The sequence below is a fragment of the Serratia proteamaculans genome (assembly GCF_004684015.1).
In the GTDB taxonomy this organism is placed as follows: Bacteria; Pseudomonadota; Gammaproteobacteria; order Enterobacterales; family Enterobacteriaceae; genus Serratia; species Serratia proteamaculans_F.
Map to the genome: position 1 here is coordinate 1 of NZ_SRIA01000004.1, position 57,671 is coordinate 57,671.

At 50.6% G+C, this 57,671-nt stretch carries 49 protein-coding genes, 1 tRNA gene and 1 pseudogene (1 of these 51 running past the window's edge); 29 read left to right on the forward strand and 22 right to left on the reverse strand.

Going from position 1 to position 57,671, the window contains the following annotated elements; translation table 11 throughout:
* Window positions 1–222: 222 nt before the first annotated feature.
* Window positions 223–6,111 (forward strand): LamG-like jellyroll fold domain-containing protein, encoded by a 5,889-nt coding sequence (locus tag E5C26_RS01535; protein ID WP_135314776.1) that lies wholly within the window; start codon window positions 223–225, stop codon window positions 6,109–6,111.
* Window positions 6,112–6,188: 77 nt separating this feature from the next.
* Here the strand turns inward: E5C26_RS01535 and actP are convergent, their stop codons facing one another.
* From actP to acs, 3 genes are all read right to left on the reverse strand, one after another.
* Window positions 6,189–7,841: a cation/acetate symporter ActP gene (actP, locus tag E5C26_RS01540; RefSeq protein WP_135314777.1), complete on the reverse strand. Its 1,653-nt coding sequence runs from the start codon at window positions 7,839–7,841 to the stop codon at window positions 6,189–6,191.
* Window positions 7,838–8,149 (reverse strand): DUF485 domain-containing protein, encoded by a 312-nt coding sequence (locus E5C26_RS01545; RefSeq protein ID WP_112347862.1) that lies wholly within the window; start codon window positions 8,147–8,149, stop codon window positions 7,838–7,840. The genes actP and E5C26_RS01545 overlap by 4 nt, the downstream gene beginning before the upstream one ends.
* Before the next feature lie 92 nt (window positions 8,150–8,241).
* A complete protein-coding gene (acs, locus tag E5C26_RS01550) occupies window positions 8,242–10,200 on the reverse strand; it encodes an acetate--CoA ligase (RefSeq protein WP_135314778.1) in 1,959 nt (652 codons plus the stop codon).
* 822 nt (window positions 10,201–11,022) lie between these two features.
* Here acs and gltP point away from each other — a divergent pair.
* Window positions 11,023–12,339, forward strand: a complete 1,317-nt coding sequence (gene gltP, locus E5C26_RS01555; RefSeq protein ID WP_135314779.1) for a glutamate/aspartate:proton symporter GltP — start codon at window positions 11,023–11,025, stop codon at window positions 12,337–12,339.
* Window positions 12,340–12,403: 64 nt separating this feature from the next.
* On the opposite strand, the gene actS is transcribed toward gltP, so the two are convergent.
* Window positions 12,404–13,153: an amidase activator ActS gene (gene actS / locus E5C26_RS01560; protein ID WP_135314780.1), complete on the reverse strand. Its 750-nt coding sequence runs from the start codon at window positions 13,151–13,153 to the stop codon at window positions 12,404–12,406.
* A 165-nt stretch (window positions 13,154–13,318) separates the two neighbouring features.
* Between actS and E5C26_RS01565 the strand changes: the two genes are divergently transcribed.
* From E5C26_RS01565 to E5C26_RS24965, 7 genes and pseudogenes are all read left to right on the forward strand, one after another.
* Complete coding sequence (locus E5C26_RS01565; protein ID WP_135314781.1) at window positions 13,319–14,065, forward strand: sulfite exporter TauE/SafE family protein; 747 nt, start codon at window positions 13,319–13,321, stop codon at window positions 14,063–14,065.
* Between the two features lie 746 nt (window positions 14,066–14,811).
* Entirely contained in the window at window positions 14,812–16,422 is a 1,611-nt protein-coding gene (locus tag E5C26_RS01570; RefSeq protein ID WP_135314782.1) for a tryptophan halogenase family protein, read from the forward strand.
* Window positions 16,422–17,504: a monodechloroaminopyrrolnitrin synthase PrnB family protein gene (locus E5C26_RS01575; protein ID WP_135314783.1), complete on the forward strand. Its 1,083-nt coding sequence runs from the start codon at window positions 16,422–16,424 to the stop codon at window positions 17,502–17,504. Before E5C26_RS01570 ends, E5C26_RS01575 begins: the two co-directional genes overlap by 1 nt.
* Before the next feature lie 44 nt (window positions 17,505–17,548).
* On the forward strand, window positions 17,549–19,252 hold the full coding sequence (locus E5C26_RS01580) for an NAD(P)/FAD-dependent oxidoreductase (RefSeq protein WP_135314784.1): 1,704 nt from the start codon (window positions 17,549–17,551) through the stop codon (window positions 19,250–19,252).
* A gap of 21 nt (window positions 19,253–19,273) precedes the next feature.
* Window positions 19,274–20,368, forward strand: coding sequence for a Rieske 2Fe-2S domain-containing protein (locus tag E5C26_RS01585; RefSeq protein WP_206194223.1), 1,095 nt, complete (start codon window positions 19,274–19,276; stop codon window positions 20,366–20,368).
* A 34-nt stretch (window positions 20,369–20,402) separates the two neighbouring features.
* Complete coding sequence (locus E5C26_RS01590) at window positions 20,403–21,647, forward strand: cation:proton antiporter (protein ID WP_135314785.1); 1,245 nt, start codon at window positions 20,403–20,405, stop codon at window positions 21,645–21,647.
* A 184-nt stretch (window positions 21,648–21,831) separates the two neighbouring features.
* Window positions 21,832–22,903: pseudogene (locus tag E5C26_RS24965) on the forward strand (AAA family ATPase).
* A gap of 462 nt (window positions 22,904–23,365) precedes the next feature.
* Here the strand turns inward: E5C26_RS24965 and E5C26_RS01600 are convergent.
* Entirely contained in the window at window positions 23,366–23,854 is a 489-nt protein-coding gene (locus E5C26_RS01600) for a GNAT family N-acetyltransferase (protein WP_135314786.1), read from the reverse strand.
* A gap of 460 nt (window positions 23,855–24,314) precedes the next feature.
* Here E5C26_RS01600 and E5C26_RS01605 point away from each other — a divergent pair, with 460 nt between their 5' ends.
* Complete coding sequence (locus E5C26_RS01605; protein ID WP_135314787.1) at window positions 24,315–25,133, forward strand: AraC family transcriptional regulator; 819 nt, start codon at window positions 24,315–24,317, stop codon at window positions 25,131–25,133.
* Between the two features lie 75 nt (window positions 25,134–25,208).
* Entirely contained in the window at window positions 25,209–25,571 is a 363-nt protein-coding gene (locus E5C26_RS01610) for a cupin domain-containing protein (protein WP_135314788.1), read from the forward strand.
* A 231-nt stretch (window positions 25,572–25,802) separates the two neighbouring features.
* Here E5C26_RS01610 and E5C26_RS01615 read toward each other — a convergent pair whose 3' ends face one another.
* Window positions 25,803–26,201, reverse strand: a complete 399-nt coding sequence (locus tag E5C26_RS01615; RefSeq protein ID WP_135314789.1) for a MerR family transcriptional regulator — start codon at window positions 26,199–26,201, stop codon at window positions 25,803–25,805.
* Window positions 26,202–26,267: 66 nt separating this feature from the next.
* Between E5C26_RS01615 and E5C26_RS01620 the strand changes: the two genes are divergently transcribed.
* Window positions 26,268–26,759 (forward strand): DUF2938 domain-containing protein, encoded by a 492-nt coding sequence (locus E5C26_RS01620; RefSeq protein WP_135314790.1) that lies wholly within the window; start codon window positions 26,268–26,270, stop codon window positions 26,757–26,759.
* 622 nt (window positions 26,760–27,381) lie between these two features.
* On the forward strand, window positions 27,382–28,242 hold the full coding sequence (locus E5C26_RS01625; RefSeq protein WP_240775889.1) for a hypothetical protein: 861 nt from the start codon (window positions 27,382–27,384) through the stop codon (window positions 28,240–28,242).
* Between the two features lie 126 nt (window positions 28,243–28,368).
* Here E5C26_RS01625 and E5C26_RS01630 read toward each other — a convergent pair whose 3' ends face one another.
* The 8 genes from E5C26_RS01630 to E5C26_RS01670 form a co-directional block, all read right to left on the reverse strand.
* Window positions 28,369–28,770 carry a PD-(D/E)XK nuclease superfamily protein gene (locus E5C26_RS01630; RefSeq protein WP_135314792.1) on the reverse strand — a complete coding sequence of 134 codons (402 nt, stop codon included), beginning with the start codon at window positions 28,768–28,770 and terminating at the stop codon, window positions 28,369–28,371.
* Between the two features lie 413 nt (window positions 28,771–29,183).
* Window positions 29,184–29,858, reverse strand: coding sequence for a response regulator transcription factor (locus tag E5C26_RS01640; RefSeq protein ID WP_167796592.1), 675 nt, complete (start codon window positions 29,856–29,858; stop codon window positions 29,184–29,186).
* Window positions 29,859–29,916: 58 nt separating this feature from the next.
* Window positions 29,917–30,195, reverse strand: coding sequence for a hypothetical protein (locus tag E5C26_RS01645; RefSeq protein ID WP_135314795.1), 279 nt, complete (start codon window positions 30,193–30,195; stop codon window positions 29,917–29,919).
* A 488-nt stretch (window positions 30,196–30,683) separates the two neighbouring features.
* Window positions 30,684–31,154, reverse strand: a complete 471-nt coding sequence (locus E5C26_RS01650; protein ID WP_135314796.1) for a hypothetical protein — start codon at window positions 31,152–31,154, stop codon at window positions 30,684–30,686.
* Complete coding sequence (locus E5C26_RS01655; protein WP_135314797.1) at window positions 31,141–31,899, reverse strand: winged helix-turn-helix domain-containing protein; 759 nt, start codon at window positions 31,897–31,899, stop codon at window positions 31,141–31,143. Before E5C26_RS01655 ends, E5C26_RS01650 begins: the two co-directional genes overlap by 14 nt.
* Window positions 31,900–32,386: 487 nt before the next feature.
* Window positions 32,387–33,769, reverse strand: a complete 1,383-nt coding sequence (locus tag E5C26_RS01660; RefSeq protein WP_135314798.1) for an FKBP-type peptidyl-prolyl cis-trans isomerase N-terminal domain-containing protein — start codon at window positions 33,767–33,769, stop codon at window positions 32,387–32,389.
* The gene (locus tag E5C26_RS01665; RefSeq protein ID WP_135314799.1) at window positions 33,766–34,155 is read right to left on the reverse strand and encodes a hypothetical protein; all 390 of its coding nucleotides are present in this window, start codon (window positions 34,153–34,155) and stop codon (window positions 33,766–33,768) included. The genes E5C26_RS01660 and E5C26_RS01665 overlap by 4 nt, the downstream gene beginning before the upstream one ends.
* 57 nt (window positions 34,156–34,212) lie before the next feature.
* Window positions 34,213–34,527, reverse strand: a complete 315-nt coding sequence (locus tag E5C26_RS01670; protein WP_135314800.1) for a hypothetical protein — start codon at window positions 34,525–34,527, stop codon at window positions 34,213–34,215.
* A 166-nt stretch (window positions 34,528–34,693) separates the two neighbouring features.
* On the opposite strand from E5C26_RS01670, the gene E5C26_RS01675 reads away from it, so the two are divergent.
* The 8 genes from E5C26_RS01675 (at window position 34,694) to E5C26_RS01710 (ending at window position 41,607) form a co-directional block, all read left to right on the forward strand.
* Window positions 34,694–35,218 (forward strand): fimbrial protein, encoded by a 525-nt coding sequence (locus tag E5C26_RS01675; RefSeq protein ID WP_135314801.1) that lies wholly within the window; start codon window positions 34,694–34,696, stop codon window positions 35,216–35,218.
* 69 nt (window positions 35,219–35,287) lie between these two features.
* Window positions 35,288–35,827 (forward strand): fimbrial protein, encoded by a 540-nt coding sequence (locus tag E5C26_RS01680; RefSeq protein ID WP_240775890.1) that lies wholly within the window; start codon window positions 35,288–35,290, stop codon window positions 35,825–35,827.
* A 124-nt stretch (window positions 35,828–35,951) separates the two neighbouring features.
* A complete protein-coding gene (locus E5C26_RS01685; RefSeq protein ID WP_135314802.1) occupies window positions 35,952–38,480 on the forward strand; it encodes an outer membrane usher protein in 2,529 nt (842 codons plus the stop codon).
* A 110-nt stretch (window positions 38,481–38,590) separates the two neighbouring features.
* Window positions 38,591–39,337, forward strand: a complete 747-nt coding sequence (locus E5C26_RS01690; protein WP_312847923.1) for a fimbria/pilus periplasmic chaperone — start codon at window positions 38,591–38,593, stop codon at window positions 39,335–39,337.
* Between the two features lie 25 nt (window positions 39,338–39,362).
* Window positions 39,363–40,013, forward strand: a complete 651-nt coding sequence (locus E5C26_RS01695; protein WP_167796593.1) for a fimbrial protein — start codon at window positions 39,363–39,365, stop codon at window positions 40,011–40,013.
* 10 nt (window positions 40,014–40,023) lie between these two features.
* Window positions 40,024–40,524, forward strand: a complete 501-nt coding sequence (locus E5C26_RS01700) for a fimbrial protein (RefSeq protein ID WP_167796594.1) — start codon at window positions 40,024–40,026, stop codon at window positions 40,522–40,524.
* Window positions 40,521–41,021, forward strand: a complete 501-nt coding sequence (locus E5C26_RS01705; protein WP_135314804.1) for a fimbrial protein — start codon at window positions 40,521–40,523, stop codon at window positions 41,019–41,021. The genes E5C26_RS01700 and E5C26_RS01705 overlap by 4 nt, the downstream gene beginning before the upstream one ends.
* Before the next feature lie 139 nt (window positions 41,022–41,160).
* Window positions 41,161–41,607 (forward strand): fimbrial protein, encoded by a 447-nt coding sequence (locus E5C26_RS01710; protein ID WP_240775894.1) that lies wholly within the window; start codon window positions 41,161–41,163, stop codon window positions 41,605–41,607.
* Window positions 41,608–43,916: 2,309 nt separating this feature from the next.
* On the opposite strand, the gene E5C26_RS01715 is transcribed toward E5C26_RS01710, so the two are convergent.
* From E5C26_RS01715 to aspA, 6 genes are all read right to left on the reverse strand, one after another.
* A tRNA-Phe gene (locus tag E5C26_RS01715) sits at window positions 43,917–43,992 on the reverse strand.
* Between the two features lie 159 nt (window positions 43,993–44,151).
* Complete coding sequence (gene dicD / locus E5C26_RS01720; RefSeq protein WP_135314806.1) at window positions 44,152–44,727, reverse strand: division control transcriptional repressor DicD; 576 nt, start codon at window positions 44,725–44,727, stop codon at window positions 44,152–44,154.
* A gap of 40 nt (window positions 44,728–44,767) precedes the next feature.
* Complete coding sequence (locus tag E5C26_RS01725; protein ID WP_135314807.1) at window positions 44,768–46,474, reverse strand: protein-disulfide reductase DsbD; 1,707 nt, start codon at window positions 46,472–46,474, stop codon at window positions 44,768–44,770.
* Window positions 46,450–46,773: a divalent cation tolerance protein CutA gene (gene cutA / locus E5C26_RS01730; protein ID WP_135314808.1), complete on the reverse strand. Its 324-nt coding sequence runs from the start codon at window positions 46,771–46,773 to the stop codon at window positions 46,450–46,452. Before cutA ends, E5C26_RS01725 begins: the two co-directional genes overlap by 25 nt.
* 119 nt (window positions 46,774–46,892) lie before the next feature.
* Window positions 46,893–48,194 carry an anaerobic C4-dicarboxylate transporter gene (locus E5C26_RS01735; protein WP_135314809.1) on the reverse strand — a complete coding sequence of 434 codons (1,302 nt, stop codon included), beginning with the start codon at window positions 48,192–48,194 and terminating at the stop codon, window positions 46,893–46,895.
* Between the two features lie 125 nt (window positions 48,195–48,319).
* The gene (gene aspA / locus E5C26_RS01740; RefSeq protein WP_017891347.1) at window positions 48,320–49,756 is read right to left on the reverse strand and encodes an aspartate ammonia-lyase; all 1,437 of its coding nucleotides are present in this window, start codon (window positions 49,754–49,756) and stop codon (window positions 48,320–48,322) included.
* Window positions 49,757–50,101: 345 nt separating this feature from the next.
* On the opposite strand from aspA, the gene E5C26_RS01745 reads away from it, so the two are divergent.
* From E5C26_RS01745 to groL, 3 genes are all read left to right on the forward strand, one after another.
* On the forward strand, window positions 50,102–50,593 hold the full coding sequence (locus tag E5C26_RS01745) for an FxsA family protein (RefSeq protein ID WP_135314810.1): 492 nt from the start codon (window positions 50,102–50,104) through the stop codon (window positions 50,591–50,593).
* Window positions 50,594–50,778: 185 nt separating this feature from the next.
* Window positions 50,779–51,072: a co-chaperone GroES gene (locus E5C26_RS01750; RefSeq protein ID WP_135314811.1), complete on the forward strand. Its 294-nt coding sequence runs from the start codon at window positions 50,779–50,781 to the stop codon at window positions 51,070–51,072.
* 44 nt (window positions 51,073–51,116) lie between these two features.
* On the forward strand, window positions 51,117–52,763 hold the full coding sequence (groL, locus tag E5C26_RS01755; RefSeq protein WP_135314812.1) for a chaperonin GroEL: 1,647 nt from the start codon (window positions 51,117–51,119) through the stop codon (window positions 52,761–52,763).
* 69 nt (window positions 52,764–52,832) lie between these two features.
* Here groL and E5C26_RS01760 read toward each other — a convergent pair whose 3' ends face one another.
* A complete protein-coding gene (locus E5C26_RS01760) occupies window positions 52,833–54,272 on the reverse strand; it encodes a DUF1996 domain-containing protein (RefSeq protein WP_240775891.1) in 1,440 nt (479 codons plus the stop codon).
* 413 nt (window positions 54,273–54,685) lie between these two features.
* Between E5C26_RS01760 and E5C26_RS01765 the strand changes: the two genes are divergently transcribed.
* Complete coding sequence (locus E5C26_RS01765) at window positions 54,686–55,030, forward strand: DUF4156 domain-containing protein (RefSeq protein WP_012004874.1); 345 nt, start codon at window positions 54,686–54,688, stop codon at window positions 55,028–55,030.
* An 80-nt stretch (window positions 55,031–55,110) separates the two neighbouring features.
* Here the strand turns inward: E5C26_RS01765 and epmB are convergent, their stop codons facing one another.
* Complete coding sequence (gene epmB, locus E5C26_RS01770; RefSeq protein ID WP_135314813.1) at window positions 55,111–56,139, reverse strand: EF-P beta-lysylation protein EpmB; 1,029 nt, start codon at window positions 56,137–56,139, stop codon at window positions 55,111–55,113.
* Between the two features lie 45 nt (window positions 56,140–56,184).
* Here epmB and efp point away from each other — a divergent pair, with 45 nt between their 5' ends.
* From efp to sugE, 4 genes are all read left to right on the forward strand, one after another.
* Entirely contained in the window at window positions 56,185–56,751 is a 567-nt protein-coding gene (gene efp, locus E5C26_RS01775) for an elongation factor P (protein WP_004952647.1), read from the forward strand.
* A gap of 71 nt (window positions 56,752–56,822) precedes the next feature.
* Entirely contained in the window at window positions 56,823–56,954 is a 132-nt protein-coding gene (locus E5C26_RS01780) for an entericidin A/B family lipoprotein (RefSeq protein ID WP_071844607.1), read from the forward strand.
* Between the two features lie 122 nt (window positions 56,955–57,076).
* The gene (locus E5C26_RS01785) at window positions 57,077–57,208 is read left to right on the forward strand and encodes an entericidin A/B family lipoprotein (protein ID WP_135314814.1); all 132 of its coding nucleotides are present in this window, start codon (window positions 57,077–57,079) and stop codon (window positions 57,206–57,208) included.
* A gap of 196 nt (window positions 57,209–57,404) precedes the next feature.
* Window positions 57,405–57,671 carry the 5' portion of a quaternary ammonium compound efflux SMR transporter SugE gene (sugE, locus tag E5C26_RS01790; RefSeq protein ID WP_017891350.1) on the forward strand. 51 nt of this gene lie beyond the right edge of the window, so the window shows 267 of its 318 coding nt (coding positions 1–267); it begins with the start codon at window positions 57,405–57,407; its stop codon lies off the right edge, out of view.

Here is a 57,671-nt window from a genome sequence, read left to right on the forward strand (position 1 = left end):
CTATAAATAAATTACCGCCATTCCATCCACTCTTCATATCAGTCCTTAAAGTGCATCAAAAAGATCGCATTATAATTCCTGCCCAGACTTAATTAAGTATCCCCCGTTTAAAAATTAATCCGTTGTGTGATTTCTCACACCATCGGGATACATTTTCGCCTTATTTCTCTCATGTTATGGTTCGCTCACTTTAAAAGCCATTCAAAAAGTAGGTGAAATAATATGAGTAATAAACATAAAGAAACAGGTTTCGAAGGCTATGCTGCTGGGGACGTAAGTTCCTTATTGGCGAAAATAGACTTCAACACTGAAATTAAAGACATATCGGGAAATAACAATATAGATAAAGTTTCAGGTAATGTTGTCCTGACTAAAAACAATATGGGTCAGGACGGTTACTTCGAGAACGGCACTATTTATTTAGTAAAAGACAGTTTTCTATTTTCTGATTCTCGTGATTTCAGCCTGTCATTTTGGATCAAAACCGGTACGTCTAGAGACGGAGTTATCATATCCAATAAAGACTGGCAGAATGGTTCAAATATCGGTTGGTTGATTGGTGTCAATAAGGACTATTTGGTCTGCAACTGGAAAGACGAATCCAGATCACGCCTGGATATCGGCGCCGAACAAAATATCAAGATTGCTGATAATCAATGGCACCATATCGCTGTCACTTTCGAACGTTGGGGCGATGCCATATTCTATAAGGATGGAGAGCAGGTTTATACTATTGATATCTCCAACGCAGGTGATATTGATAGTGGTTATGCAACGGTGATTGGTGCTGATGCTTTAGGTCAATATCCTTTGAATGGCAGCCATCTGGATGAGTTTGAAATCTATGATAAGGTATTGACCTCTAATGAAATCAGACAAAAATTCCATGATTTAAAAGATAAATTACAGAAGCCATTAGCACTATTAATGAACTTTGAAGGGGATCTGCAAGATAGCTCAGGTGCAGGTAATCATGGTGTTGCCACCGGGAATGTTAGCTTCGTTCGCAGCTTTGATGGACAAGCGGCCAGGTTGGCCAAGTCCTACATTACTTTGCCACAGAGTGATCTGTTACCGGCGTTAGACGGTGACTTTAGCATTTCTTTCTGGATAAAAACGAATGCGCAGTATGAGGGCGTTATATTCTCGAACAAAGATTGGAGTGTGGGCGCCAACATCGGTTGGGTCATCGGCATTAGTGGCAAGAACCTGCGTTGGAACTGGAAAGGCGCCTATGGCAGCCGGCTAGACGTAAATGATATCCCTGTCGCTGACTTTAAATGGCACCATATTGCTATTACACACGATCGCCGCGGTGATGCCATTTTCTATATTGACGGTAAGGAACAGAAGCGGATCTCTATCTCTGGTAACGGTCATACCAATACTCATTTAGATTTTAATATTGGTGCCGATGGGCTGGGTAAGTATGGTCTGGAAAATGCTTTGCTCGACCGCGTTCAGATATCCAACAATATTATTTCCCCTCAACTAGTTCAACAGGAATATGAAATCTATTACCCAAAACTTGTTCCTGCTCTTAAAACCCTTCATTACTCGTTCGATGGCTCTTTGAATGAAAGCACAGATAAAGAATATTATGCAGTAGCTCATGGCAAAGAGGTGTACGCTACCAGTTTTGCTGGCAGCGCATTCTCATTCGACGGTAAAACGTTCATCACTGTTCCCAATGCAGAATTACAAAATGATTTAGCCGGTGATTTCAGCTTGTGTTTTTGGATCAACTCCCCTGCGGTGAATCAAGAACAAACGATTATTGCGAATAAAGACTGGAACAGTGGTGGTAACCCAGGCTGGCAGGTGGGGATCCATGAAAATACGCTGAGCTGGAACTGGAAGGGCGGCAATGCGGGTCGTTATGATCTTGGCGCAGACCACCCGATCCATATGGCTGATGGCAGATGGCACCAGATCACGGTGAGCCACGATCGTGCCGGTAATGCCTGTTTTTATAAGGACGGTGTACTGCAGCATCAAATTGATATTCGCTCTTCAGGAGATACAACAACTGTGCTGGATATTGCTATTGGTGCTGATGCCAAGGGGCAATATCGGCTCAACGAAAAAACGCAGATTGACGAGTTGAGAATTATCAACCGGGTAGTCAGCGCGCAAGAGGCGCTGGCATTCTATGAGGAATACCGGGATCTCGTCGTCAAACCACTAACAGAGAAATTTAGCGGTAGTCTGAAGTTCATCGGTGCAGAACAAACGGTTCCAGACTCTGCGTTTACGTTGAACCTACATTTGCGTACCAACAATATGGTTAACGTGATTGATGAGCTCAACAGCGAACTCCATTATGATCCCTCGTTATTTGAATTCATTGAGGCTATCGGAACAGATATTAGGGTAAATGTTGCAGAGAAGGGAATTCTAAACATCAGCGGTTATGGTGGCCGTACATTCAACAATGACAACCCGCTTGACTGGCAAAAAACAAAAATAGGGGAGTTACGCTTTAAAACCGTTGCCGCACGAGGTGTTGGCGATTTCTCTTTATTAAACAGTCATTTTTATGAGAGAGATCGCTTATACCAGATTGATGTGCTGGAGACGGCAACACACCCGGTGAACATTAACCCGTCGTTATCTCTGGATAATAACCAGGATGGTGTGATCACCTTGGCTGATGTTATTAATTCCCCGATTGAGCAGCGAGCGTTAACGGCGCAGCAACTTGCGTTTATGCCCTATAAACGCGTGCTGTTTATTGGCATGGATGGTGCAGGTGCCAGTGTGCGTGCGCAGGCTCCCTATTGGTCCTCAGTCGATGCGAAGAAAGAAACGGTTGGCGACCGATTGCAGATCCCGTGTTTACGACAAATGATCGAGCAGGGGGCGGTGACTTACACGGCACAATCAGTGATGCCATCTGATTCGGGGCCAAACTGGGGAGCGATACTGACGGGAGTCGATACTAAAAAGCACGGGGTAACCAATGGTGTTGCCGCTGAGAGTTACTACCCGGAGAACAGTAGCTATCCCACATTATTTAAACGGCTGCGCCAGGCGATGCCAAACCGCAGGCTTGCGGCGTACGTCTCCTGGGATGCGATTGCCAATAGTCTGATTGAGCCCTCTCTTGGGGTGGAGTGCGTCAAGGATAATGATGAGGGCATTGTGAAAAAGGCAACGGCTTACATCGCCAGCGGTAAGTTGAAAGACACCGCATTCATGATGGTTCATCTGAGCGATATCGATCTGGCAGGGCACGGGAAGGGCTATTATGGCCCTGCGTACTACCAGGCGTTGGCTACGGTTGATAAACAAATAACCCCTTTGCTTGCCGAGTTGGATCGGCAGGGATTACGCGAAGACACGCTGGTGATTGTCTCGCCCGACCACGGTGGTGGCACTGAGCAAGCCGATGGACACCAAACTCAGAACTTTGGCCACGGACAGAACTCTGCCATGGCACGTACCATTTTTATCGCGGCGAATGGCCGAACCATCGCCAGAGACCCGATGGGTGAGAAAATTGTGTCGGGGGGCTCCACTAAAGACATTGCAGGGATGGTGCTCCATGCTTTGAATATCCCTTATGCCAACAACGAGGTCGGTTTACGCAGCATGTTCGTGGAGCAGGCTCAGTTATCAGATACCAGCCTGCCTGAATGGGTGATGACCAAAGTGGTGAATACTCCTTCGAACAGCGTTGGTAGCTATCAGTTGGCACTGAAAAATAGTGGCCACGATCTCTGTGCCGGTGATATGACCATTGAATTGGATAATACTCTGCTGGAACAGGTTACTCCTCAGTTGGCAGGTATTACCTTATTACGCCAGGAGCTTACTGCAGAAAAGTTGCGTTTGGTGTTTATCGCCGAGCGCCCACTACCAACCGGGCAGACATTATTTAGCTTTAAAACACGCAGGCATTCACCTCAGCATGGTTTGCATATCAAGGATGCGATGGTCGCCACTCCGCAAGGGCGCGAGATCCTGCCTGGATTGACAGAGCAGACGCTGACGCAAGAGGATCCTTCAGGCATCACGCTAAATCAGGAAAGGGTTACTCTGGAGGTTGGTAAAGAGTTTACCCTGGTTGCTGCGATTAAGGCGGTGAGCCCAGGCAAGTTGAACTGGGAAAATGCGGAAAAAAATGTCGCCGGCCTGCAAGTCAATGAAACGTCATGCACCGTTAAAGCACTTCATCCTGGCCTGACGAAAATTACGGTCACCAGTGCTGATGGTGCCTATTCTGCCTATTGTGACGTGACGGTGGTCGCGGCTTTCAGCTTGGATAATCAGGGGTTCACCGACAAGAGCCGTTGGTTACTGGGTGCGGCAACGCCAGGCAGCACGCTTGAGGTCACCACTGACAGTGGGGTATCGCTGAGCGGCTTGGTGGCTGATGATGGGCGTTTCAAGCTTGAGTTGCCGCCATTGCTGGAACATTCCCAACTTTATATCCAGGAACGTTATCCGCATGGCATCAAAGGGGTGAAACACCAGTTTGAGGTGCGACCAAGCTATAACCTTCTGTGGGATATTGACGCCAAGGCCAGTGCCAGCAGCATATGGTTTAAGCAGCCACAGTATACGGCCGATAAAACCATTGATGGTGATACTGAGAGCCGCTGGGCATCGCATAACGTTCCACTGCCCGCATGGCTTGCTGTGGATTTTGGGGCTGATATTAATTTCGATCTGGTGCAGATCAAGGAGTATGAATCCCGGGTTAGCGCCTTCACCCTTGAAGTGTTGCAAAACGGGCAGTGGTTACCGGTTTATCAGGGAACGACCCTCGGCCCGAGCGCCAAGATTTATTTCCCGCGGGTAAAAGCATCGCAGATCCGCCTGAATATTACCGCGGCGAGTGATTTACCTTCCATCTACGAGCTGCAAATTTTTGATACTGAAAAGCCGCCGGTTCGAGAGATAGGTGATGCAGCACTGATTGAGCTGGAAGCCAGAAGAAGTTTCGATTTCTTCTGGGAGAGGGCAAATAGCGATCCTGCCAGCCCGGGCTACGGTCTGGTCAACGATTCAAGTGGCTTGCCAGCTTGCAATGTGGCGCAGGTTGGTTTCGCCCTGTCGGCAATTACGGTGGGTGTTGATAACGGTTGGATCACCAGAGAACAAGGTGCTGCCCGCACTCTGGGGACGCTGAATATGCTGTTGAACAATGCTGAGCAGCATAAAGGCTTCTTCTACCACTTCCTGGATAAGCTGACTGCGAAACGCGTCTGGACTTCTGAGCTTTCGACCATTGATACCACGCTGGCGCTGAACGGGGTGATTGTTGCCGGGGAATACTTCGGTGGTGAAATAAAACAACTGGCGGATCAGATTTATCACAAGGTCGAATGGCCATGGTTCCGTGATGCTAAAACCAATCAGTTTTATATGGCATGGTACCCGGAAAATGGCGGAGGTTTTTCAGATTACCGCTGGTCAGGCCCAGTCGAACAGGCCAGCATGTATGTCCTGGCGGCTGGCTCTCCGACGTATCCGGTTAACGGCGATATGTTCTATAGCATTGGCCGTGACAAGCGTTCCTATCGGGGGAGCCAACCGGTGTTTGACACCTGGTTTGGCTCCAGCTTTACCAACCAGTTCTCCAATGCCTGGGTCGATTTTCGTGGCAAGGTGGATAAGGCAGGCGATGACTGGTTTAACGACGGGGTGCTTAACTCGCAAATCAGTCGGCAATACAGTATTGATGAACAGGATAACTTCATGACCTTTGGTCCGGATTCCTGGGGGTTGTCGGCGGGCCAGGGGCCGGATGGCCAATACCATGGTAACTACGGCGCACCACCGGCCACTGCTGCAAATACCGATGGCACCATGGTGCTCTCTGGCGCGGTCGGGGCCATGGTGTTTACGCCAAAGGAATCACTGGCAGCCATGCAAAACTATTACAGGAACCATCCGTATACCTGGGGCAAGTATGGATTTAACAGTGGGTATAACCTGGATGTTACGCCCTATTGGTATGCATCTTCGGTTAACGGATTGGAGAAGGGGATTAGCATCGTTATGCTTGAAAACTACCGGACCGGCATCATTTGGCGGCTGTATATGAACAATGAGGCGATTAAGCGAGGTATTGCCGCCATTGGCTTGATGGGAAAAGAATAACGTCAGCGGCAGTAAAGAACCTATTGGTTTAGGTTCAATAAGAGTGGGTTCAGCATGCTGAACCCACTGATCTATGTTTAATGCGAGCTGCCCTGAGAAATGCCCAGGCCGGTTTGGGAACGAACAAATTGGGCGCGGAAGCGCTCACGCTCCTGTTGCCCGGTCAGCGAGCTGTCGGTCACCGAGAACAGCCAGGTGCCGATAAAAGCGACCAGCATTGAGAACAGCGCCGGATACTCATAAGGGTAAATCGGTTTCTCGTGCCCCAGAATCTGTACCCAAATCGTCGGGCCAAGGATCATCAGGATCACTGCCGTCAGCAGACCTAACCAGCCGCCAATCATGGCACCGCGAGTGGTCAGCCGTGACCAGTACATCGACAGAATGATAATCGGGAAGTTACAACTGGCTGCGATAGAGAAAGCCAACCCGACCATAAAGGCGATGTTCTGTTTTTCAAACAAAATCCCCAACGCAATCGCCACAACGCCCAGGATCACCACGGTAATTTTGGACACCCGCAATTCATCGCGTTCAGTTGCCTTACCATTTTTAATCACGCTGGCGTACAAATCGTGAGATACCGCAGAAGCTCCTGCCAGCGTCAGGCCGGCAACCACCGCCAAAATGGTGGCGAAAGCGACCGCCGAGATAAAGCCGAGGAAGAAGTTACCCCCCACTGCGTTGGCCAGATGTACCGCTGCCATATTGGTGCCGCCCAGCAGCGCCCCGGTAGCGTCTTTGAACGCCGGGTTCGGGCTGACTAACAAGATGGCACCGAAACCGATAATAAAGGTCAGGATATAGAAATACCCGATAAAACCGGTGGCATAGAACACACTCTTACGGGCTTCTTTGGCGTCGCTGACGGTAAAGAAGCGCATCAGAATATGCGGCAGGCCGGCAGTACCAAACATCAACGCCAGCCCCAGGGAGAGCGCTGAAATAGGATCGGAAACCAGGCCGCCCGGGCTCATGATAGCTATGCCTTTCGGATGCACTTTCACGGCTTCGGCAAACAGGGTGTTGAAGTCAAAATTGACCGATTTCATCACCATCAGCGCCATAAAACTGGCACCGGCCAGTAACAGCACCGCTTTGATAATCTGCACCCAGGTGGTTGCCAGCATGCCACCGAACAAGACATACAACACCATCAGGATACCGACCAGGATCACCGCCACATGGTAGTTGAGACCAAACAGCAACTGGATCAGTTTACCGGCGCCCACCATCTGCGCAATCAGGTACAGCGCGACCACCACCAGTGAACCGCAGGCCGAAAGCGTGCGGATGGGTTTTTGCTTCAGGCGGTAAGAGGCCACGTCGGCAAAGGTATAGCGGCCCAGATTGCGCAGGCGTTCCGCAATCAGGAACAAAATGATCGGCCAGCCAATCAGGAAGCCGATGGAATAAATCAACCCGTCATAACCCGAGGTATACACCAGTGCGGAAATACCCAGGAAAGAGGCGGCCGACATAAAGTCACCGGCAATCGCCAGACCGTTCTGCAGACCGGTAATTTTCCCGCCGGCGGTATAGTAGTCTTGCCGGGAGCGAGTGCGTTTGGAAGCCCAGTAAGTGATGTACAGTGTGGCGCCGACAAACAGCACAAACATCACGATCGCCTGAATGTTCAACGGCTGGCGATGGACTTCGCCGCTAATGGCATCGGCAAAAGCCAGGCCCGGCAGCATCAGCAGGGCGGCGACAGACAATAAAGGCTTCATTTCTTCACCTCACGCAAAATTTCTGCAGTCAGGCGATCGAACTCGCCGTTGGCACGGAAGACGTAGATCCCGGTCAACACAAAAGAGATCACGATCAGGCCGACACCTACCGGGATCCCGCGGGTAATGGTCGATCCTTCAGCGATCGGTGTGCCCAACCACTGTGGATCAAACGCGATCAATAAAATAAAACTGACGTACAGCGCCAGGGTAATCAGTGAAAGCAGCCAGGCGAATCGGCTACGTTTTCGCACCAGTTCTATAAAGCGCGGGTTTTCCTCAATCCCTTGATAAATGGTGTCATTCATCAGAGCATCTCCAGTAGGTATTGATAGAGTACGCCGCGCTTGATGCCGATCACCGGGTTATGTTCCCGCTGATCGGCCTGAGGCGGCGGAAATTACGACGGAACTTTCATTGATTGTTTTTCTTCCAACAGCTTGTCGACTACGGCCGGATCCGCCAGCGTTGAGGTATCCCCCAGATTGCTGGTATCCCCGGCGGCAATTTTGCGCAGGATGCGACGCATGATCTTGCCGGAGCGCGTTTTTGGCAGAGAGTCTGTCCAGTGCAGTACATCCGGCGTGGCGATCGGTCCTATTTCTTTACGTACCCAGTTACGTACTTCGGTATAGAGCTCAGGCGAAGGTTCTTCACCGTGGTTCAGCGTGATATAGGCGTAAATCGCCTGGCCTTTGATGTTATGTGGGATACCGACCACCGCCGCTTCGGCGATTTTCGGGTGAGAGACCAGGGCGGATTCGATCTCCGCAGTGCCCAGACGGTGGCCGGACACGTTAAGTACGTCATCGACACGGCCGGTGATCCAGTAATAGCCGTCTTCGTCACGGCGTGCGCCGTCACCGCTGAAATACATACCTTTAAAGGTGGAGAAGTAGGTTTGCTCGAAGCGATCGTGATCGCCGAACAGCGTGCGTGCCTGGCCCGGCCAGGAGTCGGTGATCACCAGGTTGCCTTCACAGGCACCCTCCTGCACAGTGCCGGTATTATCGACCAGCGCCGGCTGAACGCCAAAGAACGGCCGCGTAGCGGAACCGGCTTTCAACTCGGTGGCACCGGGCAGTGGGGTGATCATAAAGCCGCCGGTTTCAGTCTGCCACCAGGTGTCGACGATCGGGCATTTAGCGTTGCCGATTTTATTGTAATACCACTCCCAGGCCTCCGGGTTGATCGGCTCGCCGACCGACCCCATGATGCGCAGTGAGTCGCGTTGGGTACCCTCAATCGCCTTATCGCCTTCGGCCATCAGGGCGCGAATGGCGGTAGGGGCGGTATACAGGATATTGACCTGGTGTTTGTCGATCACCTGTGACAGACGGTTAACGCCAGGGTAGTTCGGTACCCCTTCAAACATCAGGGTAATGGCACCGCAGGCCAGCGGGCCGTATAACAGATAGCTGTGGCCAGTGACCCAACCGACGTCGGCGGTACACCAGTACACGTCACCGTCGTGGTAATCGAAGACATATTTGAAGGTCATGGCGGCATACACCAGATAACCGCCGGTGGTGTGCAATACGCCCTTGGGTTTACCGGTCGAGCCGGAGGTATAAAGGATAAACAGCGGGTCTTCCGCATTCATCTCTTCAGGCGGGCAGTCGGCTGAAACACCCTGGGTCAGTTCATGCCACCACAGATCTCGGCCTTCCTGCCAGTAACCCGGTTTGCCGGTACGCTGGAACACGACGACGTTGGTGACACTTTTCACACCTGGGTTTTTCAGCGCGTCATCGACGTTTTTCTTCAGCGGAACCGCGCGCCCGGCACGCAGGCCTTCGTCGGCGGTGATCACCAGTTTGGAGTTGGAGTCGATAATGCGCCCGGCGACCGCTTCCGGCGAGAAACCGCCAAAGATCACCGAATGTACGGCCCCGATGCGGGCACAGGCCAGCATGGCGACCGCGGCTTCCGGCACCATTGGCATATAGATAGCTACGACGTCGCCTTTCTTGACGCCCAGCTTTTTCAGCACGTTGGCGAATTGGCAGACATCATGGTGCAGTTGTTTATAGGTCACCTGTTTTGACTGGGTGGGATCGTCACCTTCCCAGATAATGGCAGTTTGGTCGCCGCGTTCGGCCAGGTGGCGATCGAGGCAGTTGGCTGCCAGGTTCAGGGTGCCGTCTTCAAACCAGCGAATGCTGATATGGCCCGGGTCGAATGAGGTATTTTTTACCCGGGTATAAGGTTTTATCCAGTCCAGGATTTTTCCCTGCTGGCCCCAGAACGCTTCTGGGTCTTGCACAGATTGTTGATAATATTGTTGATATTGTGTCGGATTAATCAGGGCGTGTTCTGCAATTGCAGAAGGAATAGCGTGTTTATGCACTTGGCTCATGGCTTTTCTCCTTGAAGTTGTTAATGATATGTCAACTGAAGGTTAAGTATAGTTTGCTCCGATTCTTTGTTTCTTTTTTGCGCGGCAGATCACGCAACGAAGATATTGATTTGTAATAGTTCTGCCCCATTTGTGTTGGGCATCTATCTGCTTGGCGGGAAAAAACGGTCAGATAGGAAGTTTTTGCCAGAAAACGCTATCTAAAGAACTAAAAAGAATAACTAATCCGACAATACATTCAGTTTTTATAGAGAATAGTCGCTGCATAAAAATCGTATTCGCCCCTCGTTAAACTATTTCGAAACATAGACCGTCGTTAATATTCCATGTTGATATTATTTTCCTGCTTGTCAGGATGTATCGCTAATAAGTAAACTGTTTGGTCATTATTCTTGATTAATATAGCGGTCATCGATATTCAATGCCCTTAATTATAAAAAACATCTATGCAACACAATCCCCCACGCCTGTTGGACTAAATATGCATAATTAGCGAAAATTAACGCAATTTCATTACGCCTAAATTTCAGCCTATGGGATGTTTTGTGATTGCTATCACATAAAATTATGCTTTTAATAACAGTGAATTATGTTTTGTGAGATTAAAAAATCAACACCAACAGGGTTGGAATTTAAACAAAATCCAGAAAAAACAAGGCTTGCAGACTATGCCATTCAAATGGTACAGATTTAGGCGGCGCCACACTCAGGGCAGGTGAGCGTTTTCTGGTCATTAACATAAGCCTGTATTAAATGATTAAGTATTCTTTTCGGCGCATTATTGTGAATGTGCCAAAAAGAGTCTTTGAGGACTTTTTGGGTATGAAGAGTGTAAAAGTCAGTCTTGCCTGGCAAATTATGATCGCGTTAGCGCTGGGTATTCTGGTAGGAGCGGTGCTCCATAATCAAACTGAATCACGGGAGTGGTTAGTCAGTAATATTCTTAGCCCGGCTGGTGATATATTTATCCGCCTGATTAAGATGATTGTAGTGCCGATCGTTATTTCTACGCTGGTGGTGGGTATTGCCGGGGTCGGGGATGCAAAAAAGTTAGGTCGCCTCGGGTTGAAAACCATTATTTACTTCGAAGTGATCACCACGATTGCCATCGTGGTAGGGCTGACGTTAGCTAATGTTTTTCAACCTGGCCACGGCATCGACATGTCGACGCTGACTGCGGTGGATATCTCGCAGTATGAAAAAACCACGCAGCAGGTGCAAAGCGGTTCGCACAGCCTGGTTGCCACCATTTTGTCGTTGATCCCATCCAATATCTTCGCCTCAATGGCGAAAGGCGACATGCTGCCGATTATCTTCTTTTCGGTACTGTTTGGCCTGGGTCTGTCATCACTGCCGAAAGATACCAAAGAACCCTTGCTGAAGGTGTTTAAAGCCGTTTCAGAAAGCATGTTTAAAGTGACGCATATGATCATGCGTTATGCGCCGATTGGGGTGTTTGGTCTGATTGCGGTGACGGTTGCCAACTTTGGCTTTGCCTCGTTGTTACCCCTGGCAAAACTGGTACTGCTGGTGTACTTCGCGATTGTCTTCTTTGCGTTGGTGGTGCTGGGGGCGGTCGCCCGTTTCTGTAACCTGCGGATCTGGACGCTGATCCGTATCCTGAAGGATGAACTGATCCTGGCCTTTTCCACCGCCAGTTCGGAAACGGTGTTGCCGCGTATCATTGAAAAGATGGAGGGTTACGGCGCGCCGAAGGCGATCACCAGCTTTGTGGTACCGACCGGTTATTCCTTCAATCTGGACGGTTCAACGCTGTATCAGAGTATTGCCGCCATTTTTATTGCGCAGCTGTATGGGATTGAGCTGTCCCTGGGCCAGGAGATTGTACTGGTGGTGACGCTGATGCTTACCTCCAAGGGGATTGCCGGCGTGCCCGGTGTTTCCTTTGTGGTACTGTTGGCGACACTCGGGAGCGTGGGGATCCCGTTAGAGGGTTTGGCGTTTATCGCCGGTGTAGATCGCATCCTGGATATGGCGCGTACCGCACTGAACGTGGTGGGCAATGCGCTGGCGGTGCTGGTGGTAGCAAAATGGGAACATCAGTTCGACAGTAAAAAGGCGTTGGCCTTCGAGAAAGAATTCTTGTCCGGCAAGGTCAGGCAGATAACAGAGTCTTAATCGCTTTTGGGCGAGATTGATTTGACGTAAAAACCCGCCTAAGCGGGTTTTTATCGTCTCGGGATCAACAGGAGGGTGCAGAACCCTGAGCCGGCAGGAAGCGCAGCGGATCCAATGCGGTGGCACGATAACGGATCTGGAAGTGCAGCATCACCTTGTCGGTACCTGTGCTGCCCATGGTGGCAATTTTCTGTCCGGCTTTCACTTCCTGAGCATTGCGAACCAACAGGGTATTGTTGTGGGCATAGGCACTGATGTACTCATCATTGTGTTTGATCATAATCAGATTGCCATAACCGCGCAGTTGGTTGCCGACATACACCACCCGTCCTTTGGCTGCGGCAAATACCGGTTGCCCGCGGTTACCGGCGATATCGATGCCTTTATTGCCCCCGTCGGCCGTCGAATACTTGCTGATAATATTGCCCTGGGTTGGCCAGCGCCAGCATTTGATACTGCTGCGGATCGGCGGTGCAACGGCTGCAATCTGGCTGGTTGACTGTGTTTTGCGTGTCTTGCCTTTCTTCACCGTTACGTTATTTAACGCCAGCTTTTGACCAATTTCGAGGTTGTAGGGTTTGGGGATTTTATTGCGCCGTGCCAACTCGCTGACTTCGCTGTTGGTGATCCAGGCAATGTAGAACAGAGTATCGCCGCGTTTGACGGTGTAGGTGTTGCCGTTATAACTGCCTCTGGCCAGCCGATCATAATCACGGTCATAGCTGTTCGATTTCTTTCCGGAGCCGCACCCCAGTAATCCCAAACTGATTACGCACACGGCAATCAGTCGCCATACAGTGAATGTGCTTCCCATACTCAAATATCGTCCTTAAACGTCGTCGCGCTCTATTGTGATCTGCCTATAGTAACATCAACGGTCAGGTGGTCAAAAACGCCGCCATGGACTAAATTCTGCCGGGCTAAAGCAGCAGGTTTTGCCGTTCGGCTCAACAATGTTCATGGATTGGGAACAGCTAATATGCAAGAAACCTTAACGCTCTCCGGTTATCTGGTGCTGGCAGCCACACTATTAGTGGCTTATGTAATCTTTGGCATCGCCGGTTTTGGTTCTGCGTTAGTCGCCAGTCCGATAATGGCGCTTTATATGCCGGTGGCAAAAATCGTCCCCTTGCTGGCACTGCTGGATATGTGCGCGGCTATTGTTAACGTCAGTCGCGACGGGCGGAATGCCCAATGGCCTGAACTAAAAAGGCTGGTCCCATTGATGATTATCGGCAGCCTGTTAGGGGCTGCGATCCTGCTGAAGACTCGACCCGAAATTCTGTTGCTGGCGCTGGGCATTTTTGTGGTGGTTTACGCGCTCTATTCACTCAGTGGTTTAAAGCCCGCCCGGCAATTTTCACCCAGGGCGGCGGTGCCTTTTGGTTTGGTTGGGGGGATATTCAGCGCACTATTTGGCAGCGGCGGTTTTATTTATGCCATCTATCTCAGCGGCCGGATTGAGAAAAAAGAAGCTTTCCGCATCACCCAAACCACGTTGATTGGCATGAGTACCCTGACTCGGGTGGTCATTTTTGCTCTGGCCGGTGTGTATCTGGACGTTGATTTATTACTGTTGGCGCTAGTGCTGGTGCCGGGCATGCCGGTGGGGATTACCCTGGGCCGTTACTTCACGCTGAAAATGTCGCGTGAGCAGTTCCTCAAGCTCATCAATGTGATCTTGTTGGCTTCCGGAGCGATGTTGATTGTTAAGTACTTTAGTTGACGGCGATGGCGGGGCGAAGCTGAACCCCAAGGGTTATAGCTCACCAGGATTGCCCTCGACGATATGTCAATGGATGGGTGTTTGAGGCAGAAAACAATTTCTGAATGTCATTGAGTATTCTAATGAAAACTAGATGGATAATTGTTTTTAGACTGAATGCTTGATTGTGCAAATAATATTAGTCTACGGATATTATTATACATAAGTAACGTATGAATCGGCATCGATTATTTTTGTTGGCTGGCAAGTTGATAATGCATCACCTATAACTAACGGGGTGTTTAATTATTGTAATTGTAAGCGTGCTAACAATTAATAATCCATTAATATCTAATCGATAGGGTGTTTATTTAAGGAATGTGAAAAATCTTAACTGGCAGTGATTGAAAACATCGAACATGAAATTTTGGATAAGATACGTTGCTTTTTTTATTGTAAAAACACAGTAAAAATAGTGTGTTGTGCGTGAGTTGTTTGTGGGTGGTCGGGGCGTTGCAAGGCTTGATTTTATTGTTGTGAATAATGAGGCGATCTTGTTTTTCCTGCTTTTCCCGTAATTCTAACCGGTTGAAAATAATATTTTAACCGGTGGTTGGGTAGTGGGTAATTAGGTTTTTGAGGGGTCGGTTCGCGTGCGGATATATCGCCGAGTTAATTCTGAAACGGAATTTGCACTTTTTAAATTAGATTCTAGTCTGAATTAGAACCTAATTTAACATCTCCACTACTTCCTATGGGAGAGTGTCATGAGCAAACCGATCAAGAATATCGTCATCGTGGGCGGCGGCACTGCGGGCTGGATGTCCGCCTCTTATCTCGTCCGGGCGCTCCAGCAGCAGGCGAACATTACGCTCATCGAATCTGCGACGATCCCCCGGATCGGTGTGGGCGAGGCGACCATCCCGAGTTTGCAGAAGGTGTTCTTCGACTACCTCGGAATACCGGAACAGGAGTGGATGCCTCAGGTGAACGGCGCGTTCAAGGCCGGCATCAAGTTCGTGAATTGGAGAACGTCTCCCGACCACTCGCGCAACGATTACTTCTACCATTTGTTCGGCAATGTGCCGAGCTGCGACGGCGTGCCGCTTACCCACTACTGGCTGCGCAAGCGCGAACAGGGCTTTCAGCAGTCGATGGCGTACGCCTGCTACCCGCAGCCCGGGGCGCTCGATGGCAATCTGGCACCGTGCCTGCATGACGGCACCCGTCAGATGTCCCACGCGTGGCACTTCGACGCGCACTTGGTGGCCGATTTCTTGAAGCGCTGGGCCGTCGATCGCGGGGTGAACCGAGTGGTCGACGAGGTCGTGGAGGTCAACCTGAACGAACACGGCTTCATCTCCAGCCTGTTCACCAAAGAGGGCCGGAAGCTGGAGGCGGATCTGTTCATCGACTGCTCAGGCATGCGGGGGCTGCTGATCAACCAGGCTCTGAAAGAGCCCTTCATTGACATGTCCGACTACCTATTGTGCGACAGCGCGGTCGCCACTGCCGTTCCCAACGACGACGCGCAAGCGGGGGTCGAACCCTATACCTCCTCGATCGCCATGAACTCGGGGTGGACCTGGAAGATTCCGATGCTGGGTCGGTTCGGCAGTGGCTACGTCTTCTCGAGCAAGTTCACCTCCCGCGACCAGGCCACCACCGACTTTCTCAACCTCTGGGGCCTCTCGGACAATCAGCCGCTCAATCAGATCAAGTTCCGGGTCGGGCGCAACAAGCGGTCGTGGGTCAACAACTGCGTCTCTATCGGGCTGGCGTCGTGCTTTTTGGAGCCCCTGGAATCGACGGGGATCTACTTCATCTACGCGGCGCTTTACCAACTCGTGAAGCACTTCCCCGACACCTCGTTCGATCCGCGGTTGGCCGACGCGTTCAACGCCGAGATCACCTACATGTTCGACGACTGCCGAGACTTTGTCCAAGCGCACTATTTCACTTCGTCACGCGAAGACACGCCGTTCTGGCTTGCGAACCGGCACGACCTGCGGCTCTCCGACTCCATCAAAGAGAAGGTTGAGCGCTACAAGGCGGGGCTGCCGTTGACCACCACGTCGTTCGACGATTCCACGTACTATGAGACCTTCGACTTCGAATTCAAGAACTTCTGGTTGAACGGAAACTACTACTGCATCTTTGCCGGCCTGGGCATGCTGCCCGACAGGTCGTTGCCGCTCTTGCAATTGCGACCGGAGTCAATTGAAAAGGCCGAGGTGATGTTCGCCCGCATCCAGCGTGAGGCCGAGCGTCTGCGGGCGAGCCTGCCGACGAACTATGACTACCTGCGGTCGCTGCGCGAGGGTGAAGCGGGGCTGTCTCGATCCGGGCCGACGCCCGTGTCGCCGGAGAGCCGGTAGTGGAGCGCGCCCTGGACCGGGCATGCGTATTCGCTGCCACGCACGCTGCCGTAGCAGCCTGCGATCCGCTGCAGGCTCGCTCGCTCGTTTTGCAACTGCCGGGCCTGAATCGTAACAAGGACGTGCCCGGTATCGTCGGTCTGTTGCGTGAGTTCCTCCCGATGCGCGGTGTGCCCTCCGGCTGGGGCTTCGTCGAAGCCGCCGCCGCGATGCGGGACATTGGGTTCTTCCTGGGGTCGCTCAAGCGGCACGGACACGAGCCCGTGGATGTGGTGTCCGGGCTCGAGCCGGTGCTGCTCGACCTGGCGCGCATGACCGACCTGCCGCCGCGTGAGACGCTCCTGCATGTGACGGTCTGGAACCCCGCGGCGACCGACGCACAACGGAGCTACACCGGGCTCAGCGACGAAGCGCACCTGCTTGAGAGCGTGCGCATCTCGATGGCGGCCCTCGAGGCGGCCATCACGGTGACCGTCGAGCTGCACGACGTCCCCTTGAGGTCGCCCGCGTTCGCGCAAGGGTGCGACGACCTGGCCGCCTATCTGCAAAAAATGGTCGAATCGATTGTCTACGCGTACCGCTTCATCTCGCCGCAGGTCTTCTACGATGAGCTCCGCCCCTTCTATGAACCGATCCGCGTCGGGGGCCAGAGCTACCTTGGCCCCGGTGCCGTAGAAATGCCCCTCTTCGTGCTGGATCACGTCCTGTGGGGCTCGCAATCGGACCACCAGGCTTATCAAGAATTCAAAGAGACATACCTGCCCTATGTACTTCCCGCGTACAGGGCGGTCTACGCCCGGTTCGCCGGGAAGCCGTCGCTCGTCGACCGCGCTATCGGCGAGGCGCGAGTAGGTGCGCAGGGCGAACCCGTCCGGGCCGGGCTGGCGGCCCTCAACCGGATCTTCGTGATCCTGCTGCGCTTCCGGGCACCTCATGTTCAATTGGCGGAGCGGGTGTACGAAGCCGGGCGAAGCGGCCCGGCAATCGGCAGTGGAGGGTATGCGCCCAGCATGCTCGGCGATCTGGTCACGCTCACGCTTGCCGCGCGCTCCCGCATTCGCACCGCTCTCAACGAGTTCTGACGCGTACGGCCATCTGTTCCATCTCATTAAGGAGATTTGCCCTCATGACTCAGAACAGCCCTGCGAACGGGCGCGATAACAACCACTTCGACGTGATCATCCTCGGCTCAGGTATGTCCGGCACCCAGATGGGGGCTATCCTGGCCAAACAGCAGTTTCGCGTGCTGATCATCGAGGAGTCGTCGCACCCGCGGTTCACCATCGGCGAATCGTCGATTCCCGAGACGTCTCTAATGAACCGTATCATCGCCGATCGCTACGGCATTCCGGAGCTCGACCACATTACGTCGTTCTACTCGACGCAGCGTTACGTCTCGTCGAGCACGGGCATTAAGCGCAACTTCGGCTTCGTGTTCCACAAACCCGGCCAGGAGCACGACCCGAAGGAGTTCACACAGTGCGTCATCCCCGAGTTGCCCTGGGGACCGGAGAGCCATTATTACCGGCAAGATGTCGACGCCTACCTGTTGCAAGCCGCCATTAAATACGGCTGCACGGTTCGCCAGAAGACTAAAGTGACCGAATACCACGCCGATAAAGACGGCGTCGCGGTGACCACCGCCGAGGACGAACGGTTCACCGGCCGGTACATGATCGACTGTGGAGGACCCCGCGCGCCGCTCGCGACCAAGTTCAATCTCCGCGAAGAGCCGTGTCGCTTCAAGACGCACTCGCGCAGCCTCTACACGCACATGCTCGGGGTCAAGCCGTTCGACGATATTTTCAAGGTCAAGGGGCAGCGCTGGCGCTGGCACGAGGGGACCTTGCACCACATGTTCGAGGGCGGCTGGCTCTGGGTGATCCCGTTCAACAACCATCCGCGGTCGACCAACAACCTGGTGAGCGTCGGCCTGCAGCTTGATCCGCGTGTCTACCCGAAAACGGACATCTCCGCGCAGCAAGAGTTCGACGAGTTCCTCTCGCGGTTCCCGAGCATCGGGGCACAGTTCCGCGACGCTATACCGGTGCGTGACTGGGTCAAGACCGACCGCCTGCAGTTCTCGTCGACCACCTGCATCGGCGATCGCTACTGCCTGATGCTGCACGCGAACGGGTTTATCGACCCGCTCTTCTCCCGGGGGCTCGAGAACACTGCGGTGACCATCCACGCGCTCGCGGCGCGCCTCATCAAGGCGCTGCGTGACGATGACTTCTCCCCTGATCGCTTCGAGTACATCGAACGCCTGCAGCAAAAACTTTTGGATCACAACGACGACTTCGTCAGCTGCTGCTACACGGCGTTCAAGGACTTCCGCTTGTGGGACGCGTTCCACAGGCTGTGGGCAGTTGGCACGATCCTCGGGCAGTTCCGGCTCGTGCAAGCCCACGCGAGGTTCCGTGCTTCGCGCGACGAGGGTGACCTCGATCATCTCGACAACGACCCCCCGTACCTCGGGTACCTGTGCGCAGACATGGAGGGGTACTACCAGTTGTTCAACGACGCCAAAGCCGAGATCGAGGCCGTAAGCGCCGGGCTCAAGCCGACCGGGGAGGCCGCGGCGCGGATCCACGCCCTCATAGACGAACGGGACTTCGCCAAGCAGATGTTCGGTTTCGGGTACTGCATCACCGGGGACAAGCCGCAGCTCAACAACTCGAAGTACAGTCTACTGCCGGCGATGAAGCTGATGCACTGGACACAAACCAGCGCGCCGGCAGAGGTGAAAAAGTACTTCGACTACAACCCGATGTTCGCGCTGCTCAAGGCGTACATTACGACCCGTATCAGCTTGACTCGTAAGAAGTAATCGGCCGTCGAGGACACAAAAATGATGAGCGACATTCAATGGGTTCAAACGAGCGTCGAGGAACATCCTTCGAGGGTGTACGACGCGACCACGAGCGTGGCCGCGAGTTGGTACGTCGCGATGCGTTCGGACGACCTCAAGGATAAGCCGACGGAGTTGACGCTCTTCGGCCGTCCGTGCGTGGCGTGGCGTGGCGCGACGGGGCAGGCCGTGGTGATGGACCGCCACTGCTCGCACCTCGGCGCGAACCTGGCCGACGGGCAGGTCAAGGACGGGTGCATCCAGTGCCCGTTTCATCACTGGCGGTACGACGAGCAGGGCCAGTGCGTTCACATCCCCGGTCACAACCAGACGGTACGCCGGCTGGAGCCCGTGCCGCGATCGGTGCGTCAGCCGACGTGGGTCACCGCCGAGCGATACGGTTATGTGTGGGTTTGGTACGGCTCCCCAGAGCCGCTGCACCCGCTGCCCGAAATCGCCGCAGCCGATGTCGATAACGGCGACTTTATGCACCTGCACTTTGCATTCGATACGACGACGGCTGTCTTGCGGATCGTAGAGAACTTCTACGACGCGCAACACGCGTCCCCCGTGCACGAGCTCCCGATCTCGGCCTTCGAGCTCAAGCTGTTCGACGATTGGCACCCGTGGCCGGAGGTTGAGTCTCTGGCACAGGCGGGCGCGTGGTTCGGTGCCGGGATCGACTTCACCGTGGACCGGTATTTCGGGGCCTCCGGCATGCTGGCACGTGTGCTCGGCCTGAATATGTCTCAGATGAACCTGCACTTCGATGGTTACCCCGGCGGGTGCGTCATGACCGTCTCCCTGGACGGAGACTTCAAATACAAGCTGCTCCAGTGTGTGACGCCGGTGAGCGACGGCAAGAACGTCATGCACATGCTCATCTCGATCAAGAAGGTGGGGGGCGCCTTGCGCCGCGCGACTGACTACGTGCTGTTCGGGCTGCAGACCCGACAGGCAGCGAAGTTCGACGTCAAAATCTGGAACGGGATGAAGCCGGACGGCGGCGGCGCATACAGCAAGTACGATAAGCTCGTGCTCAAGTACCGTGCGTTCTACCGGGGCTGGGTCGACCGCGTTGCGAGTGAGCGGTGATGCGTAAGTCGGCGCCGCTTTTTCCGAGACATTCATGACTGTCTGGCTGTTGCAACTGGTGCTGGTGATCGCGCTCTGCAACGTCTGCGGCCGCATTGCCGAACGGCTCGGCCAGTGCGCGGTCGTCGGCGAGATCGCAGCCGGTTTGCTATTGGGTCCTTCGCTGCTGGGCGTGATCGCACCGGATTTTTACGATGCGGTGTTCGGCTCACACACGCTGTCGGCGATGGGGCAAGTCGGTGAAGTCGGCCTGATACTGCTGATGTTTCAGGTTGGTCTGCATATGGAGTTGGGCGAGACGCTGCGCGACAGGCGTTGGCGCATGCCCGTCGCGATCGCCATAGGTGGGCTCGTCGTACCGGCCGCGATCGGCATGATCGTCGCCACTGTCTCGAAAGACATGCTCGCCAGCGATGCGCTGGCGCTGCCCTATATACTCTTCTGCGGTGTCGCGCTTGCGATATCAGCGGTACCGGTGATGGCGCGCATCGTCGACGACCTGGCGCTCAACGCTATGGTGGGTGCACGGCACGCCTTGTCTGCCGCGATGCTGACGGATGCGCTCGGATGGATACTGCTTGCAACTATTGCTTCGCTATCGAGCGGGCCTGGTTGGGCATTTGCGCGCATGCTCGTCAGCCTGATCGCGTATCTGGTGCTGTGCGCGTTCCTGGTGCGCTTCGTGGTTCGACCGATGCTTGTGCGGCTCGCATCGACTGCGCATGCGGTGCGCGATCGCTTGGCCGTGTTGTTATGTTTCGTCATGGCGTCGGCACTCGCGACGTCGCTGATCGGATTTCATAGCGCATTTGGCGCACTTGCGGCGGCGCTGTTCGTGCGGCGCGTGCCCGGTATTGCAAATGAGTGGCGGGAGAACGTCGAAGGTTTTGTCAGGCTTGTGCTGATGCCGGTGTTTTTTGCGTATGCGGGGCTGCATGCGTCGATCGGCACGATCGACGACGCGGCATCATGGATGTGGTTCGGCGTATTCCTCGCGGGTGGATTCATCGGCAAGTTCGGCGGCAGTTATCTGGGCGCGCGTGTCACTGGGCTTGAACCACGCGATGCGATGTTGGTGAGCTCGCTGATGAATACGCGCGGCTTGATGGAGCTCATCGTCCTGTCAATCGGTCTACAGATGCAGATCCTTCCGCCAAAGGTCTATACGATCCTCGTGGTGTTCGCGCTGGTGACGACGGCGCTGACCGTACCGCTGGTTCGATTCACGCTGCGCGTGCAATTGCGCGCGACGCCGGCAATCCCGGACGCCGATAAGTGACGCGCATTTGGCAGGTTACGCTAATTGAAAATTGCCGCTTAGCGTTGGCCCGCAGGGTGAGGCCTCTGGCCGAATAATCGAACCAAGGACACGGGGATTTTCAATCCCTGCGCTTGTTTGTAAATTGTTAAAAGATATATAATTTAACCGTTTACACGTGAATTGATAAATTCGAATGTAAAACATGCATACATTAGCTAAAGTCACATCTATGGGTGTCAGCCACCCAGAACCTCGTGTTATCCCTATGGTCTCAACTAAAGGGGGCGAAGGTAAATCTACCCAAAGTGCCAATCTTGCCGGCTTCCTTGCCGATGCAGGTAAAAAGACCCTCCTTATCGACGGTGACCACTCCCAACCTACCGCAAGCAGCATTTTCTCCCTAAACTATGAGGTTGCCGCTTAATGGGGGGGCAACTTTTACTAGACCAGAACACCCCGAGCAAATCATCTCCCGTTCTGTTATCCCTAATCTCGATGTCATCGTTTCCAACGATCCCCACGACCGTTTATCTTCTACCATGTTGCTTGCCCCTGATGGACGGATGCGTCTAAAGAATGTTCTGCAGCACCCTTTGTTCAACGAGTACGACGTCATCATCATTGGTTCGAAAGGTGCGGCGTCTGTGATGCTCGAACTGATCTTGGTGGCCAGCACAGAATTCGCTGTCGGGGTTATAAAGCCTATACTGCCGGACACCCGTGAGTTTCTGCGTGGCACATTGGGGTTGCTTGAACAATTCTCGACGGAACATCCCTTGGTGACAGTAGAACTGATATGTGAGCCCTCTCTTTCCCTCACAAAAGCTATTGCGGATGGAAAAATTGACCTGGCCATTGTTACCCGATCGGAGGAACAACCGGTTGAAGTGATACGAAAAGAGCCTTTTGTCTGGGTGGTATCACCAACAGATGTCGCCTGGAAAAGTGATCCTGTCCCGGTAGCACTATTTGCTCCCGGGAGTGCTGCACGCACCAATGTCATTCGTGCTCTATCTGAAAACGGCTATACCTACCGGAATGCTTATTCGAGTGCCAGCTTGCTTGGTCTTGTAGCTGTTGTTCAAGCGGGGCTTGCAGTGGCCGGTCTGGCTAAGTGCAGCGTACCGCCATCCCTGTGCATTATTGGCGTCAATGAAGGTCTGCCTCTACTGAACGATCTGGAGGTGAGTATCTTACGAAAGTCAGGAGAAAGTGGGTCTGCAACAGATTGCCTGTACAACTTTCTTTATCGTTCCTTAACGGACAACCGTTGATGCAAGCTACTGTGTTAAGTTCCCTGGTTTCGCTGAAATAGCTGAAGAATACCCCCTTAAGCGTCAGCAGCAAGATAAGGCCCCCGTAAATCACCCCCTTATACGTCTATACGTCGCAAACGCCGTAAAGCCCTCCCTCCGGGGTTAAAAGAGGTTACCTGCTGACAGCCGGTTCAGGCTAATCAGGGCTGGGAGAAGAAGGGCAGAATTTATAGCTAGATGCTACGCCGGGCTTACGGCGCCATTTGGCTACAGAGGAGGCAGGGACATTCAGTAGGGCGAGCTGTACACTGCTCGCCTGTCTTGTTAGCTTCAGAGAAATAAGCACCTGTCCGTCAGGATGTCCGGTTTGTGCCAGGAGCGGACATTGATTATGTGAAGATATAGGATGGTGTGGACTGTCCATCGATAGTTGATATTACCCGCGATTGTCCCCGAACATTATGATTAACGGATTGCTGTTCAGTCGGGCCTCAGCAAAAGACTCATATCAAAACCAGTTATCCGAAAACCAAACTCTTTATATAATTTTAAAGCCCTTTGATTGTCCGGTGAAACTCTGAGTTCCACCTCATACGCACATTGTTGAGTCAGCTCATTCAGGAACGCACGGATAAAATCCCTGCCCATCCCCTTACCCTGAAATTCTGGGAGAAGCATTATATCTGACAAAAAGGCGGAGTTATCTTCCAGGCTGAACCACAGAAATCCCGCAGCCTGACTTTCATGTTCATAAGTTCTAAAATGGTTATTTTGAGTATTGATACCCGCTGGCAAGGCTGCTTTAAATGATTTCGACGCCTCTATCTGGGCTTTTTTACGGCTGTACCGATGATTTTCCATCAGGTCTTCAATATAGTCATTTGAAGAGAGGCCAGCCCAGAGGTCAAACTCGTCGCTATGCATGGGCCTATAAATTGATTTGGGGATTTTTGACTGTTTTGTTTTCAATTTACTGTCTCATTCTTAATAGCAACGTAACGCATACTTGGTACGACTCTACCGAATTAGCCGTCGGTTCAGCATGATAAAATTGTATCATGTAGCTTTGTCAACTTAACGTAATTTTGCTGACGCCGAAGTCTGCTCTTCGCTCAAAGCTGCCTGTCATGCCTGCTTAAAAAACAGGCTTAATGTAGGATATTTTCCGTTTTCCAAGCGGACCTCTATATCTTCAATTTTGCATTCCATTGTTATTTTTTAATTGTCTTATAAAACATTATGATAAGTCATGTAAAAAAATCGGGTGCTCTGAATCGCCACGGATTGAACAAGGTTGCTAGCAGTTTTTGATGCATCAGTCAGAACAAACCTGAATGTGAGACCAAGGCGCTTTCATCAACTTCTTTCAAAATCGAACCCAATAAGGTTATGGTAGAAATTCTCCTTAAACTGAAAACAGGCGTCGCGCATGTCGGCTACACAATCGAATAAAGACTGGGTCAGAGTTGCACACACGCCGGGAAAAATTGAACGCCTGGAGGCTTACTTCAGTGGATATGGTTATGAACCTCATCGGCATGATACCTATGCGATCGGCAGGACACTGTCAGGAGTGCAAAGCTTTCGTTATCGAGACAGTAAACAACACAGTTTACCAGGCGGGACAATAGTCCTTCATCCGGATGAAATTCATGATGGTGAGGCAGGAACGACAGAAGGATTTCAGTACCGGATGCTGTATATCGAGCCGGCGTTAATTCAGAAAATTTTGGGCGGAAAACCTTTACCCTTTATTCCAGGTGGATTATCAGCGGATCCCCGGCTTTTTGCCGCTACCGGACCGCTGTTAAAAGCGTCAGAAGATTCTATTGATGTTCTTGAAGAGGAGGACGCACTTTATGATCTCGCCCAGACTTTGGCCGTCGCAGGAGGGCAACGCTTTCGTCGCTGCCTTGTGGATTATCAGTCTGCAGAGCGCGCGCGCGAATATATACAATCTGAATTCAGCCAGAACATTACGCTGGAAACCTTATCCACCGTCTGTGGTAAAGATCGCTGGAGCCTGAGCCGGGATTTTCGGACACTTTTCGGCACGAGTCCTTATCGCTATGTAACAATGCGCCGTCTCGCATACTGCAGATATCTGATTCAGACAGGTCTGTCACTTGCAGAATCTGCTTTAGAGGCAGGGTTCTCAGATCAAAGCCATATGACACGGCAGTTTATAAAAGCATACGGTATTTCTCCGGGCCGTTGGCAAACCTTCATTCACCCCCACCGTGCCTGAGTTGCACGATCGTTCAAGACCTTCACAGTGATTTTATTTATCCTCGGCGTTTCTTAAACATTAAGGAATGTCATCATGTCTTTGCCGGTAAATCTGGAACAAAAATTTTCTCTTTTCGACGCTCATTGGCAGCCAAAAGTTATTGCGCAGATGAACGATTACCAGTTCAAAATCGTGAAAATAGCGGGCGACTTTATCTGGCACTCACATCCTGAAACCGACGAGGCCTTTATTGTAGTGGAGGGCGTATTGCGTATCGATTTTCGCGACGGCCACGTCCTCGTTAATCCGGGAGAAATCTGCGTTGTACCAAAAGGTATAGAACATAAAACGTCAGCTCAAACGACGGTAAAAATGATGATGATAGAACCCTGTGGTGTGCTGAATACCGGACATGAGGGTGGGGAACGCACCGCTGAAAGCGATATCTGGATCTAGCCTGAGTTGTATCAGACTGCCCGGCTGGCTGGTCTGTCTGATATATCACGACTATATATAGATAACCTCAGGCTAAATTCGAGCCTGAAGGTCCGCTCCTCGCAAAGCTGCCTGTCATGCCTGCTTAAAAAACAGGCTTAACGTAGGATATTCTCCGTTTTCTAAGCGGACCCCTGAAAGGCGGCTTTGTGCCAGAGCGGACATAGTCATGGTCTGGTACGTTAAAATAATCTATCTGACAAGTCGCAGTCCTCTGAATACAATTTTTTTGAATTCTTCACATTCGGAATGTTCAGTCTTCGTACAACATGCAACATGTTTCAGTCCCCGGCTTAACAACTGAAGTTTGCGGATAGTGTCGTCAATCTCTTTTGCTCGTTGAAGAAGCTGAAGGCTGTCTAATGCGAGTTTGTTCTCTGTGCTAAACATCGTAGCTATTTCATCAAGAGAAAACCCTGCAGCCTGCCCAAGCGCGATTAATTGCAGTTTATTGATCACATTCTCGTTGTACTGCCTTCTTAGGCCATTACGGCCAACAGGTTTGATTAGTTCTTTCTTTTCGTAATATCGCAACGCTGACGGGGTAACTCCGGTAAGGTCAGCGATCTCCCTGATATCCAGTACTTTCATTGTTGACTTAAACCTCACTTTAAGTTGTACACTGATTATTATGTCATTGCAAAGAAGGAGTACGCGTTGGATATCATTATTTTTTTCAAAACTGTCATAACGGGCATCGGCGCAACACTGGTCATGGATTCGTGGTCGTTATGTCAAAGACTCATTTTAAAAATCCCCCCGTTGAATTATGCACTGGTTGGTCGCTGGATTTTATGGCTTACACGAGGAAAATTCAGGCATCACACAATTCTTTCAGCGTCACAGATACGTGGGGAGACCCTTACTGGCTGGATATTCCATTATCTGACCGGGATATTTTTTGCAGTTATCCCGCTTTTGCTTAACGGAGAGGTCTGGCTCCATGAGCCTTCTATCTTTACGGGCGTGTTGGCAGGTTTGTTAACTTTGATTGCTCCGTTCCTGATTTTGCAACCCGCGTTTGGCTTTGGTATCGCTGCCTCCCGCACACCTCGCCCATGGATGACGCGTCTGTTAAGCCTGATTACACATCTTACATATGGTATCGGATTATATGGCATTACCGCTGCTATGGCGTCATCATCATAGTGGCATTAAGCAGTTCAGGTGCCAGAACAGCAACGCTTATTGCCTGGCAGAGCGCCTGTTGCTGTTTTGAGAAGCTGGGTGGTCAAAGAATTATTAATAGGCGGACATTTTCAATGCCCGCTCCCGCTAGAGCTGCCTGTCATGCCTGCTTAAAAAACAGGCTTAGCGTAGGATATTTTCCGTTTTCCAAACCGACCCCCAATACAAAACACCCGATGAAGTACATCGGGCGTTAGAAGACTGAAAAGTGTCAATCTATAGCATGACTAGTCAAATCCGATGATCCGGGGGATGGTACTGTAGCTATAGCGACCTGCGTTTATAAATGTTCCAGAGTGTGGATCTTTGTGGCGGGTCCACCAGTTGAAATGGGGATTTAACCGTGATCTGGAGGCTTCGTGATTTAGTTAATTACTTTAATTTTTTAATAAAGTTAGCGTAACAGATGTTATGGTAAATATGAGTGACTGGCAGAGGGATAAGGCGCTGCCAACTGGCAGTTATTTGAGAATGACCGCGAGGAGAAATATTAACATGAAAAGTCATTGGTCGTGTTGTTTCACCTCTTATTTTTTCTGGAATATCAGTTTATATAATCATAAAAAAATTGGGGTAAACAATAGTGAAGGGACTTTTCTTGTTAGGGCTCTTGTTTTCCAGTATTAGCATCGCGGGTCTTCCTACCGATTTTTGGCGGTTGCGATATGATGAACGAGGACTCCCATTAATAGATGTTCAGATCGAAAGTAGACTTCACACGTTAATGCTAGATACTGGCAGCGGGGAAGGCATACATCTTTATAAATTCAATTTGGACCAACTTCTTTCTGATCACAACCTGAAAGTTGCTCAGCAAGCTTCCCGTCGGTTGATCGATGTCTCTGGGGGGGAGAATAAGGTTTCTGCATGGAGAATTGAGCGATTACTTATTTCCAATATCTCTTTTGATGACGTTGAAGCTGTGAGTTTTAAGCCATGGGGCTTCAGCATGGGCGGCGAACCACCCGTGAATGAAGTTCTGGGACTCGGGATTTTTCATGGTCGTCGGGTGATGATAGACTTTAAAAACGATCGGTTGCAGATGTTGGAACATCTTCCTTCTGACATCAGCAAGTGGTCAGCCTATCCAATAGAGAAAACAGCGTCTGGGTTACGGATCACTGCATCAGTCGGAAAAATACCCTTGCATTTAGTTATTGATACTGCCGCTAGCCACTCCCTTTTGTTCCACGAACGATTGCCTGCAGGTACCCTTTTTTCTGGTTGTCGAACCCTTGAACCTGAAACATCAAACTTAGATTGCAGAGTAACAAAACTTACAGTGGCAGATGACGAAGGCAAGCTTCGGACTGATTTAGCTATTGTAACCAATGGGGCAACCCCCCAGGAATTAGACTTTGATGGACTGCTAGGTATGAGGTTTATGCGAGGCCATCAAGTGATAATCGATATGCCTGAACAAATTCTCTATATCGATCGTTAGTAAGATAAGCAAAGAGAATTCAGTTTTTCGTTCAGAGCCCAGTATAAAAACGAGTTGATCCTGACTCCGTATATGATCCATTCATAATCAGGAATAACCGGCGGCATAAAAAAGCCCCGCAGGGCCTTAGATAATTTCTTCCAATACCGGTTCTAGCTCTCTTACTTGCATTGCCCTGAGGCGAGGAGCTAAGATTTGATGGCTGTTTAAGTAATCAATGGCCCTTGTAACCAGCTTTCCTCCGCCACAGACAACAAAATAACTCTGATGTTGTGTGTGTTGTGCATCAAGAGCTGTGTGGCCTAGCTTCTCTATCGCGGTACCATTCACTTCCTGCCATTTAGCCGTTATTTGAACGGTACCTGTGTTGGTGAACAACAGGAAGTGGGCTATTTCATTCTTTCCCGCGATCAGACTTGGATAACTGACATTTTTTTTAAACGTCATCGGAGTTCCTGAGCTACTTAGCTCAAAACCAGCCCCCGAAATAATTGCTTCAATGTCGCGCAGTAATTCTGCTCTGGACATACTTTCACCTTATCGTGTTGTATATTTTTTATCTTGGGGGACGGCGTCAGAAAATTCAAGATATAGCCATTTTTATTTTATGGTTAATGACCACCGCCACTCTTGTGCTGAGAGCATAAAAAAGCCCCGAAAGGCTTTATTACTTGTCGGTAGCTTTAACCAATAACTTCCATTCATTGCTATGCCCTTTTTTCTTACAGTTAGAGTAAGGTGGAAGCCTGATGCATTCCCGGTTCACGACGTCTTCGTACTTACATGTCTGGCACTCATAAATGCCAGGACTGGAAGGTACGTCGCCGATTTCACGAAGGACCCGGTATTGATCGGGCTTGTCAGTTTCAAGAACTGAACGTTTGTTTTCATAGAACGCCATTCTGTTTCCTTGCATAGATAAAGTCAGGGATCGCATATTTTTAAGGCTGCGTATTCGTTATATATTTCAGTTTGTTCGGTAATAAATTCTTGGGCAGCTGGTCCAAGCCGCCGCAGAGCAACCAATAATTCAAATCTGTAGATTTTGAAATACCCAGCTTCATCATTGCGTGGCGTTTGTGGGTACTAATTGTTTTAACACTCAACTGGTGCTTGTCCGCGATTATATTCAGTGGAAGACCTAATAATAAGCCCCTCATTACCTCAACTTCACGGCGTGATAGCCTTGGGTATGCTGCACTTTTAGGTGTACACTCAATGCCTAGGTTTACCAAGTTAATTACTGCATCCAGATTTTGGTGGCGATATAGAATGCCATCGACACGAGGAAATAGGATCCTATCACACTCTCTGATATCATCTTTTATGATAAAAATACGTTGATGCTGCGGGCCGGTTTTACACCGGCTTAAATATCTAAATTGGAAAGAGTTCTGGTCTACGGATAAAAATACTATATCGGCATGATGCTTATCAAATATATTTTTGGTAAAATTTATCTCTTGCCCTTGTATAGCGAAGTGCATTTTTATACCTTGACTAAAACCCTGAGAGTAATAGTTATTTTGGTCGTAAATTAAAATGGTGAGTCTGCGTTTCATCTCTGTAATAATCTTCATTTTAATGTACACATCCGATTTTTGAACGATTGTCATTGATAAACCTGCTAGCAATTCGAGTGCAAGCATAGTAAACGTATCGACTAGCGGGTAATTAAAAATTTACGTACCAACTCAAGCATTTTTCATTATCTTTTTTTAGTGATTTAACAACGCCATCATTGGCTAAGTCGAGCAGGATACGGCGAGCGGTATAAATACTCATGTTACAGCGGTTAGCTATTTCCCTTGTAGTGGGAGTATAGAGCTCAGCATCATTAGTAAACATGTTTGAAATATCGATTATTGCCCGCTCTACTTTTTTTTGGGTTATTTTTCGCTCTGATTTTTTTCTACTTATGCAGGGCTGTACCATCTCATTTATTAAGAACATTTTTTTTCCCTCTCTTTGATGATAATGGTGGGTGCTGATGCTTATATCGTAATGGTAGTGTGACCCTGCTACTGTTTTCTTGTTACTAAATTAATATGAAGTTATTTAAATGCTTTTTTAAAATGAAATAGATTTCTTAACTTGTCTAACGGGGGCCTTTCTTGCCTGGCTTTCGGTTGTATGGTAATACTATGATTTTATGTGGTTTATTTTCTTAATTTATCTTAACTTAATCCTTTTACTTCATCTTTTTATCCATTAAGCCAGTGGCTAATCGTGTTTTAGCCAGACAGCAACGGTTTCGGAGGGGAAATAAACGATATACTGATAAAGCGGATTCTGGGGGGATGGGCGGGGGATTTGATACTTGGTTTCAGAAGATACCCGTGCCGGGTTGATAATAAAAAGTCAGGTAGCTATGTAGTTTAGCTGACAACATTACTCATGTGGAGGTAGCCAGAGTCGTGAGTGTTGTATTTTGTGTGATTTTATTTGTAGCAATATAATGATGGAAAGTTGCTGGAAGCCAGCACATAGTTGCTTTTCCCTTGCTTGAATAAAGCAATATTATATTGATACCCTGCTTTTAGGTAAAAATCGGACAGTACTTTTTCAAGCTCACTTGATTTAGCCTGGTCTGCAATTGAAACTAACGTGCGGGTGCTGGTCATGTTATAGCCATTACCATTTATGGTATAAGTGAAAAAAACTTTTCGGCTGAAATTACCCAAACTCTTACTGTCTTTAAAAAGTTGACCATTGATCACAACTGCACCATTACCCCAATTAAAATCATACGTGAATAGTGCCCGCAGTGAATATTCATTGACATTGACAATGGCGTTGGCTGTGCACTTTACTGTATTTTTACGATACTGATTATATCCAGCAGAAACGAACAGGGTGAAAATAGAAATCATCAGAGCAAAGCTAGCGGCGAGTAGTTTAGGGCTTTTCATCGAGGCTCCGTTGAGCATAATATTCCGAAATACAGAAGTTTTTTTCGATGTTGCTTTCCATTTTTTTCATACATTGAATAAGCGATACTCTGTCTATCTTTTGATATTTTTTTAGGTATATGTATTTATTTAATGAACAATCAAAACTTTTGCTTTGCAAAAAGACTTCATGACTGCTGTAATCATTTTCATCATTGTTAAAGAAAAAAGTACAACCATCTTTTTTTATATCTACTTTCCGATATTCAAGCGCATAATCATTTTCTTTGTTAATGTTAAAAGCAATAACAAAGAAAATGATCGAGGTCAAGACCAGAGCGCTGGATAATAGTGTTTTACTTCCCTTGCTTTTTGTCGGCGGATCCTGAAAATTACTCTGGATGGTATTGTTTTTATTGAGGGGTTCTATCGTGAATCGCTTTGGTAGAACTATCCCTTTTTTGGGCACAGTTACAATTAGATCGTCATCTATCCCAGCTTTCTTTATTGCTTTACGTAACAAAGAAATATTTTGATAGAAGCTGTTAGAAGAAACGACCAATCCATGCTGCTTCCAGACATAGTCAAAAAACTCTTCCTGACTGACTATTTCTCCATGCCTTTCGATCAGCAACTGTAAACAGCGGCTGACTGGAGTATTCAACGAGTAGTGATTAACATCGTTTTCTGGTAGTGGATAAGGCTGGAGTCTACTCATTAAAATGTCAAAGAGTAAAACTCCATTAATGATATGTACTTGATTCAAGGGTGTGCCTTTTCAGAGCTAATAGCTTATTGATGAGATTTATCCTATCACATTTTTTATATTTAATAAAAAGACGAATTGGTTAATTTATCTGTCCTATACTAGTTGGTTGAGTGAAAATGTAAGATGTTTGAATAAAAAATCAAGTTCAATAGTTTTAGAATTCGCACCTCATGGGTTACAAGGTTTTATGTGAATCCATGGCTATTATTTTAATTTATATCGATTATCTTTATGTTTTCGATATTGTTTTTTAAAAGGAAATTGTGACATTTAAGTGCTTTATAAATCATCACATCATAAATAATCAATAACGGTATCAATATTCCACTTGGCTAGTGAAATTACTAGATATGCACGAATTAGTCGGGTAATAGGTATGGTTATTCCCCGCCAGGGAAGTCTGCTGCCGTTTCCGGCCATTGAGCAGGAATAGGAGGGCGCGAAAAATGAACAGGATGATTTTTCTATCATTGAAAGGTTAACTTTATGGTTTGTTTTCTTTTTTTTCTGTTTCAGTAAGCTTGTTATTTTTATTTTCCGGATACATTTCTGCAATACGTAGCCTATATACCATCGTCGCATTAGGGGGGATCTTCGGCGGATAACCTTTCTCAGCGTAGGCCAATTCTGAAGGTACCACCATTTGCATTGAGCCATGGTTTTTTAGTAATTTTATGGCTGCCTGGAATAATGGCGGAAAGTCTGCCACTTTTTGCGAAAGCATAACGCCATTGGCTTCCATATCCTGAATGATTGTGCCATCTGTTAACGTTTCTTTAACAACGACATCCACGATCGCGTTGCTGGCTATAGGCTGATCTCCGGCATAATCCAGACGGTACCAAAAACCTTCGTCGGCCTGCTGAACATGCTTATCCTTTTTAAAGGCGGCCAGATAACCTTCACCTTGCTTCTTTTGCTGCTCCATTACTTTGTCTCTTGCGGCCAATACGTTGCTCTCTGAGTGGGTTAACGCCTGATTTAGCTGTTCATCCGATAGCTTGCGTTGTCCCGTGAAAGCATCAACAAGGCCAGCCAAAATCAGTTTTTTGTCCGTCTTTACTCCCCAGGTTTGTCGTTCTTCCTGCATCAGCAGAATTTCTTCCCCTAAGGATATCCCGGCTGCATAGGCTTGTTGTGCTGGGGCGGCTTTCAAATTTTCGGCGGTGGTTTCATCAGGAATCGCCGCACGTAATGCGGCGAGTTCGGTGCGTAGGTTATTCAATTCATGGGTTTGGCTTTGCTGCTTGGTTTGGGCTAATTGGTATTGTGCAGTTAATTCAGCCTGCTGCTTTCGCAGTTTTTCCTTGTCTTTTTCTGAGCTATTGAACTTGGTGGTGAGCGTTTTGGTTATGCCTTGCTGTTTTGCGCTTTCTTGCTGTGCCAACAGCAAATTTTTTAACAGTTTCTGCTGTTCTGGTTGTGGGGCCCAGGCCTGTTTTAGGCCTTGTATCAGCGAACCGAGCATTTTTAAGTTGAAATCTGGTTTTGCAGGTGCTGGGGAAGGGGGCGGCGTTGCTGCTTTAGTTTTTGTTCTTGCAGTAAGCTGTTGCTCAAGTTGGGCGATATACTGCTGCTGTTGGCGGATTTGGCTATCTTTTAGTAGCCAGCGTTGCTTCTCATTAGTCTGCGGTTTTTCTCGTAGATTTGACGCCGAATGTGGAGCTGTGGGCGCTTTGTGTCCGTTTGACCGCAGCTTTTTTTCTGGTGTAGTTTCTGGTTCATGGGCGGCCTGTGGCTGCAGGGTTTGATACTGTTCGGCAAATTGCAATACGGCAGGAATATTATCCTGCTGAGCTAGCGCATTGAAGGTGATCCCCGTAAGCAGGCTGAGAGCCATGACTTTGCCAGGGTAGGTGGAGATCATTCTTTAGGTTCTCCACGTTCAGCTAATGCGTTGAGAACATCCTGGTTTATCTTGGAACACAGCAGATTGACCCGGTAGCGGTAAAGGGCATCAACAGTATTTTGTGTATCATCGGTTACTTGTGGACGTAAGCCTGAGTATTGTGCTGCGCCTTTCATCACTCGATCAAACTCTTGTTTTATGGCGGCATGCTGTACGTCATTAAGCTTGGTCAATACCTCCAGGTTCTTATGACACTGCTGTAAACGGGCGGCCTTTATTTCCGCGTCACTTGGAGCTGCAACGACAGTAGCTTTTGTTAACGCAGAAGTACGCTGTGTGCTCTGACAGCCGCTCAGTGGCAGGAGAAGCAACAAGAATGCGACTCGTAGAGATGTTGGCGACATGGGGCATTATTCCTTATTACGAATTGAATTTTGTTTTGTAAGAGCCACAGTAAAATTTCAAATAAGTGGCAGAGGTGGAGCTTTTCCATAATGGGGCATTACTTTTTTCGCAATTGTATCGACAAGGTCTGTTTTGCGACCTATTGTTTTTGTTTCTTGTTTAATTGCGATATTTAATTTTGTTTGAAATTGTTTTTTTGGGTTTGAATGGTAATTACTATAAATTAAACCATGGTTTCTTGGCGTATTATCTCGCGTTTTTTGTTTTTTTATCTTTTGGTTTTTTATTTTATAATTTTTTTCTATTATCTCCTTCGTCGGTGACTTACCCCTTGCTTTATTAATGTAGTTTAACCGTACTGCTGGGGACATCGTGATTTACTTATGTGTAAGGAAGTGCATATCTTAAATCCTTTGGGACAATTTCCATTGTATAAAAAGACCCTGTGTATTTCCCGAATAATTATCAAAAATGTATTCTGTGTGTTTGCACCCATAAATGCGGCAGTCAGAAACAATTAATTTTTAAGGATGAATAATGAAACTGAATAAATATGTATTGGCAATGGTTCTGGCTTTCGGTGCTTCTGCGGTAGCGAATGCAGCAACTCCTGTAGATAACGGGCACGGTAAAGTGACTTTCACAGGTTCTATTATTGATGCCCCATGTTCTATTGACGCTGACAGCATTGACCAGACCGTTGAATTGGGTCAGGTATCCAATGTGTTGTTGAAAGACGGTGGCAAATCTAAGGTTAAGCCTTTCGAAATTCGCCTGGAAAGCTGCAGTGAGGCCACTGCTAAAACCGTACAAACTACCTTCACCGGCGCATCCAATGCGGACGGTCTGTTAGCGTTCACCGGTACAGCTAAAGGGGCAAATATCGCCATTACCGATCAAGGAGGTAACCTGATTAAGTTGGGTACGGCCTCTAAAGGTCAGGCACTGCAAAATGGCAATAATAACCTGTCCTTTGCGGCCTATCTGCAAGGTGAAGATAAAGCCGATATCACCCCTGGTGACTTTAAAGCCGTTGCTGACTTCACCCTGGCTTACCAGTAAGTCCAGTGTATGCATGCGGGATACTCCCGCATGCATTTTCCACCGTGATTCCTGCAGGATGATGTGCCTATGTTACGGATGACATCTCATAACATGTTGCCATGGCTGTTGCTGATGCCGCTGATGGGGAATGCTGCAACTGACGGTCCGGCAGGTTGGGGACGGGTGAATATGCAAGGGGCTATCCTTGCCACAGCGTGTGCCATTGCGACACAAAGTAGCGATCAAACCATAGACATGGCAACTATGTCTGCCAGTCAATTGATGCGTGAAGGCAAAGGTGAGCGTAAGCCCTTTGAGGTTCGACTGATTCATTGCACATTGGCTGAGGGGAGGGATATACCGGCTACCTGGCAAAACTTCCAAATCACTTTTGATGGGCAGCGAGATACCGACTTATTTGGTATCACCGGCCAAGCCAAAGGCCTTGCATTAGAAATTAGTGACGATGACGGTAAAATAGCCTTGCCGGGCGTACCTTTTTCAACAGGGAAGATTAAAGAGGGCGATATGGTGTTGAATTATAATTTTCGTGTGGTGAGTAACCGCCAGCATTTACAGACCGGGGAATATTATTCGACGGTGCGTTTTAATATGAATTATTACTGATAATAAAAGCAGCGGACTTTGGTTGGATGAGTAATAAATAACATTGATAACCAGCCTGATTTTCCTTTCTTCTATTGTCATAGCTCCGTTACGTCGAATGATAAAATAACAAGGTCTGCCTATTATGCTAGTTAATCCTCGGAGGGCACCACCTTCGTGTCTGCGTATTCTCACGGTCATTGTTGCTTACCTGATTAGCAGCGCCGTCGTTTTCGCTCAAACTCAAGTGGCTGAAGTGCAGTTCAATACTGACGTATTGGATATAAAAGATCGCGCTAATTTTGATCTCGACCAGTTCTCTCGCCGTGGTTTTATCATGCCGGGCGAATACAGCATGGCAGTAAAGCTGAATTCACAAGTACTGCCGGAGCAAGCGATTTTTTATTATGCACCGGAAAATGATCCCAAAGGCAGTGTTGCCTGCCTTAGCCAAAAACTGGTCGAACAGTTTGCCTTGAAAGCCGATGCCAAAGCTAAATTGGCCTGGTGGCATGACGGTCAATGCCTGGTTGTTGCCAGCATTCCGGGTATGACGGCAGAAGGCGATCTGGGTACTGCCATATTGTCGGTAGGTGTGCCACAAGCCTACCTGGAATATACCGCTGACAACTGGGATCCCCCTTCTCGTTGGGATGACGGTATCCCTGGGTTGTTGTTGGACTATTACCTTAATGCGCAGACCCAACGGCAGCAAAAGAGCGGAACGCACGGTTATAACCTCAGTGGTAACGGCACCCTGGGGGCCAACTTGGGGGCATGGCGTTTAAGGGCGGACTGGCAAACCAGCGTCGATCATCAGACCGGGAGCAGTAAAGGCACCCAGCAAAATTGGGACTGGAGTCGCTATTACGCCTACCGGGCGATCCGCCAGTGGGGGGCCAAACTGACAGTGGGGGAAAACTACCTTTACTCCGATATTTTTGACAGCGTGCGTTTTGCCGGAGCGAGTCTGATCAGTGACGACAATATGCTGCCACCGAACCTGCGCGGTTATGCCCCGGAAGTGACCGGTGTGGCACGAACCAACGCCAAAGTGGTGATCAGCCAGCAAGGACGGGTGTTGTATGAAACCCAAGTTGCTGCGGGGCCGTTCCGCATTCAGGATATCAATGATGCGGTTACCGGGCAGTTGAATATACGGGTGGAAGAATTGGATGGCAGTGTGCAGGAGTTCACCATGGATACCGCATCCATTCCCTATCTGACCCGTCCGGGCCTGGTGCGCTACAAGCTGGCGACAGGGAGACCGGTTAACTGGCAACATCAAGCGAATGGGCCGATGTTTGCCACCGGTGAACTCTCCTGGGGGGTGAGCAACGGTTGGTCATTGTATGGCGGTGGCGTTGGCGGTGCTGGTTATAACGCGTTAGCGTTAGGTATTGGCCGTGATCTGATGATGTTCGGTGCACTGTCATTTGACGTTACCCAGTCGCGGGCACGCTTGCCACAAGAGGGCGCCCTGAGCGGAGGGTCGTATCGCCTTAGCTATTCCAAACGCTTTGATGAAACGAACAGTCAGGTGACCTTTGCCGGTTATCGCTTCTCGGAGCGGGATTACATGACTATGAGCGAATTTCTTGAAGCCCGTGACAACGGCCGGCGTCAGGGGGGCAGTAAAGAGATGTACACCATCTCCTTTATGCAGCAACTGCGTGACCTGGGGATGAGTGCCTACCTCAATTACAACCACCAGACCTATTGGGATCGGCCAGCTAATGATCGCTACACCCTCACGTTGTCACGTAACTTCGATCTGGGGCGTTTTCGCAACCTGAACCTGTCGATGACCGGCTACCGCAATAAATATAACGGGATGAATGACGATGGCATGTACCTGTCGCTGTCAATGCCGTGGGGCAATAGCGGAACGCTGAGCTACAACGGCACATTCAACCGGAATGATAACACTCACCAAGTGGGGTATTACGACCGGCTGGATAACGGTGATAACTACCGCTTAACCAGTGGTCTGGCGCGGCACGGTGCCACGGCGAGCGGGTATTACTCCCATCAAGGGGATATCGCGGAAATCAACACCAATGCCAGTTACCAGGCGGGAAGTTATTCCTCGCTGGGGATTTCGTTACAAGGTGGGGCGACGGCCACTGCGGAAGGGGCGGCATTGCACCGTGGTGGCATGAGCGGTGGTACACGTCTGCTGATCGATACCGATGGGGTAGCGGATATCCCGATACAGGGGTACGGAACAAGCTCCCGCTCTAACGCTTTTGGCAAGCTGGTGGTGGCCGATGTGAGCAGCTATTACCGCAATCAGGTGAGTGTGGACCTGAATGCCTTGCCAGAGAATGCCGAAGCGACCCGCTCGGTCGTGCAGGCTACTCTGACCGAAGGGGCCATTGGTTACCGCAAATTTGCCGTTATCTCGGGAGAAAAAAGTATGGCGGTGATCCGGCTGGCAGATGGTTCGTCTCCGCCGTTCGCGGCGACGGTACTCAATGCCAGGAAACAAGAAGTGGGAATAGTGAACGAGGGAGGCAGTGTTTACCTGAGTGGCATGATCCCGAATGAAACCATGACGGTGCATTGGTCTGGCAAGGCGCAGTGTGCGCTAAGTCTTCCTGCGCAGCTGCCTCAGGGGGGGACCGACGATTTGCTGCTGCCCTGTCATTTGCTGATGACGGATGACGGATGACGCAGACGAGGCCCGGCCTCCAGAGCAGGCATCGTCACAACCCTGCAGGGCGTTTGCCCTGCAATTACTGAATTGAATAACGAAACGATGAGTGAGCCACGATGATGGTAATGACCAACAAAGCTTTTCCTCTGATCGGCGGTGTACTGCTGAGTGTGCTGGGTATACAACAGGCCCAGGCTGCCATCGCGCTGGATCGTACCCGGGTAGTGTTTAACGGTACTGAGAAGTCCGTCAGTTTGAATATCAGCAATGAGAACAAACAGTTGCCTTACCTGGCACAAGGTTGGGTAGAAGATGCGCAGGGCACCAAGATCAACAGTCCACTGACTGTGTTGCCCCCGGTACAGCGGCTAGAGCCGGGGGCCAAGAGCCAGATAAAAGTGCAGGGACTACCGGCGGTGAGCCAACTGGCGCAAGATCGCGAGACGTTGTTCTATTTCAACCTGCGTGAGATCCCTCCTAAAAGTGACAAGCCGAACACTTTGCAATTGGCATTGCAGACACGCATCAAACTGTTCTACCGGCCCAAAGCCATTGCCGTTACTACCGATATGGCGCCGTGGCAGGAACAGATCACTTTGACCCGGCTGGGGAATAAATATCAGGTCAACAATCCCACAGCTTATTATGTGACGCTTGTTGATGGCAGCAGCAGTGTGAAAGGTGAAGGGGCCAAAGGGTTCGAACCCCTGATGGTGGCGCCCAAGGGTAGCAGTACGATCAGCGTTGACGCGGCCGCCCTGGGCAATAATCCGGTACTAACCTACATCAATGACTATGGCGGCCGTCCAAAACTGCAGTTTACCTGTGGCGGTAATCTCTGCAAGGCGACACCGGTTAAAGCACACAGATAAACCAACAAGGAAGAAGGAGCGGAGCATGCAGCAACAGAGCAAGGAAAGTAGGGCAGGTTGCTGGCCATGGCGCGAACGGCAATATGGCATGGCGCGGTTAGTGGTGGCTGTGGGGTTATTGGTGATCGTGCCTGTGAGTCAGGCTTCAAACCTGCGCCCCGTTGATGCTGGCGAGATTGAAGGTGCCAATGGGGTGTTGCAAGTGCACGGGATGTTACTGGAAAGCGCCTGTCGGCTGGAGATGATCTCTGCCTGGCAGACGGTTGATTTAGGCAGTATTGGTTCGGCCCAGCTTCAGCAACCCGGCGCGCAGGGGAAACCAGTCAAGATGGGTTTACAACTGCGGGATTGTTTGCCGGAGCCTGCCAATCTGCAGGATGAACGTAACGGTAATGTATTGTGGAGCCCGGGACAACCGGCGGTGTCAGTGAGCTTTGCGGCCCCCGCTGATATCAATACGCCAGAATTGGTGCAGGTGCAAGGTGCACAGGGGGTGGGGTTAAGGCTGCGTGATCCACAAGGGCGGGGTATTCGCTTGGGCAGCCGCGGTGCTCCCCTGTTTTTGAACCCCGGACAGAACACGGTGATTTACAGTGTGGCAGCAGAGCGTACTCGCGCCCCTCTGCAGGTTGGTGCCTATAACGCCCGGATAGACTTCAGACTCAGTTATGACTAAGGGAGGCGGTATGGCGATTTCGCTACAGCGCTTGTTTGTCCTGGGGGGGGTGCTGCTCATGAGCAGTACAATGGCGCAGGCTGCGTCTGATAATCAGACGTCAATCACGGTCAAGGTGACTATTCTGCATCCACCGCCCTGCAAGATTAATGATAACCGCACCATCACGGTAGATTTTGGCGACGACATTATGATCCCACGTATAGACGGCCGTTATAAAAAACGGCCAATAGAGTATTTGCTGGATTGTACTGACAGAACGTCTAATGCCTTAAAGATGCAAATTGAGGGCACCCTTTCCGGGGTTGATGACCATTCTTTGTTAACCAGCAAAAACGATCTGGGGGTGGCGCTGTCCCGTAATGGGGAGCCGCTCTTCTTGAATACTTGGTTCAACTTCGATCCTGACAATAAACCCAGGTTAGAAGCGGTACTGGTGAAGCGCAGTGGTGCCCGTATTTCTGGTGGGGTATTTTCTGCCGGGGCAACCTTAAAGGTGGACTATCAATGAACAGCAACATCAACCTGACTCTGCTGTTGTTTGCCGGCCTGTTCTTCTGCGGGCGGGGATGGGCGGCAGAGAATTTGGCGTTTCGTGGCACGTTGCAGGAGGCGATACCTTGTGACATCAACCGTGGGGGAGTCATTGACATCAATTTTGGTGAGCGGGTGGGGGTGAAACGGGTCAATGGGGTGAACTACTTGCAGCCGGTGCCTTACACTCTTGATTGCGCCCTGGCGAGTGAGCAGCAGAATGAGTTAGATCTGACGTTGACCGTGATGGGGGAGCCGACCTCGTTTAATGGATCGGCTGTGCAGACCCGGGAAATTGCGGACCTAGGTATCCAGCTCATCCAGAATGGCAAGCCTTTTGAACTGAACAAGCCAATAAAAATAAATCTGAACGATCAGCCAAGGCTGGAGGCGGTACCAGTTCAGCGGCCGGGGGCCCTGTTGAGCGAGGGGGCGTTTGAAGCGACAGCAACACTTATGGCGGCCTATCAGTGAGCGGAGGGATGGCATGCAAAACAAGGGAAATAATTCCCCAGTGGGCAGCAACGTGCCCGGCATCGGAGTAAGGGTGCTGGCATTGGTCGCGATACTGTGGGGGCTTGCCCCTGGAGCACAGGCTGCCGATAACCTGCGTATGCACGGCGCGTTGGTGGCAGAGCCCTGCGTGATCCCGCCAGGGGAAGAAAATCTGGCGCTGGATTTTGGCACGGTGATCGACAAATACCTGTATCTCAATAAGCGTACTCATGGGCAGCGTTTTGCGCTGCATCTGGCGGAATGTGATTTGAGCCTGGGTAGCGCGGTGCGTATTACCTTTAAGGGCACTGAGTCGGTGACTTTGCCAGGGCTGCTGGCGATAAGCCCTGACAGCCACGCGTTTGGTATTGCCATCGGCATGGAAACGGTGAACGGCAAGCCATTACCGCTAAATAAGGCGGGGGCGAAGTTGCCTTTAAGGTCGGGCAGCAACCAGTTGGAGTTTAAAGGCTATGTGCAGGGTGAAGGCTGGGCGCTGGCGAATAAGCTGGTGCAGCGTGGGCCGTTTAACGCGGTGGCTACCTTTAGTCTGGAATATGAGTAAGACGGGGTTATTCGCCCGGTAAGGGATCTTTTATGTGTGCTACACGGACGATATTTTGATCCCTATTCATTCCCGCAAGCAATTGCGGCGCAGTGTTAAGCAATTACACGAGTACACGAGTATTTTTAATTTGGGTGTTTTTTAAACACCAGTGAGTAAAACCCAACTTGGCAGGTTGGAATGATTGACTGACCGGTTGTTTTTTTCCACGTGGGCCACTCTGGCGTCACGGATATTAGAAAACCACCTGCCACTACGAATGCGGTTTACGAACCTTCCTGGGACGTCTATGACAGAACTGAAGTACAAGCGCGGGTGTGAATATTAAGTTACGGTGAATAACATGGCAGAGGGAATATTAAAAATCGAATGACACCATTATATGACCTCAGTGCCAAATTTTTTGAATATACCTGTTTATTTTCCTTGGAGGTTATCTATGCGATATTTTTTACTTTTTATTTTGTCGTTTCCTGCATTATCGGCACCTGTGCCTATTGTCTCTCGTATCCATCAAAATGGCCCCGTGGTAATTGTGTCAAGTGAAGTATTTGACTCACCAGATCCATTTTACTCTGAAATCCCGCCAAGTGGTGTACGGTTTTCACTTGCTGTCTTGCCGAATAGATCTGGGCGACCAGTGCCGCCAGTGTTTTATGATTGTGCTGTATTTTCTGATGGGAAGAGTTCCCGAACCCGTAGTGACTACTTTATGGAGGCTTATAAAAAGTGCGGACCGAGTCGTCCTTACTTTTTCGGTTTTTTTTGCGTCCAATATGCAGTAGGGGATATAGATAATGAGTATGGGAAGGGGGCTATTGGGAAGTGTATGATAGGCAATTCGTCGCCATCTGTTACGGGCTGTAAGTTATTGAATGACGTGATCCTGGACCACGGAACACTGTCCGGCTCGGCGTCCCATGGAAACACTGCTGTTAGCAATCTCATAGTATCTTGCGGTTCGGAAATCACAGTAAAAGTCAATCTCATCAACAGCATTGATGGACGTATATTGTTTCGCGGAGGGGGATTTTCTTTGTTAACGGTAGGTGGCAAACTCTTGGGGACACCTTTAAAACTGACGCCAGGAAGCCAAAGTCTCGCAGTCACCAGTACATTAGCGAATGTGACATCTGATGGGGTCCACCAGGCATCCGGTACGTTGAGAATAACGATACAATAAGCAAAGCAGCCAGGAAAAAATGATACTGCATCCCAGAGTGCACTACTACGCGCAAGCATAAATTAAGTAGCGGTGTTCTCTGGATTACCTATTATTAGTAGTGTTCATGCCCCGCTGCTTTAATTAACATAAGCGACAATGTTCACCATTCTGGATGCCGGTAATAATATTTATAATTATCTGCATTTAACCACAGGGCTGCTCATGCTTCTGAATGGAACAGGGTTTTGACAGGGAGGTGTATTCTGGCTTGCTGCTTTCCTTCAGTGGATTTATTATTGGTATGATATGAAACATATTTAAGTGCATGGGTTTACGGGGGGGTTATGATAAGCAAATTCGGTATTTTTTTATGCTGTTTAGCTGGCGGGTAATATTGATCGCATGTGAACGAACATCGATGTCAGGGCTTAAGCAATGCCCAGGTTTGTCTGGTAAGAACCGCAACGACTAACGCTAAAAGTACTACCTCAATAATCTTAATAATACAGCCCACCGTACCAGGGTGAGCCAAACGCCAGCGATACGTGATAGGGGCTTCCATACACCACCAAAAAACTGCCATAAGGAAGAAAATCATCGCTGTCATCATCATATTACCCGTTCATATAACAGACCTGAAGGTCATATATCCTTGTCTTTCTTGCATTTAGACCGGCGGGTTTGTTTGGGGTCTTGTTTATGTTGTATTGGCCTATGTTTGTGGGCTCGTATTGTTAATTAGTGTTATCGGCTCCTTCAGCCGCATGGCTCATGTCACCCCGCGATTGGTGTCCCTAATAGCCGGAGGGTCGCTAACAACAGTATGGCAAACAAATCGCTGGGCTGCGTAATTGTCGCCGAGTACAGCCAAATATAAGAAGGATACAGCACGAGTGCGCGCTGAGACCGAATAATCGAACTTGTTCGATGGAGAGTCCTATCCCTGAAATGCAAAAAACCCGCCATAGGCGGGTTCTTCTAAATAGGGTGCCGGACTCGGACAACCGGCGTTTACGCCGAGTTGAACAACGCTTTAGCGTTGGCCCGCAGGGTGAGGCCTCTGGCCGAATAATCGAACTTGTTCGATGGAGAGTCCTAATCCCTGAAATGCAAAAACCCAGCCATAGGCTGGGTTCTTTAAATATGGTGCCCGGACTCGGAATCGAACCAAGGACACGGGGATTTTCAATCCCCTGCTCTACCGACTGAGCTATCCGGGCAACGCGCAGCATTAAACCGTATTGGCCGAAGGCAGTCAACGGCTTTATGAATGAAATCAGGTAAAACGCGTCTGGTTGCTGGCTTTTCGGTCAAAGGGCGCAAAAATTGCGCCGGATTGGCCAACATTCTGCGGCGGCGCTACACCGCCGCACACTGAATTAGCTTAACGCCCCGTTTCTGCGGCACTGAGCCACCTGCAAGATGTCTTCTGCCAGCCGCTTGGCCACGGATACGTCCTGTAGCTGGCGTTTTACCAGCAATTTACTCAGGCAACCTTCCTGAATCAGCTCCATCTGTTGTGCCACCATATCGGCGTCGTCGGCATCCATTTCACGCAGTAAATCGCGCGTCAGATCCAGTGACGTCAGCTTTTGTTGCTCCGCCAGTTGGTGGATCGGGTGATCTACTTCCGGAAAGAAGCTGCAGGCAGCGATAAACAGGCAGCCGGGATAGCGATCGTGTTTGACGTATTCTTCCAAAACGTCATAACGTGCCAGCAGCTTTTGTTGCGGGCTCAGGTTTTCGTCCAGCAGTAACTGGCGACGCCAGGTGTCAATTTGCTGGCCATGATAGCGCAGGCAGTCATACAGCAGCGCTTCACGATCCGGCCAGAACCGTTTCAGGTCGCCCGGTTGTACATCGAGCTTATCCGCCAGCATTTCCAATGTGGTGGTCGCCAGGCCCTGTTGTTCCAACAGCCCCAGTGCCGTATCAAGGACGTGTTCACGTTGCACTTGTGCTTCCTCCAAATTCGGTTCCGATCCTCAGTGTTATTTATTGCACCGTATTCTGCAAATGTGCGTTGAACGCCGTGGCATCCATAAATCCGGTAACCCGTTGGTTGGTTAACTCTTGCCCAGAGCCGTTAAAGAACAGAATGGTTGGCAATCCCAGGACTTTCAGGTGCTTAAGGAGCTCGACCTGCTCGCTATTGTTAGCCGTGACATCCGCCTGCAGCAACACCGTGTTGGCAAGCGCTGCCTGAACGCGTGCATCGCTGAAGGTATACTTCTCGAACTCCTTACAGGCGACGCACCAGTCGGCGTACAGATCCAGCATCACCGGCTTCCCCTGTGCCTGCTGTAGCGCCGCATTGAGCTGATCGACATTACTGACACGTGTGAAGTTCAGGTGTTGTACCGCTGCCTGCTGTGCGCTATTGGTGCCAAAGGCCCAGTCTTGCAGTGGTCGCGCAACAATGACGGCAGCCGCCAGCAGCAGCAATTGCAATGCCCGTACCCAGCCGCGGGAAGTCTTCAGGCTCAGTGCGAAGGCCCAGCCGAAGAACGCCAGGCCGAGCAGGCTCCAAAGCCGCAGTCCCCACACATCACCAATCACTCGTTCCAGCAAGAATACCGGCAGCGCCAGGATCACAAAGCCGAAAGCCTCTTTGACATACTGCATCCATGGGCCACTGCGTGGCAACAGACGGTTACCGAACAGGGTCACCAGCACCAGCGGGATGCCCATCCCCAGCGCATACAGATACAAGGTGCCGCCGCCGGCCCACATATTGCCGCTTTGGGCAATGTACAACAGGATGGCGCTGAGCGGCGCGGTGGTACAAGGGGAGCAAATAAGCCCGGCCAAAGCGCCCATCAGGAACACGCCAGGCAGCGAACCGCCTTGTTGAGTGTTGCTCCAGCCTGCCAGCCGGGTTTGCAGCGAAGAAGGTAACTGCAGCGAATACAGACCGAACATCGACAGTGCCAGGGCGATAAACAGCACCGACAGGCCGATGAGCACATACGGATGTTGCAGCGCTGCCTGAAATTGCAAGCCGGCGGCGGCAACCACCAAACCCAGCAAGGTGTAGGTCAGCGCCATGCCCTGCACATAAACCACTGCCAGTGCCAGTATACGGCCGCTGCTGTGCGGCTTTTCACGCCCAAGAATGATGCCGGAAATCAGCGGATACATCGGCAATACGCAGGGGGTGAAAGCAATACCAATGCCAATCAGCAGTGCCCATAGCGGGGAGAATGGCAGGCTGGCCGGCACCGGTTCTTCTGGCGTGCTGACTGGCAGTGCGGCTGTGGCACTCACCGCATCCAGCGGGATCACCCGCGTTTCCGGCGGATAGCAGAATCCTGCTTCGGCGCAGCCCTGATAAGTCACGCTCAGGCTGGCGCCACTGGTGGCCTGCTGCAGTGGGATCGGCAGATTAAGCTGTTGTTTGAAAATAGAGACTTCGCCGAAGAACTCATCCTTGTGGCTCAGCCCGGCCGGCAGCTCAAAGGAGCCTAATGTTGCCTGCTGCGGCACCAGCTTGATTTGCTGGCGATAGAGGTAATAACCGGGGCGAATTTGCCAGTTCAGCGTCAGCTGGTGGTCTTGCTGCTTAAAATCGAAGGCAAACGCCTGATCGACCGGCACGAATGAGTTGCCGCCGTTAGGGGCGAACAGCGATGCCTGAGCCGCCTGTGGCAAAAAAAACAGGCTGCATAGCAGGAATATCAATTTAATGAGGCGTTGATCCATAACAGGTAGTCTTTATCTCCAGCCATCACCGGCAGCACCAGCAGCTCGGGCGTTTGATACGGGTGATGTTGTTTCAGATAGTTGAGCAGGGCATCTTGATAGCGGCGTTCGCTTTTAAACAGCATTTGCACTTCGTACTCCTGTTCCAGTTTCCCTTCCCAGTAGTATAACGATGATGCGCCGGGCAGCAGCGTGACGCAGGCCGCCAGTTTTTCCCCTAAAACCCGGGCAGCCAGGTCTTGAGCCGTGGCTTCATCGGGTGCGGTGCAGAGTATGACGACAGCTTCGCAATCAGACATCTTCAGCCCTCTCATCCAGATTATCAGTGGGCACTATACCTTGAAGGAGGGTCGGCTAGAAGGCGAGTTTATCGCCAGTGGGGGATGGGGAAACCGGGGCCGCAGCCCCGGTGAAGGCATTAGAGCATGACGCTGCCCAGCAGGAAGCCGAACAGCACCGCCAATATCACCCCGATGGTGCCGGGAATAAAGAACGGATGGTTAAACACAAAACGGCCGATACGTGTGGTGCCGGTGTCATCCATCTGTACCGCGGCGACCAGCGTAGGGTAGGTCGGCAGGATGAACAGGCCGGAGACGGCGGCAAAGGACGCGACGGCGGTCAATGGCGAGACGTTCAGCGCCAGCGCCATTGGCATCAGCGCCTTGGCGGTTGCGGCCTGGGAGTACAGCAGTGCCGAGCAGAAGAAGAAGATCACCGCCAGCAGCCACGGGTGTGACTGGATCACGGTACCCGCAGTCTCTTTGATCCAGTCGATATTGGCCTGGACAAAGGTGTCGCCCAACCAGGCCACGCCCAAAATACAGATACAGGCGCTCATACCGGCTTTAAAGGTGCTGGAGTTGAGCACCATATCGGTATCGACTTTGCATAGCAGGGTGGTCAGGGTGGCGACGCTCAGCATGATGATCAAAATCGCGTTGGTGGTGTTCATCAGCGGTTTTGCCACCAGGCCCAGACCCGGGCTGTTGATGATGGCGTAGGCCACCACGCACAGCACACCCAGCAGGAACAGCAGCACCGAGACTTTGGCGCGTGGTTTGATTTCCACGAGCTTGTTGCCGCGCAGGGTAACCAGGCCTTCTTCAAGGCGTTTGAGGTAAACCGGATCGTCAGACAGTTTGGAGTCGAACAACCAGCTTACCAGCAGCGACATCAGCACCACGGCGCAGAAGGTAGAAGGCATGACTACCATCAGCAGGTGCAGGTAGCTGACGCCGTGACCTTCCATCACTGAGGACATGTAGACTACCGCAGCGGAAATCGGCGAGGCGGTGATGGCAATCTGCGCGGATACCACAGCGGTAGACAGCGGGCGGCAAGGCTTGATGCCCTGTTCTTTCGCCACTTCTGCAATCACCGGCAGTGCGGAAAGCGAAATATTACCGGTGCCGGCGAAGATGGTCAGAAAATAGGTGACGATCGGTGCCAGAATGGTGATGTGTTTAGGGTTCTTGCGCAGCAGTTTTTCCGTTTGCTGGACCAGATAGTCCATGCCCCCAGCGACCTGCATCGCTGAGATCGCGGCAATCACCGCCATGATGATGGAGATCACGTCGAACGGAATGCTGCCCGGCTTCACGCCAATCAGCGCCAGGACCAACACCCCCAGCCCTCCTGCAAATCCAATTCCGATACCGCCCAATCTGGCCCCTAAAAAAATGGCCAGCAGAACGATAACCAATTCTACGGCTAACATAATGTCTACTCCTTAAAATAAGATTATTTGAAAATAAAAAGTTAAAATTTTGTGGGCGATGGAAAGTAAAAAGGCACGCTATCCAGGGGACTTAGCGTGCCTTTTTGGGCTACCGGGTGTGTCTGTTATTGTTCATTTTCATCCGTATAGCGTTTGGCTTTATAGGCAGGATGCATCAGGTTCTCTACGGAGAAGATGTCATCGAGCTCGGCTTCGGTCAGCAGACCGCGTTCCAGCACCACTTCGCGTACACTCTTGCCGGTTTCAGCACAGATCTTCCCGACGATGTCGCCATTGTGGTGGCCAATGAACGGGTTCAGATAGGTGACGATACCGATGGAGTTGAACACGTAGTGCTCACACACTTCTTTGTTCGCAGTGATGCCGTTAATGCATTTTTCCAGCAGGTTATAGCAGGCGTTGGTCAGAATGTGAATTGACTCAAACATCGCCTGGCCAATCACCGGCTCCATCACGTTCAACTGCAGTTGGCCTGCTTCGGCCGCCATGGTAACGCAAGTATCGTTGCCAATCACCTTGAAACACACCTGATTGACCACTTCCGGGATCACCGGGTTGACCTTGGCTGGCATGATGGAAGAACCCGCCTGCAGTTCCGGCAGGTTGATCTCGTTCAGACCGGCGCGTGGGCCTGAAGAGAGCAGGCGCAGGTCGTTACAGATTTTGGACAGTTTGACCGCCAAACGTTTCAGTGCGCTGTGTACCATGACGTAGGCACCGCAGTCAGAGGTGGCTTCGATCAAATCTTCGGCCGGCACTACCGGCAGGTTGCTGACTTCGGCCAGTTTCTGTACCGCCAACTGCGAGTAGCCTTCAGGGGTGTTCAGCGCGGTACCGATAGCGGTGGCGCCCAGGTTCACTTCCAGCAGCAGCTCGGCGGTGCGATGCAGGTTGCGGGTTTCTTCTTTCAGCAACACGCTGAATGCATGGAACTCCTGGCCCAGCGTCATTGGCACCGCATCCTGTAACTGGGTACGACCCATTTTCAGGATGGTTTCGAACTCTTTGGCCTTGTGGTCAAAGCCTTCGCGCAGTTGGTTGATGGCGTCGATCAGTTTTTGGTTGGAAGCGTAAACCGCAATACGGAAGCCGGTAGGGTAGGCGTCGTTGGTGGACTGGCATTTATTGAGGTGATCGTTAGGGTTCAGGTATTGGTATTCGCCTTTCTGATGACCCATCAGCTCCAGACCAATATTCGCCAGGACTTCGTTGGTGTTCATGTTCAGCGAAGTGCCTGCACCGCCCTGGAACACGTCCACCGGGAACTGATCCATACATTTGCCTTTATCCAGCACTTCATCACAGGCCTGGATGATGACATCGGCAATTTTGCGTGGGATGGTTTTTAGTTCTTTGTTCGCCAGCGCAGCGGCTTTTTTTACCATCACCATGCCACGGACAAACTCGGGCACGTCACTGATTTTGCTATTACTGATATAAAAATTTTCAATCGCACGCAGAGTGTGAACACCGTAATAGGCTTCTGCGGGGACTTCACGTGTTCCTAACAGGTCTTCTTCGATACGAATGTTATTTGACATGAGAACCTTCTTTGTATTGCTGCCGAATTAATTAATTGTCAGGTAACCAAATTATGTTGCCGAAGGCTTCAGGCGTGAAACGATTAACCACAGTGCCCGTTGCTGCCCAGATCATATGCTGGTTAGTAATAAATGACTGAATCCAGATCACCTTCTGAGCCTTCTAAAATCACGTGTTTCCCGTTCTGTGATCTCATTCACGTTTACTAACTTTAGCAATAAAAAAGGGCCATTGGTTGAAATGAGCCGGGGTTGACCCCATTGTATTTAGGTCGGCCGTTTACCGGCCTTTTTTTCGCGTTGACGCCCCCGTGCGGCAGCGTAGATCTGCCAGAGGAGAACCAGGTGCGCTGGTTACCGTTACTGCTGATATTTCTGTTGGCTTACATAGAGATATCGCTATTTATCAAAGTCGCCGCCGTCATGGGCGTGGCGATCACTCTGCTGTTGGTGGTGTTTACCTCCTGCGTCGGTATTTCGCTGGTGCGTAATCAGGGCATGAAAACTTTCATGCAGATGCAGCAGAAGCTGGCTGCGGGTGAAAGCCCGGCGGCGGAAATGGTGAAGAGTGTTTCATTGGTGTTGGCGGGCTTCCTGCTGCTGGTGCCGGGCTTCTTTACCGATTTCCTCGGCTTGTTGTTATTACTGCCGCCGATACAGAAATCACTGACGCTAAAGTTGATGCCACATCTTTCCGTCTACCGTCCTGGCGGTTGGGGGCCGGGTGGCGATGCCGCCAACGGCAATACCTTTGACGGCGAGTTTCAACGTAAGAACGACGATCGTTACACCCTGGATCACCAGCCTGATGACCACGACAAACCTAACGATAGATAAAAAAACGCGGCTCAGGCCGCGTTTTTTGTATCCGTAGCCCAATATCGCCACCAAAAGCGAAAATTTTTTTGGCTGGCCCCTTGAAGGGGGATGGAATGCCCCCATTTCAAATTCCACGAGGCCGGTAATCACAATCCGGTGACAACCCTAAATCTGATAGAGACCTTCTTACAGGAGAGCGTTCAATGAGTATTCGTCCATTGCATGACCGCGTTATCGTCAAGCGCAAAGAAGTTGAATCAAAATCTGCTGGCGGCATCGTTCTGACTGGCTCTGCAGCGGGTAAATCTACTCGTGGTGAAGTAGTGGCAGTGGGTAAAGGCCGTGTGCTGGAAAACGGTAACGTCCAACCACTGGATGTGAAAATTGGCGATATCGTTATTTTCAACGACGGTTACGGCGTGAAAGCAGAGAAGATCGACAATGAAGAAGTGTTGATCATGTCCGAAAGCGACATTCTGGCAATTGTTGAAGCGTAATAACGCTTTATCTTCTGAACTGAACGAGTTGAAGGGAAATACCAATGGCAGCTAAAGACGTAAAATTCGGCAATGACGCTCGCGTGAAAATGCTCCGCGGTGTGAATGTTCTCGCTGATGCAGTAAAAGTGACTCTGGGCCCGAAAGGCCGTAACGTAGTGCTGGATAAATCCTTCGGCGCTCCTACCATCACTAAAGATGGCGTATCTGTTGCTCGTGAGATCGAACTGGAAGACAAGTTCGAAAACATGGGTGCGCAAATGGTGAAAGAAGTTGCCTCTAAAGCGAACGACGCTGCGGGCGACGGTACCACCACTGCAACCGTACTGGCTCAATCCATCATCACCGAAGGCCTGAAAGCAGTAGCCGCCGGCATGAACCCGATGGATCTGAAGCGCGGTATCGACAAAGCGGTTATCGCCGCTGTTGAAGAACTGAAAAAACTGTCCGTACCTTGCTCTGACTCCAAAGCCATCGCTCAGGTTGGTACCATCTCTGCAAACTCCGACGAAACCGTGGGTAAACTGATTGCAGAAGCAATGGAGAAAGTGGGCAAAGAAGGCGTTATCACCGTTGAAGAAGGCACTGGCCTGCAAGACGAGCTGGACGTTGTTGAAGGGATGCAGTTCGACCGCGGTTACCTGTCTCCGTACTTCATCAACAAACCAGAAACCGGTTCTATCGAGCTGGAAAGCCCGTTCATCCTGCTGGCTGACAAAAAAATCTCCAACATCCGTGAAATGCTGCCAGTACTGGAAGCCGTGGCGAAAGCCGGCAAACCACTGCTGATCATTGCTGAAGATGTTGAAGGCGAAGCGCTGGCTACCCTGGTGGTTAACACCATGCGCGGCATCGTGAAAGTGGCTGCGGTTAAAGCACCTGGTTTCGGCGACCGTCGTAAAGCCATGCTGCAGGACATCGCTACCCTGACTGGCGGTACCGTTATCTCTGAAGAGATCGGCCTGGAGCTGGAAAAAACTACCCTGGAAGATCTGGGTACGGCTAAACGTATCGTGATCAACAAAGACACCACTATCATCATCGATGGCAATGGTGACGAACCTGCGATTCAGGGCCGAGTGTCCCAAATTCGTCAGCAGATCGAAGAAGCAACTTCTGATTACGACCGTGAAAAACTGCAAGAGCGCGTAGCTAAACTGGCTGGCGGCGTTGCGGTAATCAAAGTCGGTGCAGCTACCGAAGTTGAAATGAAAGAGAAGAAAGCTCGCGTTGAAGATGCTCTGCACGCAACCCGTGCTGCAGTAGAAGAAGGTGTAGTGGCTGGTGGTGGTGTTGCACTGATCCGTGCAGCGTCCAAACTGAGCGAACTGCGTGGCGTGAACGAAGATCAGAACGTGGGTATCAAAGTTGCGCTGCGCGCAATGGAATCACCACTGCGTCAGATCGTTCTGAACTGCGGCGAAGAGCCATCTGTTGTTGCCAACACCGTGAAAGCGGGCGAAGGTAACTACGGTTACAACGCAGCAACTGAAGAATACGGCGACATGATCGCGATGGGTATCCTGGATCCAACCAAAGTAACCCGTTCTGCTCTGCAGTACGCGGCTTCTGTGGCTGGCCTGATGATCACCACCGAGTGCATGGTAACCGACCTGCCAAAAGGCGACGCACCTGATTTAGGTGGCGCTGGCGGTATGGGTGGCATGGGCGGCATGGGCGGCATGATGTAATCATCCCCCACACGTTTGTGTGCTAAGAACCCCGGTCAATTGGCCGGGGTTTTTTTATGCTCTGTGGGATCAGTCCTCCGCAGGTGCAGTGGCTTTTTGCTGGCTATTGAAGAACAGGAATGCCGGATGCTCACTTTCGTGGGTGCCCAGGGCCGCCTCTATGCCGTAATTGGTGGTGGCACAGAAAGATATCTCATTGGCACCTCTGGCCCATGCAGCCTTGACTACGTTGGTAATATCTTCCGAGTTGCGATAGCCTCTATACGCGTCCACCCAAGAGCGCGAAACCTGTTTTCCACCGCAGAAGGGAGCATTACGCTGGGTCAAGGTCTCCTCATCCCAGCCAGTGCTGGTTTCATAGAAGCGGATCATGTGGCTTGAGTTACTGGTGGGGTTACTGCTGAAGAAACGCAGGACGATGCTCTGGTAAGGATCCCCATCCAGCTCTTTTTCGTCGGGCAATTTGAATTTGAAATAGGCCGTTTTGCGTATTTCTGGTGAGTCGTTGGTGCCATACTGGGTCAACATGTTGGGTTCGCTGCCGTAGTTGGTATTGGCAAACTCACCGCCGAGCGTATAGCTGTCGGCGATCGCCGGTTCATAAGCACTGGGCAGATTCTTATTGCATAGAACAGCGCTATTCAGACAGTGACCGGTGACATATTTGAGTGTTTCTTCCCGCCAACCATTAAAGAAATCAGCGTGCGCCGTATACAGGCTACCCCATTTGGGTTCGACCCGTCCCCCGGTGATGGTGGGGTTCATCGACAATCGCAGGGTGGATAATTTTGTCCAGTTAGGAAGCACATAGGCAATATTCATCTGCAGCAGCGGAATTTTGACCGGGTAGTCAGCTGGACAAACACCGTCGACATCATAGACCGCATTACGTGGCCCATGGTGTGGGGGCGCCAGATGTTTACCGTCCCAGCAGTTAGGGAAGGAAAACGCCAAATTAAATTGCGTACGGCCATCACCATAGGTTGGGCAGGTTTCCAGCGGATCACGGGTGTAATGGCCACCCTCATCGGTTTTACAAAAGTAGAGGACGCCTTGTTTGGCACTGCTGCTTTCGTGTTCCCCCACCATTAACTGCAAGCCTTTGGGGAAAGCGACCACCGGGTAGCGGGTATCAGCATTACGGTAGTAGGTTTTCATATGATCAGGTTTAATGATTTCACCGGTGGTGGTATTCAACAGCTGTGGGGCCCAGTAGGCGGAGCCATCCGCCATCGACGTGCAGGTGTTATCCGGTGTGGCCATCAGTGAATCGACCGTGCTATAGGCATTCGCCTCTTTGTTACCAAAGAAATCGTGCACCATGGATTCCCCTGGGCGACCAAATGCCATCATCGGGTCATCCGGCAAGGTATGGGACAATAGGCATTCAACATTGAATTGCCCCATGCCCTTTTCTGCGGTACCGCCTTCGGCATAAGCAGTTCCGCTGAGTGCCAGCAGCACGCAACTGGAAAGCAGAAGCATTCCTTTGTTTTTTTGTCTGTTCATATTAAGAATATCCCTCGATGACGTGTCCATAAAACAGAATGAAAAAGTGGATGGATCCTCGGCGTCAAGGTGGCACAAAATTGAGGTCGGGTAGCCTCAAATTCGATGAATATAAGGTTTTTTAAGTTATGGGATTCTTATTCACCCTGAAGATCTCATTATCGGGATGACCTGATATCGAAAGTTATACTTGGTCGAATGGGGGATAGACGTGGGCTGCTGGGGACTTACGTGCTTAGTCGCACTGTATTTGATGATATTTTTGCAGACCAGGCTGATTTAGCTGGTAAACTGATCTTTCATCAGCTGTCACTCAAGACGTTGGCCAGGCATCAGTGGCAACGGATGCTTAAGAGATGGCATCGCTTTTTGATAAGCTTTTGCGGAATTCTCAATATCATATGGGGAACAAGATGCGGATTAAAGCCTTACTGGGTCTTTCGGCAGCCGTGCTGCTGGCAGGTTGCAGCAGCACCAATGAACTGTCCGCCGCAGGTCAGCAGGTTAAATTTACCGACACCAAACCGGCTGCGGAATGCCAGCTGGTGGGTGAAGTGACTGGCACCCAGAGCAACTGGTTGTCCGGTAACGGTGGTGAAGGTAGCTCCATGCGCGGCGCGGCAAACGATCTGCGTAACAAGGCAGCGGCGATGGGCGGCAATGTCATTTATGGTGCTACCAGTCCAAGTCAGAACCTGCTTTCAAGCTTTGCCCCACTGGACAGCAAAATGGCTGGCCAGGTTTATAAGTGCCCGTAATGGCGCCATAAACTGCAAATAATATAAAAAAGAGGCATGCTCAGGCATGCCTCTTTTTGTATCGGCAATAGACCGGCCGGTCAGTTTTGCATCAGATGCAGATCCAGAGGGGTTTTGCTTGGTTTACCGCCGACCTCGCGGGTCAAACGTGGCACCATATAGCCGGAGATTTTGCCTAGCAGCGCCTGCATGATGGTTCGAGCTTCTTCGTCGCTCACCATAAAGTGTGCGGCCCCCTGCACCTTATCGAGTACGTGGATGTAGTAAGGCAGAATACCTGCGTCAAACAGCGCGTTGCTCAGCGCCGCCAGTGTATCGGCATCGTCATTGATACCACGCAGCAGCACGCTTTGATTGAGCAGGGTGACGCCAGCCAAACGCAGTTGCGCCATGCTGGCCTGCAGTTCGCGGTCAATCTCATTGGCATGGTTGATGTGCGTGACCATCAGTACTTGCAGGCGAGATGCCGACAGCCGTTGGCACAGCTCCGGCGTAATTCGCGCTGGGATCACGACCGGCAAGCGGGTGTGAATACGCAGGCGTTTTAGATGCTCAATGGCTTCCAGTTCACTGATTAGCCAGTCCAGCTCGTGGTCTTTGGCCATCAGCGGATCGCCACCCGAGAAAATAATCTCATCGAGTTCCGGGTGTTGGCGGATATAATCCAACGCCTGACGCCAGTTGGCCTTATTGCCCTGGTTGTCCTGATACGGAAAATGGCGGCGGAAGCAGTAGCGGCAGTTGACCGCACAGCCGCCCTTAACCAGCAGCAAAGCACGATTACGGTATTTATGCAGCAGCCCCGGCACTACGCTGCGCTGTTCATCCAGCGGATCGGTGGTGAAGCCAGGTGCATTGATGAATTCTTCGCTGGCAGTCAGTACCTGGCGCAGCAGCGGGTCATTGGCATCGCCAGGCTGCATACGGGCTACGAAAGAGCGGGGGACGCGCAGCGCAAACAACTTGCGTGCTTCACGGCCCTGTGGCAATTCCGGATGCGTATTCAGTGATAAAAGCTGCAGTAATTCATCGGGATCGGTAATAACATCGGCGAGTTGATGCAACCAATCTTCTCTATATGCCGTATTTTGGGTTATAATGTGTGCCATTTTTTTGGCTAAGCTACCAGTTTAATAAATATTCAGAGGGCCATCATGGCGACTTATTCTAGCAACGATTTCCGTCCGGGTCTTAAAATCATGTTCGAGGGCGAGCCTTACGCGATCGAATCCAGTGAGTTCGTTAAGCCGGGCAAGGGCCAGGCGTTTGCGCGCGTTAAAATGCGTCGCCTGCTGACCGGCAGCCGTGTAGAGAAAACCTTTAAATCTACAGACTCTTGCGAAGGCGCAGACGTTGTAGATACCAACATGAACTACCTGTACAACGACGGTGAGTTCTACCACTTCATGCACCCTGAGACTTTCGAGCAGCACGGTGTTGAAGAAAAAACCGTCTCTGACGCGGCAAAATGGCTGCAAGATAACGCAGAATGTATCGTTACTCTGTGGGACGGTCGTCCTATCGCAGTTCAGCCGCCGAACTTCATCGAAGCTGAAATCACTGATACCGATCCAGGCCTGAAAGGCGATACTGCTGGTACTGGCGGCAAGCCTGCTACCCTGAGCACCGGCGCCGTGGTTAAAGTGCCATTGTTCGTACAGATTGGCGAAGTTGTTCGTGTCGACACCCGCTCTGGCGAATACGTTTCACGCGTAAAATAAGTTTCAATACAAAGGAGCCCAGCGTGGCTCCTTTGTTTTATCCCTTCCCGCATATAGTTGGCAGAATCTGCATGATGAAGAAAACTCTGTTGGCCGTTGTCTCCCTGTTGTTACTGATGTCCCTTAGCGGTTGTAATACGTTCCGCGGCTTTGGTGAAGACGTTCAGCACCTTGGCGGCGCTATCTCGCGTACGGCCAGTTAGTAAGTATCAAATGCACTAATGTATTAGTGCGAAATAAGACCATTCTAAACAGCAACTCTCGCTGATATTTACTAAGCTTAGAAAGCCGTACTTTTTCATCACTGACAAATAAGGGCTTTCATATGCTGAAGAAAAGTATTATCGCGATTTTCTCTTTGATGTTCTTGGCCTCATTGACCGCATGCAATACCACTCAAGGCGTGGGCGAAGATATTCAGGCTGGTGGCAAGGCCATCCAGCGTAGCGCGCAATAACCTGCATTTCAGACTCTGGTGGTATTTCTCTTGGAGATACCACCGAATCGACAAACCTGCTTGCCTGCCCGTTCACGGGCCTGATATCCTGCCGCCAGGCGGCTAGCCTGGCCTACTACTCATCATCAAGCTGAACGGGACGACCCGTTTACGCCTCATTGTTCGGGGACGACCCCATCGTTATGGAGGCCGTCTCATGGCCTGGATTATTTTGCTTATTGCTGGTTTGCTCGAAGTGGTATGGGCAATCGGTTTGAAATACACCCACGGTTTTACCCGTCTGACCCCCAGCCTTATCACTATTGCCGCTATGGTGGTCAGTATGCTGTTGCTGGCGCATGCGATGAAAACGCTGCCCGCCGGCACGGCCTACGCGGTATGGACCGGTATTGGTGCGGTAGGTGCAGCAATCATGGGAATGGTGTTACTGGGCGAATCAACCAATATCGCGCGTATTCTCAGC

What these genes read in the sequence shown, in the direction of transcription:
- E5C26_RS01535 (WP_135314776.1), top strand. Translation starts at nt 223, where the DNA reads ATGAGTAATAAACATAAAGAAACAGGTTTCGAAGGCTATGCTGCTGGG.
- actP (WP_135314777.1), bottom strand. Translation starts at nt 7,841, where the DNA reads ATGAAGCCTTTATTGTCTGTCGCCGCCCTGCTGATGCTGCCGGGCCTG.
- E5C26_RS01545 (WP_112347862.1), bottom strand. Translation starts at nt 8,149, where the DNA reads ATGAATGACACCATTTATCAAGGGATTGAGGAAAACCCGCGCTTTATA.
- acs (WP_135314778.1), bottom strand. Translation starts at nt 10,200, where the DNA reads ATGAGCCAAGTGCATAAACACGCTATTCCTTCTGCAATTGCAGAACAC.
- gltP (WP_135314779.1), top strand. Translation starts at nt 11,023, where the DNA reads ATGAAGAGTGTAAAAGTCAGTCTTGCCTGGCAAATTATGATCGCGTTA.
- actS (WP_135314780.1), bottom strand. Translation starts at nt 13,153, where the DNA reads ATGGGAAGCACATTCACTGTATGGCGACTGATTGCCGTGTGCGTAATC.
- E5C26_RS01565 (WP_135314781.1), top strand. Translation starts at nt 13,319, where the DNA reads ATGCAAGAAACCTTAACGCTCTCCGGTTATCTGGTGCTGGCAGCCACA.
- E5C26_RS01570 (WP_135314782.1), top strand. Translation starts at nt 14,812, where the DNA reads ATGAGCAAACCGATCAAGAATATCGTCATCGTGGGCGGCGGCACTGCG.
- E5C26_RS01580 (WP_135314784.1), top strand. Translation starts at nt 17,549, where the DNA reads ATGACTCAGAACAGCCCTGCGAACGGGCGCGATAACAACCACTTCGAC.
- E5C26_RS01585 (WP_206194223.1), top strand. Translation starts at nt 19,274, where the DNA reads ATGATGAGCGACATTCAATGGGTTCAAACGAGCGTCGAGGAACATCCT.
- E5C26_RS01590 (WP_135314785.1), top strand. Translation starts at nt 20,403, where the DNA reads ATGACTGTCTGGCTGTTGCAACTGGTGCTGGTGATCGCGCTCTGCAAC.
- E5C26_RS01605 (WP_135314787.1), top strand. Translation starts at nt 24,315, where the DNA reads ATGTCGGCTACACAATCGAATAAAGACTGGGTCAGAGTTGCACACACG.
- E5C26_RS01610 (WP_135314788.1), top strand. Translation starts at nt 25,209, where the DNA reads ATGTCTTTGCCGGTAAATCTGGAACAAAAATTTTCTCTTTTCGACGCT.
- E5C26_RS01615 (WP_135314789.1), bottom strand. Translation starts at nt 26,201, where the DNA reads ATGAAAGTACTGGATATCAGGGAGATCGCTGACCTTACCGGAGTTACC.
- E5C26_RS01630 (WP_135314792.1), bottom strand. Translation starts at nt 28,770, where the DNA reads ATGTCCAGAGCAGAATTACTGCGCGACATTGAAGCAATTATTTCGGGG.
- E5C26_RS01640 (WP_167796592.1), bottom strand. Translation starts at nt 29,858, where the DNA reads ATGACAATCGTTCAAAAATCGGATGTGTACATTAAAATGAAGATTATT.
- E5C26_RS01645 (WP_135314795.1), bottom strand. Translation starts at nt 30,195, where the DNA reads ATGTTCTTAATAAATGAGATGGTACAGCCCTGCATAAGTAGAAAAAAA.
- E5C26_RS01650 (WP_135314796.1), bottom strand. Translation starts at nt 31,154, where the DNA reads ATGAAAAGCCCTAAACTACTCGCCGCTAGCTTTGCTCTGATGATTTCT.
- E5C26_RS01660 (WP_135314798.1), bottom strand. Translation starts at nt 33,769, where the DNA reads ATGATCTCCACCTACCCTGGCAAAGTCATGGCTCTCAGCCTGCTTACG.
- E5C26_RS01665 (WP_135314799.1), bottom strand. Translation starts at nt 34,155, where the DNA reads ATGTCGCCAACATCTCTACGAGTCGCATTCTTGTTGCTTCTCCTGCCA.
- E5C26_RS01670 (WP_135314800.1), bottom strand. Translation starts at nt 34,527, where the DNA reads ATGTCCCCAGCAGTACGGTTAAACTACATTAATAAAGCAAGGGGTAAG.
- E5C26_RS01675 (WP_135314801.1), top strand. Translation starts at nt 34,694, where the DNA reads ATGAAACTGAATAAATATGTATTGGCAATGGTTCTGGCTTTCGGTGCT.
- E5C26_RS01680 (WP_240775890.1), top strand. Translation starts at nt 35,288, where the DNA reads ATGTTACGGATGACATCTCATAACATGTTGCCATGGCTGTTGCTGATG.
- E5C26_RS01685 (WP_135314802.1), top strand. Translation starts at nt 35,952, where the DNA reads ATGCTAGTTAATCCTCGGAGGGCACCACCTTCGTGTCTGCGTATTCTC.
- E5C26_RS01690 (WP_312847923.1), top strand. Translation starts at nt 38,591, where the DNA reads ATGACCAACAAAGCTTTTCCTCTGATCGGCGGTGTACTGCTGAGTGTG.
- E5C26_RS01695 (WP_167796593.1), top strand. Translation starts at nt 39,363, where the DNA reads ATGCAGCAACAGAGCAAGGAAAGTAGGGCAGGTTGCTGGCCATGGCGC.
- E5C26_RS01700 (WP_167796594.1), top strand. Translation starts at nt 40,024, where the DNA reads ATGGCGATTTCGCTACAGCGCTTGTTTGTCCTGGGGGGGGTGCTGCTC.
- E5C26_RS01705 (WP_135314804.1), top strand. Translation starts at nt 40,521, where the DNA reads ATGAACAGCAACATCAACCTGACTCTGCTGTTGTTTGCCGGCCTGTTC.
- E5C26_RS01710 (WP_240775894.1), top strand. Translation starts at nt 41,161, where the DNA reads ATGCACGGCGCGTTGGTGGCAGAGCCCTGCGTGATCCCGCCAGGGGAA.
- E5C26_RS01725 (WP_135314807.1), bottom strand. Translation starts at nt 46,474, where the DNA reads ATGGATCAACGCCTCATTAAATTGATATTCCTGCTATGCAGCCTGTTT.
- cutA (WP_135314808.1), bottom strand. Translation starts at nt 46,773, where the DNA reads ATGTCTGATTGCGAAGCTGTCGTCATACTCTGCACCGCACCCGATGAA.
- E5C26_RS01735 (WP_135314809.1), bottom strand. Translation starts at nt 48,194, where the DNA reads ATGTTAGCCGTAGAATTGGTTATCGTTCTGCTGGCCATTTTTTTAGGG.
- aspA (WP_017891347.1), bottom strand. Translation starts at nt 49,756, where the DNA reads ATGTCAAATAACATTCGTATCGAAGAAGACCTGTTAGGAACACGTGAA.
- E5C26_RS01750 (WP_135314811.1), top strand. Translation starts at nt 50,779, where the DNA reads ATGAGTATTCGTCCATTGCATGACCGCGTTATCGTCAAGCGCAAAGAA.
- groL (WP_135314812.1), top strand. Translation starts at nt 51,117, where the DNA reads ATGGCAGCTAAAGACGTAAAATTCGGCAATGACGCTCGCGTGAAAATG.
- E5C26_RS01760 (WP_240775891.1), bottom strand. Translation starts at nt 54,272, where the DNA reads ATGAACAGACAAAAAAACAAAGGAATGCTTCTGCTTTCCAGTTGCGTG.
- E5C26_RS01765 (WP_012004874.1), top strand. Translation starts at nt 54,686, where the DNA reads ATGCGGATTAAAGCCTTACTGGGTCTTTCGGCAGCCGTGCTGCTGGCA.
- epmB (WP_135314813.1), bottom strand. Translation starts at nt 56,139, where the DNA reads ATGGCACACATTATAACCCAAAATACGGCATATAGAGAAGATTGGTTG.
- efp (WP_004952647.1), top strand. Translation starts at nt 56,185, where the DNA reads ATGGCGACTTATTCTAGCAACGATTTCCGTCCGGGTCTTAAAATCATG.
- E5C26_RS01780 (WP_071844607.1), top strand. Translation starts at nt 56,823, where the DNA reads ATGATGAAGAAAACTCTGTTGGCCGTTGTCTCCCTGTTGTTACTGATG.
- E5C26_RS01785 (WP_135314814.1), top strand. Translation starts at nt 57,077, where the DNA reads ATGCTGAAGAAAAGTATTATCGCGATTTTCTCTTTGATGTTCTTGGCC.